Raw genomic sequence first — 56945 nt, forward strand, 5'->3', positions numbered from 1 at the left:
CGTTGGGGCACGACCCTCCACGACCGGTTCATGCTGCCGCACTATGTCTGGGCCGATTTCCTGGAGGTGCTTCAGGATCTCCAGCACCATGGCTTTGCCATGCGTCCCGAGTGGTTTGAGGCACAGTCTGAATTCCGGTTTCCGTTCTGCGGCGAGATCGAGGTTGACGGCGTCCATCTGGAACTGCGCCAGGCGCTCGAACCCTGGCATGTTCTCGGCGAGACCGGAGCGATCGGCGGAACCGCCCGCTATACCGACAGCTCCACGGAACGCCTTCAGGTGAAACTGACGACCGCAGATCCTGAGCGTTACAGTGTCACGTGCAATCGCCGGCTGGTCCCTTTGCAAAAAACAGAGACGAGCGGCGTAGCCGTTGCGGGCGTGCGATACAAGGCCTGGCAGCCTGCGATGGCACTTCATCCTGTTCACCCGGTCGACGCTCCACTCACCTTCGATATTTTCGACCGCTGGAGTGGCCGCGCACTCGGCGGCTGCGTTTATCACGTGGCGCATCCGGGCGGCCGCAGCTACGAGACGTTTCCCGTCAATGGTAACGAGGCGGAAGCCCGGCGGCTATCGCGTTTCGAATCGCACGGTCACACGCCAGGTCTTTTCGTGCCTCAACCGGAGCAACCGCACCCGGAATTTCCGCTGACCTTGGACCTCAGGCGTCCTGCCGGTGTATAAGGCCTTCAACGCGTTGGAGAAGCCGGATTGGGAATGATGTGAATGAGCCTGGATGAAACAGCAAAAAGCGGCGACCTGGAGTACGACTTGTTAAAGTCGTATCGCCCTTTTCCAGGCGTTTCCGACGAACTGCTTGATCCGAGCGGCACGGTCCGACCGGTCTGGAGGCCGTTTCTTGACCATCTGTCCTCACTGTCCGCAGAAGACATCAGCGACCGGTTTGCGCGCGGCAATCAGTACCTCAACGACGCCGGCGTATACTTTCGGCAATACGGACAAGATGGCGCACTGGAGCGCGAATGGCCTCTCAGTCATATTCCGGTAATCATCGGCGAGAGCGACTGGCAAACGATTGCCGAGGGCTTGGTTCAGCGCGCGGAACTTCTGGAAAAGGTCGTTGGTGATCTTTACGGCGAAAACCGGCTCGTCACCAATGGATACCTGCCTGCAAGCCTGATCGCTGAGAGTCCGGAATGGCAGCGCCCGCTCGTCGGCATCACGCCGCGTTCGGGTCATTTTCTGCATTTCCTGGCGTTCGAAATCGGTCGTGGTCCGGATGGCACATGGTGGGTCTTGTCTGACAGGGCACAGGCTCCTTCCGGAGCTGGTTTTGCCCTTGAAAACCGGGTCGCCACGGGCCGGGTCTTCAACGAATATTTCGCCAAGGCAAATGTGCACCGTCTTGCCGGGTTCTTCCGCAGGTTCCGGGATCAGGTCCTGGACTTGCGCGGCGAACAGGACAGCCGCGTCTCGATCCTTACGCCGGGTCCGCTGAACGACACTTACTTCGAGCATGCCTATATCGCACGCTATCTCGGCTTCATGCTCCTCGAAGGAGAGGATCTGACGGTCGAGAACGGTCATCTGATGGTACGGACAGTCGCCGGGCTGAAACCGGTCAGCGTGCTTTGGCGCCGCCTCGATTCTGCCTGGACCGATCCCGTTGAATTGAACGAGGAATCGCATATCGGCACGCCCGGGTTGGTCCAGGCCGTGCGCGAGGGCACCGTGACGATGGTCAACGCACTCGGCACGGGCATTCTGGAAACCCGCGCCCTGCTTGCCTTCCTGCCGCGCATTTGTGAGCAGCTGTTAGGGACCGGATTGAAGCTGCCCAACGTCGCCACCTGGTGGTGCGGAGAAGAAACCACCCGGTCCTATGTTAAGGAACATGCCGCGGCGATGATGTTTAGTCCGGCGCTCTCGACCGCGCTGCCCTTCACGTCTGGACAGACCGACTTTATCGGCAAGGATTCAGACAGGTTTCAAAAGGGCATCCTGGAAAACTGGATCGACTCGGAAAAGGGCGGCCTCGTCGCTCAGGAAGCTGTCACGCTCTCTACGACACCGGCTTACCACGACGGCTTGCTCGTCCCGCGTCCAATGAGCCTGCGCGTCTTCCTGGCGCGTACCCACGAGGGCTGGGAAGTCATGTCCGGCGGATTTGCCCGGATCGGCAAGGCGGAAAGCGCGAGTGCAATCGCGATGCAGGCGGGTGGTTCTGCCGCCGATGTCTGGATCGTCGGAAAGCGCAAGCTTGCGATGGACACCCTGCTTCACCAAAGCGAATCTCCTTTCTTCAAGTCGCAGTCCGGCGCCCTTCCCTCCCGGGCCGCGGATAATCTTTTCTGGCTCGGAAGGTATGTGGAGCGAGCAGAAGGAGCGGTTCGTTTGCTGCGTGCCTATCACGCGCGCCTCCTGGAGACAGCCGATCCGGAAGCACCCCTGATCTCGCGCACGGCCGACTATCTTGAAGACATCGGCGTCGCCCCCGAGGCCCCGATCCCGGACGGGCTGTGTGCCATGCTGCAGTCTGCCGTGAACAGTGCCGGCAAGGTTCGTGACCGTTTTTCAGTTGATGGCTGGCTTGCCCTCAACGACCTCGCGCAGACAGCCAATGGTGCGCGACAGATCATGAAGGACAACGCGGATGTGCCCCGCGCAATGAGCCTTTTGCTGCGCAAGATCACCGGGTTTTCTGGGCTGGTGCACGAAAACATGTACCGCTTCACCGGGTGGCGTTTCCTGAGCATTGGTCGTGCGCTGGAAAGAGCAAACAGAATGGCGGATCTGTTGTCCGGCTTCACCGGCCCCGATGCACCCGATGGAGCTCTGGAGTTGTTGCTCGAGGTCGGTGACAGCGCCATGTCCATGAGCCGCCGCTATGCTGTGTCTCTTTCGCACGCGACTGTTCTCGACCTGCTGGCGATGGACCCGAAGAACCCGCGCTCGGTGATGTATCAGCTCACGGATATGAAAGACCATATCAGCGTACTTCCCGGCGCTTCTGAAAACGGCTATCTGTCCGATCTTGCCCGCGCTGTCCTGCAGGTTCACACGAGCCTTGCCGTTGCGACGCCCGAAACCCTGACACCGGAAACACTCGACGAATTGAGGGACCAGATCGCGTTTCTCTCGGTCGAGCTTTCCGATACATATATTCGATAGCCCGGTTTTCCGCCGGGCCGACATTTGAGAGTCAAACGTGCTTTATGACGTAAGCCTGGAAATTACGTACGACTACGCCAGTGCCGCGTACTCAGGTCGACACGCGCTGCGTCTGCTGCCCGCAACAATTGCTGGTGAGCAAAGGCTTCTGTCGTCCAGTATCAGGCTTTCTCCGGGACCAACCGAACGAAGGGACCGCAAGGACTTTTTCGACAACGCCGTCACTGACGTCATTTATCGCAGATCCCACAGCGAGTTGACGTTCAGACTGGCCGCCAGGATCGAGCGAACCGCGACACCTGAGGAGCTCGACATTTCACCGCCACTTCCGGTGCTGGCAAGAGAATTGGCAAACGTTCAGTCACTCGGACCCGATGAGCCGGTCCATTTTCTGACAGCCTCTCCAAGGCTCCCGCTCGATCCCGCCTTCGCCGTCTATGCCCAGGAACATATCAGTCCGGGGTGTACGGCACTTTCCGCCATCGAAACGATCGGCAAAGCGCTGCATGAGGATCTGGAGTTCGACGCGGAAGCTACAACGGTAGATACGCCCGCGCTCGAAGCCTTCGAGCGCCGGCATGGTGTTTGTCAGGACTTTTCGCACATCATGATTGCCTGCCTGCGCAGCATCGGTATTCCGGCAGGCTATGTCAGCGGTTTTTTACGGACGATCCCGCCTGAAGGACAACCGCGTCTTGAAGGTGCCGATGCCATGCATGCCTGGGTCCGCGCCTGGTGTGGAATCGAAGTTGGCTGGGTCGAATACGACCCGACCAACGCGCTTCGGGTAGGGCAGGATCATATCGTGGTTGCAAGGGGCCGGGACTACGGGGACGCGGCGCCCGTGAAAGGCGTATTGCGCACGGCGGGTACACAGACCACGGGCCACAAGGTGGATGTGATTCCAAGGTAGAATCTGCTGCTGCTTTTTGGAAATGCCATCTGGTTTACGTCACTGAGGAAACGGCATAATTCCTCGTGACACCAGGTCGGAACACGGAATTTCTTCCTGGATTTGTCACCCCGGTTTGCCGTGCAAACGGCAGGACCGGGATCGAGTACCCCGTGAGGCCGAAGACTAAAAAATACCGGAAACAAGAACTTACTGGGGTCCGGCGTTCCGCTTCGCTTCAGCCGGAATGACAAGTCTGTTGATGGGAGATCGCCTCGCGAGGTCTGTTGCGAGGCGAACAGGACAGCAATCGTTGAGGCTCGTCAGCGTATGGCCTGGTTCTCCGCGTCGAAGAAATGCATGCGCTTTTCATCGAACTTCAGGCCAATTCTGGCGCCTTCTTCGATCGTCTCACTGCCGCTTATTCTGACAAGAATGGTTTCAAGGCCGTCCAGGGCAACATAGAGGAAGATGTCCGCGCCGAGATATTCGGCAACTTCAACGGTTCCGCTGCAATGGCCTTCCCCCTCAGCGACGATCGTCATGTGCTCAGGGCGAATGCCGAGCTTGACCGGTTGCTGCGTCAGTTCGGCATGCGGATAATGACCACCGCCATGCCCCTGCAGCGAGAACTGATCACCAGAGACCGAACATGGCAGCACATTCATTTTCGGCGAGCCGATAAACTGCGCAACGAAAAGGTTGTCCGGTCTTTCGTAGAGTTCGCGCGGCGAACCGACCTGTTCGATCCGGCCAGCCTGCAGAACCACGATCTTGTCCGCCAGCGTCATCGCCTCGACCTGATCGTGGGTGACGTAAATCATCGTGGTGCCGAGGCTTTTGTGGAGACGCGCAACCTCAAATCGCATCTCAACCCGAAGCGCGGCATCAAGGTTGGAAAGCGGTTCGTCGAACAGAAACGCGCTCGGTTCGCGCACAATCGCGCGACCGATGGCAACGCGTTGGCGCTGCCCTCCCGACAGAGCCTTTGGCCGGCGGTCCAGATAGTCGTCAAGCTTCAGAACTTCGGCCGCCGCATTGACCTTGTTTTCAATTTCTGGCTTTGGGACACCTGCCGTTTTCAGACCGAAGCCGACATTTTCGCGCACGGACATGTGCGGATAAAGGGCGTAGGACTGGAACACCATTGAGAGACCACGCCCTGATGGCGGAAGAGCCGTGACGTCCTTGCTGTCGATCTCGATCGATCCCCGGCTGGTCTCCTCAAGGCCTGAAATCAGGCGCAGCAGCGTCGATTTTCCGCAGCCGGAAGGGCCGACAAAAATGACAAACTCACCGTCCTGAATATCCAGATCTATGCCCTTGATGACCTGGAGATCGCCGAACCATTTTTCGACCTTGTTGAGCTGTATCGCGCCCATGCCTTATGTCCTCCGGCTTGTTATGCTGCTTGTTCAACATGTGTTGGGGATGCCCAGGTCAGCCAGATGGCTGCCGTCCACGAAAAGGTGCCTCCTCCGGCACCTGCCGCCGTTTCCGGGCTGAAATATTCGGCAAAGCCGCTCGCTTCGACGAGCCGTGCCGTATCATTTCTCAACCTTTCCGCGCGTACGCTGTCACCGACTTCGGCAAAGCCCCTGGCGATCATGTAGTTCACCATGGCCCAAACCGGACCCCGCCAGTATCTGAGCGGTTCATAGCTGGTATGTTCCGGATCGTAGGATGGCATCAGGTAGCGCACCTTTTCGGCGATCCTGTCAAAATGCCCCTGGAGCGAAACCAGCGTTTCCTGATCGGCAATGCCGGCATAGGGAGCAAGGAACGACATGCTCGAAATCCCGTTGGTGTGCTTGCCGGATCTCCGGTCCAGCGCAACGTGAGCTTTCAGATCGTCGTGCCAAAGGGTTTTCACCCCCGTCTCCATGCGGTTGATCCATCCCTTGATTTCATCCGCTTCCGCGTCTTTGCCCAGTCTTTCGGCCAACGTCAGAAGGTCGCGGGATGCCCGCAGGAAGATGAATGTGACGCCCGGATCGGCGACGAAGAAGGGACAGGTTCGCGCAACCTCGGCCGGGTCCCATCCGACATTCCGGCAGGCGGCCATGATGCTCAGATACCTGTCGTAGTCTTCCTTGTGCGGCCGCATCGCCGGGTCGACATGAGATGTATCCTTGCGCTCATAGGGCTCGATGTCCTGCACCACAACGGCACGCAGAGCATCGTCCCAGTCCGGCAGGTTGTCGCGGCCAGATTCCCAGGGATGGATGACGGACATGGCACCCTTTGCCTCCGGATCCCGGTAGGCAAGGAACCACCGGTGCCAGTTCATGAGACTGGGAAAGAGGGCAGCGGCGCGGCCGAGCGCTTTCCCGCTGGTATCGTTATCGACAAGATCGCGGATAACTGTGGCCGCAACCGGCGGCTGCGAATGGCCCGAACTCGGGATGGGCCCGCCATTTGTTCCCCAGACGGAAGGACCAGGAAAGTAGCTTGGGTCATCTTTTCGAAAGAGAATGTGAGGAACCATTCCGTCCCGCCATTGCCCTTCGAAAAGCATTTCGATTTCCCGCCACGCCCGATCCTGATCGAAGGTTGCGAAACCAAGAGCCACGAACACCGAATCCCAGTTCCACTGATAAGGGTAGAGGCCTTTGGTCGGTACCGTGTATCCGCCCTGATCGTTTTCGATCAGGATGGATCTTGCTGTTTGATCTAAGTCTGCGCTTGACACAGATTTCTCCTTGGCCGGTGCGGCCGTTTCAAATTCGATCTAACCCTTCACACTGCCGGCCGTCAGGCCCTGCACGAGGAAGCGTTCGAACCAGAGGAAAATGACGAGGACGGGCACGGTCGCAATCACCGCGCCCGCCATGAGGTGCTGACGAGGCACCTCGGAGGAATTGAGGGACACGACACCGCGTGACAGTGTGAAGATGTCCGGATTGTCGAGGAACATGAAGGCGAACAGGAATTCATTCCAGGCGATCATGAAGACGTAGAGCGAAACGGACGCCAGCGCCGGCAGCGACAACGGCAGTGTTATCTTCAGGATAACGCCAATCCGCGTCAGGCCGTCCATCAGACCGGCTTCTTCCAGCTCGGAAGGAATTCCGCGGAAATAGCCCTGCAGCATGTAGAGAGCGACCGGGATCGTTGTTGCCGGATAGACGATCAACAGCCCGGTGAGCGTGTTGCGCAGACCGAGTTGGGAGAACACGGCGTAAAGCGGGATCACCAACACGATCGCAGGGACCATGTAGATCAACAGCACCGAGCGCGACAGGAACGCCTGTCCCGGAAACCGCAGCCTTGAAACCGCGTAAGCACCTGGAACGGAGAAAAGCAGCGTCAGCAACACCGTTGAAACGGAAACATAGGCTGAGACGAGCAGATAGCGGCCGAAGTTGAACTGGGTAAACAGCTCGACATAAGAGCGGAACAGCCCATCCAGCCCTTGCGAAAAGTCGATGGAAAGATCCAGCGGATTTGCCAAAAGGGTCTGCTGGCTCTTCAGAGAGGTCATCACCATCACATAGAACGGCAGTGCTACGATGATCGTGAAAATGACGAAGCCGACACCCTTGGCAATGCGGATATAGATCACTTCGCGTTCGTAGCGGCTCATGGCACCCAGGCTCGCGCCCGACAGGCAAACGCTTGTCGCCCAGGTGGCCCCTAGAACGAATACGATCAGCGCCAGAATCTGCCAGACCGGAACGGTACTCAGCGGCAGGGTAAAGGGTGCTGCGAAAGATCCGACCATTAAAATCACGAACAGCGTGATCGCGGCGATTGCCCAGGCCGGCAGGCCACCGCTTGAGCCGGCCGATTGCCGCCAGACGAACACCAGCGCGCTCACCAGACCTGCAATGCCCGCGGCCGTTGCCTGCGGCAGCGCGACCTCACCCGTAATCAGCGTCAGCGTGACGGCGATGACGACAATTCCCGTTACGCCCCAGATAAGGCCCGTGATGGCAGCAAGAAGGATACTCCCCGGTCTCATAGCCCTTCCTCCTTCGGTGAGAAGCGGATGAACAGGGTCGCGAATGTCACCAGCACCACGAAGACCACGACCGCCACCGCGGCACCGGCTCCAAGGTTGGAGAGTGCAAATCCCTGTTCATAGACATCGACGGTGAGCGTCCTGGTTCCGGCATTGCCGCCGGTGAGCAGGAAGATGTCGTCGAACTTGTTGAACGTCCAGATGAACCTCAGCAGGAACAGCACAGACAGGATGCCCATCAGCTGCGGCAGCGACAGGTACCAGAACTGCTGCAACGGCGTCGCTCCGTCCATCTCGGCCGCTTCATACATATCCGTGTTGATCGACTGCATGCGCGCCAGAATGAACAGGAAGGACAGCGGAAAATACCGCCACGCCTCGAACGCGATCACGGTCGTCAGCGCCAGCGGAAACTCCATCGGTATGCCGAAGAGCGAGTACTCGATCGCCCGCTGACCGAAGAAATTGATCGGGTCGCTGACCACACCCATCTTGGTCAGAAGAGCATTCACCGTCCCGGAAAACGGATCGAACAGCACGACCCAGGTGAAAGCAACGGCAATCACCGGAGAGACATAGGGAAACAGGAAAAGTCCCCGGACGAACCCTCTACCCTTGAAAACCGTGTTCAGCAGCTGTGCGGCGAAAAGGCCGAGGACCAGTGCCCCGCCTGTCCCGAAGATCGTGTAGTAGAATGTCACACGCAGAACCGACCAGAATTCCTCCGCGCTGAAGATCCGCTGAAAATTCTCAAAGGTGAAATCGAAACTCGTCAGGATGTTGTCCGCGTCGCCGGTTATGACCGGTTCGCTGGCGCGTTCAGGCCTGTTGGCTGCAAGAAAGGCATCCGTGACCGTGCCTTCGATCTTGAGTCGTTCGCGCCAACCCGGTTCAACCGTGCCGATGGTGCAAGTCAGTGCACTTCCATTAAGGGTACAGACATCCGGCAGAAGCGAGACATTGAAGCCGTCCGGAATAGCGTCTGTCAGAACGACATCGCGGACTTCCTCCTCCTGCGAGGAATTGCGTAGCCGGTATTCAAGCTCAGCGCTGTCTCCGGCGGCCTCGGGACCTCCGCGCAATCGTTCGTTGACCAGCACTGTCGGCGGACGCAGATCTGCAAGCTGAACCGGTTTGACACTGATCCAGAAGTTGGCAAGCAGGGGCCCGGCGACAATCATCAGGATGATGGCGAATGTGGGCGCCAGCATGAGATAGGCCAGCCACATCTCGCGGCGCTGCATGGGCCCAACACCTTTTGGCGGGCCCAGGGACTCCGAATTTTGATTCTGTGCGCTCATGGTTTCAGCTCTGCTTTTCTGCCCGTTTGCCATCTGAAATTCAGGGGGGCGTTGGGACAAACCGTCCCTCACCTCCCGCACGGCATGCGCGGGAAGAAGCACTTGGTGGGGATCGGGCACCTGTCGGCTTTGCGCCCGATCCAAATGTTGCTGGTGGGTGGTGTTCCGCCGGGTAGCCGGAGGAACCACGTGCATTTTGTTGTTGTTATTGAACCTTGGCGAGTTCTTCGTTGAGCTTGGCAACAGTAGCCGCTGCATCGCGCTCATCGTCGATGAACTCACGGACATAACGGTTGATCACCTGGCTGTTGATGATCTTGGAGGCAAGCGAAAGCTGTCCTTCCGTGACACCCCAACGGCTGGCGGTATCGAGACCGGCAACGATGGTCTTGATCGTCTCGGGATCATAGAGCTCGGTCAGCGGAGCCTTGCGGTCCACACCGACCGGAAGTTGGGCCCAACCGTCCACGAAAGCCGTTGCATTGTCGGCGTTGCCACGACGGATCGGGAACTTGCCTTCAGGCGCAATCGACAGAGTCGACATGTAACCGTCATCCATGGAGAATTCGACAAACTGCATCGCAGCTTCTGTGTCGGCGTCATTGGTAATGCCAAAGTAACGCACATCGCCCCAGGCCGCGCCGTCGGGATTGGACGGGCCGCTCAGCGTTGTCACGACGCCGGTTTTCGATGCCAGTTCCTTGGAAGTCGGATCGTCGGTGATCGTCGGAGGCGCGCTGTCGCGCAGACCGGCAAGTTCATCCAGGATGAACGGAGACCAGATGATCATCGCAGCTTTGCCGGCGAAATAAAGTTCACGCGACTGCTTCCAGAAGAGGTCGCCCGGAGGAGAAGCTTTCGCGATCGCCTTGTAGAATTCCAGCGCCTCGATGGTCTTTTTCTCGTCAAGAGCCTTGAAGCCTTCGCCGTCGACCGGCGTTATGCCATTGGCCAGCAGGACATGCTCAAGCACCTGGCTCATGAAGTTTTCGTCGATTTTGGTCGCGGCGACGAAAGCGAACATTTCCGGCGGATTGTGCAGCTTTTCAACCGCAGCCAGAATGTTTTCATAGCTGTCGGGTGCGGCAAGACCGTTCTCGTCGAAGAGATCTTTGCGGTAGACGACCATCTGCGTCCAGCCATCGACCGGGACCGAGGCAATACCGCCGTCAACCGCCGCCATCGCGACCGCACCGGGTGCAAAGGTATCCTTGCCGAGATTGTCGACGACTTCGGTCGCAGCTTCTGTATCCAGAATGCCGGCTTCTGCCCAGGGCAGCGCATATTGAAGCGTGTGATAGATCACGTCCGGCAAATCACCGGCGGCAAAAGCCGCGGTTGCGCGCGTGCCGAGGTCGGATTCGGAAACCGGAATGACCTCGACTTCGATACCGGTCTTGTCCTTGAAGGCTGCCGCCATTTCTTCTTGTTTGGCCAGACGTTCAGGCTGCTCTTCCGTTGTCCAGAAACGCAGCGTATCCGCCTGTGCCGTGGTCAGGCCAAGTGCGAGCACGCCCGCAATGGTCGAGGCCAGGAATTTACTCCTCCCAAACATTTCATTCTCCCTTACTGCCAGAAGGTGGCTGTTGGTTCAGCCGGTCACGGAGCACATTTGCCAGCGCATCCGATGTCATGGATGGAGCGCCATCGGAGGCGCGCCGGATAAGTCTTGCCTTTGCGAGAGCCTGCAGTGTCTGCGGCTCTTTTCCGTCAAGAAGGTCGATCAGCATGCGGGCAACCCGCCCGCCGGCTTCCTGCGCGCTCTGCGAATACGTCGTCAGCGGCGGATCAAGATATTCACCTGCCGGCAGACCGTCATAGCCGATCACGGTCACGTCCGACCCGGTCTTCAGACCAAGTTTCCGGCAGAGCTGCACGACACCGATTGCCAGCGCATCCGTTGCGCACAGTATTGCGGTTGGTGGTGCAGCCTGAGACAGCAGAGCTTCAGCACCCGCAAGGCCGCCCTTCTCGCTGATCGTCTGGATTGTCTCAAGGCTCGGATCATGACGGACGCCTAGCGCGTCAAGACCCTGGCGGTACCCTTCCAGGCGCTGGCGGGCGAAGTTCAGGTCGAGCGATCCTCCGACAAAGCCAATCCGCTCATGACCCAGGCTGTAGAGATGGCGAACACCGTCTGCAAACGTCGCCTCGTTATCGATGTCGAACCAGGCATAGCCGGAAGGATCACCGGTGCGTCCGTGGGCGACAAACGGAAAATTCTGCTCACTCAGATACGCGATACGGGGATCATCGACTTCCGTCCGGGTCACAATGAAACCGTCCACCTTGCGCCGGGCGATCAGGCGCTTCAGCGTTTCAATCACGTGATCGCGCGAGTGCGCCGTTGTCACAAGGAGATCAAGGCCGAGTTCATCAAGTGCCCGTGCGATGCCGTCTATGAACTCCGCCAGAAACGGATCGGCTCCATTGCCGTGTCCGACCGGGATGATGATACCCAGCGTATCCTGCCGTCCGCGCTTCAGGTTCCGTGCTGTTGCCGACGGCTGGTATCCCAAATCCTGAACGGCCTTGAGGATACGCTTGCGGGTGCTGTCTGAAATGTCGGTATAATTGTTGAGGACGCGCGAGACGGTTCCCTTGGCAACGCCCACATGGCGGGCCACGTCGTCAATAGTGACGGAACCACGGAGTCGCGACATGTTTCCTCCCGAAGGGCCCTTGTCCCTTTGAATTTTCGGCTACCGGAATGCACCAGGTGCCGATTTATTAGGCAAAAGTGTTCCAAAACCGGTTTCGGAAGTCAACAAAATCGGTTTCGGAAACATAAAAAGAATTTTTCGCACTGCGGGAACCTGCTGGTGTTAAAGCAAAACACCACGCTCAAAGGTTTCGGAAAATCAAGAAGACGTCGCGCGCCAAACCTTCAGTAACCTACGATTGGAAGCTCGATTGGAATCCATGATCATCCCGGTCTGGCAGCGCCAAGACCCGGATCCGGTATCTGCACGCGAGGAGGAACGCGCTGAACTCAGAAATTACTGGATTCTGGCTTCTCGCTTAGCTTCAGCCAGGATAACGTTCGATCGTCAAGATAACCACCTGGAAGGCTCAGAACGGTACCGAGGACACCAGAATAATATTGGCGTAAGGCGTGACCTCGCCGGTGCGTATGATCGCTCGGGCGCGCTGTGAGCGGAGTTTGAAGTCGTCGTGTGACATCCGGACGTGCTCGATCGGCTTGCCGGTTTCCGCCGCCCAATGCGCCAGTTTCACCTCAATCCGCGTGACCAACTCAGGAGATGCTTCTTCTGCGAAGGCAGCCTGTTCAACAATGAGTTCCCAAGTCAGGGCTTCGAAGACATCGAAGAAGCCCGGAACACCCGGTGACACGGCAAGGTCGATGACACCGACACCTGGCGGCACCGGCAGTCCGGCGTCAGCAATCACAATCTCGTCCATATGCCCCAGCGAAGCCACCAGCTTGCTGAGATGACGGTTCAAGAGCGGTGTGCGTTTCATGAAACCTTCCCGACTTTCAGTCACGTGACACTCAGCATATGAACACGGACGCGTGCAGATTGTCTTAAAGCCAAGCAGCACCAGCGGCGGCCCTCTATTCCTCGGGCAGTTCGCCCTCCGGTGGTTGCCAGAGTTCGACAGCGTTGCCCTCCGGGTCCAGGAAGCGGAAGAAGCGGCCGTATTCCTCATCGTCGTAGCCGAGCTCAGTCACACCGCTGGCACGAAGGCTTGTCATCAGGGCATCAATGTCATTCACCCGGAAATTGATCATGAAGCGATTGTCAGCGGGTCCAAAATAAGATGTGTCCGCCTTGAAGGCAGCCACGACGGACGGACCCGCGTTCTGATGCAGCCACGTGCCGAGATTGATATCGAAGTGCTTTTTGTAAAACGCGGCCTGCCGCTCCGGGTCGGTGCTTTTGAAAAAGACGCCGCCAATACCGTCGACCTTCGCTGAATGACTCATTTACCGTCCTCCGACTGTGTTCACACCAACGAGACCAACGCTTCACAAAGCGCCACCGGGTCGTAATACGGCGAAGACGTCTTGCTCACCAGATCGAGCTTCAGCACCGTGATACCACGCGCGCTGATTTCGCCAGTCTGCGCGTCCGGTATGCTCTTGTCGACAATAACGAAATTGAGCAGATTTTCTGTGCGGCAAGCGGCACCGGCATCGCGATGCAGATAGGTCAGCAGCGTGTGGACCTTGTCCGCGAGTGGCATGTCGCCGGTTTCAGGATCTTTACCAAGACTTGGAACGTAGACTTTCGGAACCGTGCGTTCCGCGACCGCGCGCCCGACCCCCTCCGGCAGCAGGTTGGCCATCAGGCTTGTGTAGAAACTGCCGGGCGCATAGCAAATCAGATCAGCGGAATGCATCAGCGTCCGGTTGCGTTCCGGGAAAACAGACTGCGCAAGGTTTTTGCCGTTGAGACTGTGATTGAGGAAAAAGTCCTTGATCGGCGACGTCAGTGCCGGGTGCTCTTTGCCGGTCAGTAAATGCTGGCCGATGATCACGTCACCATTGGCAAGTTCGGCACCCAGATGCAGGTTGTCGTCGGTTACCGCTCGAACCGTGCCCTGCACACCGACCAGTTTGGAGACCAGAAAGATGATCGGCTCAAGCTGCTGGTTCTGGTTGATGTAGCCACCCGCCAGAATGAGATTGCCGATGCTTGCGCCGCGCAGGTCGAACGTTTTCGGGCAGGCAGACCGGAACATGCCGAGCTGGTTCTGGATGAGCATGCGCATAGGTTGCTCGATGGCACCGACCAGCGGATGCGTGCCGGCGATCATCGCGCCGAGTTCATTGTGCAGATCCTCCAGCATCGCAGACTTTGCAAAACGGTGCGTGAAAAGCCGGAAGACATCCGGATGCCCAAGCACCGTCTCGTCGGCAAGCGCCATAAGACGGCTTCTCAGATCTCCGATTGCCGGCATGTCAAATGCGACCCGAAGCCCTTGCGAGCTGCCGCCGGAATCAAATGGCGTCACGAGGTGAATGGAGTTGTGCGTGTAGCGCTTCAAAACTTGCGACACGCCATTCAGCGCCGATCCTCCGCTGAAAAAGAGGAGGCGTGGGCCGAGCTTCGGATTGGACAGAAACCGTTCGATCCTGAACGGGTCCGGCATGCGCACCGCACGCGTGATGGTGACTTCGGACATACCAACCCCTGTTCAAATCGCCTTTCGGCAAATCCGAATTTGCCGCCGGATCAGGTCGCTATTCAATCCATATGGCACGGAAATCATTCACATTTGTCAATGTCGGTCCTGTGACGACCTGATCGCCGATCTTTTCAAAGAAACTGTGCGCATCGTTTTCGCCAAGCGCTGCCGATGCCGAAACGCCCTTTACTTCGGCTTTGGAGAGCGTATCGGGTCCGATGACGGCACCGGCAACCTCTGCGGCTCCGTCGACACCATCGGTATCGCATGCAAGCGCATAGATGCCCTGCGCCCCCTCAAGCGCAAGCGCCAAGGCGAGGGCATATTCCGCATTGGGTCCGCCGACCCCGTTGCCATTGCGGGTCACTGTCAATTCACCGCCTGAGAGCAACAGGAGCGGCCGGCCCCCTGCGCCGCGCGCTCTCTGGCGCTCAAGAGCGAGGCCTGCATGCGCACGCGCGACCTCTCGCGCTTCCCCTTCCAGGGCGTCCCCCAGAATCTCAACGTCGCATCCGAGGCCTTTGGCCAGCGCCCGCGCAGCTTCAAGCGATTGGGAGGGGGCAGCAAAGATCGTGTTGGTTACGCGCGAGAGCCTTTCATCGTCGGGCGGAATGACCCCGGTTGGGCCCGCCAGAACATTCTTGACTGTATCCGGCACCTCAAGAGCCCAGTTATCGAGGATTGCGCTCGCGTCGTCTTGGGAGCTCTGGTCCCCGACCGTTGGCCCGGACCCGATTTCGGCCGGATCGTCACCTGGAACGTCGGACAGCAGCAATGCCTGCATATGCGCTGGATAGGCCGCCGCAGCGAGCTGACCGCCTTTCACCGCACTAAGGTGCTTTCGCACCGTGTTCATCTGACCGATGGGAGCACCCGAACTTAAAAGCTTCTGATTGACCAGCTGCTTTTCCGAAAGCGAAATTTCGCCCGCAGGCGATGTCAGCAACGCCGAAGCGCCACCGGAGATGAGCGCCAGAACGAAGTCATCCTCGCCAAGACCCTCAAGAAGCGACAGCAGGCGGCGTGTGGCATTGAGACCCGCCTCATCGGGAACAGGATGGGCTGCTTCGACAATCTCGATCCCCTGACAGGGACGCCCATAGCCATAGCGCGTAATGACCAGCCCCTCACAGGGTCCCCAGACGGCTTCGACAGCTTCGGCCATGCGCGCTGAGGCCTTGCCCGCTCCAATCACAACGACCCGGCCGCCCGGCTTTTCGGGGAGAAAAGCAGAGAGGCTTTTCATCGGATCGGCCACTTCCACCGCCCGCTGAAACAGGTCTCGCAGGGCCTCGGCAGGCTGATTGCTCATGGGGACACACCTTTCATTTCGAACAGGTGAGCAGTTTGAGCGCTGTTTTAAGAGATTTTTCAAGGCGCGATTTGGCCAAAGTCGTCTTCATACTATCTAAAAGCCAAATAGAAGTGCATTTTCGCATGAGAGAATTGCCCATTTCACAATTGCCAAATTGCCTTTGCGACCTCACGTAGGTGAGAAAAGAGAGGACAAACCGATGTCAGACACCTCAATGCCCGCGCTTAATGACGCGATCAGAAACCCGAACAATCCGACCCATATGATGGTGATCAAGGATGTGGCGCGCCGCATCCGTATATACGCCGGCGATGTCTTGCTGGCGGACAGCACTTCTGCACGGAGGGTCGTGGAGTTCGGCAAGTCGGTCTATGACCCCGTGGTCTACATTCCCGAAGCAGACCTGATTGCAAATTTCGAGACCGTCGAGAGGTCGACACATTGCCCGATCAAGGGCGACGCCAGCTACGTCGCCCTGGAGGGCGCCGAGATAGGCTGGGTATATCACAACCCGATACCCATGACCGCTCAACTGAAAGGGCATTACGCATTCTGGCCTGCAAAGACACGTCTGGTGGAAGGCGAATAGATTTTCCTTCCCGCTCCACAGGGTGCGTCTTAAGCGGCCTGGCCGCTCTCAGCTACTGGTCCGAGGCACTGCAAAATCCGGGTCCAGCCTCCCTCATGATTGTCGCGGCTTTCCAGGGATGGAAACTTAACGTGCGTAAGAGTGAGCTGCGTACCACCTTCCACTTTCTCAAAATCAAGGGTCACCAAACTGTCCGGTTCCGAGAACGGGCTCTCCCAGGTGAAGGCAAGACGCGAGTGGCGGGAAATTTCCTTGTAGGTTCCTGCATGGGGTATGTGCTGATCCCCCGCTTGCATGATGATTTCGAAGCGGCCGCCGACAGTAGGATCGGTGGTAGCTTTCGGAACGGTCATGCCCGGTCCCGGCGTCATGAATTTCGCCAGCGTTTCAGGGTTCAACCACGCTTCGAAAACACGTTCCGCCGGTGCATTAAAAACACGCGAGACCACAACACTCAGATCATTCATCATCCGGCTCCGTTTCAAGCAACTCGTCCAGCGCGTCGAGGCGTTGCGCCCAGATGGATCTGAGCTCCTTGAACCAGCGGTCGATCTCTCGCACTGGCCCCATGTCCGGTACGATCAGATGCTCACGCCATTCGGTTCGTCTGCGCACAAGGCCGACCGCTTCCAGAACCTTGATATGCTTCGACACGGCATTGAGGCTGACCTCGAAATGCCTGGCAAGATCTGTGACCCTTGTCGGACCGTGCTGCACAAGGAGTGTCAGCAGTTCCCGACGGCGCGGATCGCTCACCGCCTTCAACAGGGCGGTGAGTTTCTGGTCATCCGGCAATCGTTCAACCATTAAGTTGAATTATCCTGATACAAAAAATTAGTCAACCAATTAGTTGAATGAATGAGTCGGTCAAGATTCCGCTGGCTGCATCGTGAGTTGCTCGACATCCTCGACATAGACAAGAGCCCTGCCTTGGCAGATCCGGGTTCCATTCGCGGTTTCGCAGGTGGTTTCCAGATCAACCAGGTGCTTCTCGGGCCGCAAACGCGTGACGGTGACAGACGCCGTAAGCTCCTCTCCGACCGGGGCTGCCGCCAGAAAGTCCAGACTCTGCTTGAGATAGTTCGTGCCAGGGCCGGGAAGCTTTACCCCGAGAAGATACGAAAAGAGAGCGCCGATAAGCGGCCCCGGTACGCTTTCAGGAACACCGGTAGTCCCGGCAGACAAGGCGGCGAAGGCGCGCATGTCTTCCCTGGTGAACGTTCTTCTGGAAAAAGCTTGCTGCCCGAGACTGAAATTCATGCCGCATCTCCGATCTTACAGGCCCCGGAAAGAGTGACCGCCCCGTCGGCACTGCGGCGTATTTCGATGTCAACCAGACCCTGTGTGTCTGGATATTCCGAAATGGAAATCGTCAACTCTTCATCCGCATAGGAAGGGTTCGGAAACATCAGCGTTTGCAGCTCGTGGTCACGCCCCGGGTAAAGTGCCTGCAAGTGTCCGAAAACCCGCGCGTAAAGAAGCATTCCATGCGACACGGTTCTTCCGAACCGCGTGCGGGCGGAAAAATCCGGATCGACATGTATCGGATTGTCGTCGCCCGAAAGCCTGGCGAATTCATCGAAATCCGCCTGTCGCGGTGTCCAGGTGAAGGTGGTACAAGTCGGCTTTTCGGCGGAGTGGCTCATGGCTTACGCATCCTCCGCAACCGGTTGCGAAGAAAAACTGTCTTTGAGGACGTTCTTGCGCACCTTGCCTGCAGCAGTCCGGGGCAGATCCTCAACCACTTCGAAGCTTTTGGGGATCTTGTAAGGTGCCAGATGCCGCCTGCACCAGGCGGGCAGGTCTGCCGTGTCAAGCTTCGCACCTGGCCGCAGGATCAGGTAACCTGCACCAACCTCGCCCCATTTTTCGTCGGGCACGCCGATGACGACGGCTTCCAGAATGGCGGGATGGCTGACCAGAACCTTTTCGACCTCGGCGGGATAGACGTTCTCGCCGCCGGAAATGTACATGTCCTTTATCCGGTCAACGATGAAGTAGTAGCCGTCCTCGTCCCGCCGGGCAACATCGCCTGACTTCAGCCATCCGTCTTCGGTGAAAGCTCTTTGTGTTGCCTCGGGGTTGTCCATGTACCCGGGTGTAATGTTCGGTCCCCGGAACTGAACCTCGCCTTCGCCGGGGCCTTCGACAACCTCGCCGTCCGCATCGACGAGCCTGACATCGGTCAGCATTTGTGCTTTGCCGACAGAACCTATTTTTCTGTCCGCATTGTCCCCATCCATGAGAAAAACCGTCGGTCCCGTCTCAGTCATGCCCATGCCGTTGCAGATGGTCACGCCGCGTTTGCGGAAATCAATGAGAAGATGCTTCGGAACAGGAGCGCCGCCGCATCCCAGCGAACGAACACTTGAGAAATCCGTCTTGCGGATTTTTGCCGAAAGCGCCAGTGCCTGATAAATCGCCGGCACGCCGAAAAAAGTGGTAACCTTGCCTGCATTTATCAGGTCAAGCACAAGATCGGGCTCGAACTTGCGCAAGACGACCGACGATCCTCCGTTGAGGAAGATTGGAAGTGTCGGGAGATTAATCCCGGCCGTGTGAAAGAGGGGCAGGAAATTGACGCCCTTTTCGCCAACACTCAGCCCGGTCGCCTGGCAATAGTTTGTCATGTTGGCGTAGGCCATGCCGGCGGTCTGGATAACGGCTTTCGGCAGGCCGGTCGTCCCGGACGTATACAAAAGATACCACGGCGCATTTGTCTTGATGCGACCGCAGCCGATGGCCGCGGAGCTAGATTGCACCAGTAGTGGATCAAGCGCGCTCTGCGCGTTCGCTGCAGCGCAGATCGGCAGAACGTCCACCCCGCTTTCCCGGACCAACTCCGTTGCAATTGCAGCATTTTCTTTGTCGGCAAAAAGCAGCCGAGCGGCGGACTCTTCAAGGATGGGTTTCAGTTCGGCAACCGGCTGACGCCAGTTGAGCGGAATGAGCAGGATCCCCGTCTTTTGCGCAGCAAACAACAAAACGAAGAAGTCCGGGTGGTTGTGGCAAAGAACCGCAATGCGGTCGCCCCTTTTGAGCCCGTGGCCAAGAAGCAGGTTTCCAAGGCGGCTTGCCCGGCTGTTCACTTCACAAAACGTATAGGCCAATCCGCTTTCGTGGTCGGTGAAGGCCAGCCTATCGGGCGTTAGTTCCGCCCGCTTTGCCGCCATGTCGGTCAAAAACTCCATGTGTCCTCCCAACACCTGGTGTTCAAATAGGGCTCCGGTTTCAGGCGCTCTTGCTGGTAAAAGTCTTCAGTCCGGCAATGGTCTCAGGCCGGGCAACGAGTTCGAGAAAGTGTTCTTTTTCGTTTTCAAGACGTTTGCGCACGGCTTCAAGGCGCTGTGCATCCCAGACATTTTGCCGGGTGGCCACATGGCTCTGCTGGTGCCGCGCACCAAGAGCCGCGACCCAGTCCGCGACATCTGCCTCAAGACGGGACGGTTTTGAGATCCGTGACACCAGACCGAGCGCCAAGGCATCGTCTGCAAAGATCCTTTCGTTCAGATACTGGATCTGAAGCGATCTGGCCGGTCCGATGCGATCGCTCAAGAGCGCGGTCCAGCCCCCATCCGGACCGAAGCCGACTTCCGAATAGTAGGGTTGAATGAAGGCGTCCTCGGACATCGCGACCATGTCGGCAGCGAAGACCAGACCCGCAGACCCTCCTGTCACGGGCCCGTTGACGGCCGTCAGAACCGGCGCTGGAAACGTCAGAAGATCAAGGATCGCGTCGTGGAGGAGACCAACGAGACACTCCGAATAGGTCTGAAGGTCTTTTTTGCAAGCACCGTGATCCAGAAATCCCAGCAAGTCTCCACCCGTCGAAAAGCTGCCACCTTTGGCGCAGATAACAAGCGCTGCAGGCTTGTTTCTAGCTGCCGCCTGGATTGCCGCTCTCAGATCAAGAAGCAGATCAGGAACCAGCGCGTTGTGGCGATGAGGACGGTTCAACCGGACCCAGAGCGCACCGTCCCGCTCTTCCGTCTCGACAAGTCCAGGCGCCGATTTCACGGTTTGATACCATTGGCGATCAGGTCGTAGGCGCTCTCGACAAGCTCTGCTATCGGCGTTTTGGTCTTGAAGACGACAAGCTGTTCGCCGAGCGCGCGCGCTATTCCCATCAGGGCCCAGGCGCGCGTGTCGGGATCCCCTGCAGAGATTTGTCCCGAGGCGGCCGCATCGACGAGACCCGGGCGGTAGCCGTCGGCGAACGCCTCATAGTATTCACGATAGGCCTGCGGATCGACAAAGAGGGCCTCCTGAACAATCCGGTAAAGGTCAGGATGCGCTTCAACGAATTCCAGAAACGCGCGCAGTCCTTCCTTTTCGGCTGAAAGCCTGTCCTCTATGTCCTGTGTCGCCTCGGAAATCGTGTGGCGAACAAGGCGCCCCATTTCCAGGACAAGTTCGGAAAATACCTCTTCCTTGGTCTTGAAATAGATGTAAAACGTGCCCTGGGCCACCCCGGCTTCGCTGGTTATGTGACCGATGGAGGCATCATTGTAACCTCGTGCGCCGATGACACGTTCGGCGGCTGAAAGAATCGCCTTTCTCGTCGCCTCGCCCCTGGCGGTTTTCGGCTGATTGAAAGGCGCCTTGAGCGGCACATCCAAGGTGCTGGCCGATCTGTTCACGTCGATACTCCAAAAACTATGAAACATGAATCAGTATTCATGTTTGCCTCTTGAAAGCAATAGTCTTATATAAGCGGTTGAAAACAAAAGCGATCGTGGTTCAAATTGCTGGTAATACGGGAGCGCAGCGTTGTTTTTTCCGGTTGCGACAGCTCTATGACGTTTGGCCGCATCACGTGCGTTTGACCTTGATCAAGGCGAATTGTCTATTTATGCAGTTTTGAATAACTTAAAGGTGCCCGATAATTGACTTCAGATGGTTGGGGCCTGAAGCACACTGCCGAGACGCGATAAATCGGCGGGAACAGGACGAGAGGCGCTGGTCGGAAGAAACCAGCGATAAAGAGGACCGGTATCATGGACGTGAATGCGTATCTCGAAGAGCGCTTGGGCAAACTTCATGACAATGGTAATTACCGGGTCTTCGCAGATCTTGAGCGTCAATCAGGAAATTTCCCCCGGGCAACGCGCTATCGCGAAGACGGCTCGCAGCAGGACGTCACTGTATGGTGCTCCAACGATTATCTTGGAATGGGCCAGCATGATAAGGTTGTTGGCGCGATGCAGGATGTCATCGCCAAATGCGGCGCTGGCGCTGGTGGAACACGCAATATCTCGGGCACAAATCACTATCACGTCCTTCTGGAACGCGAATTGGCCGATCTTCACGCCAAGGAAGCGGCCCTGATCTTCACATCCGGATATGTCTCCAACTGGGCCGCATTGGGCACGCTGGCGTCCCAGGTGCCGGGCATGATCGTATACTCCGACAGCCTTAATCATGCGTCCATGATCGAGGGGATTCGTCACGCACGCTGCGAGAAGCGGATCTTCAAGCACAATGATTATGAAGATCTTGAGCGCCTGATGGCCGCGGACGATCCGGACGCGCCGAAAATGGTCGCGTTCGAGAGCGTTTATTCCATGGACGGAGACATCGCGCCGATCAAGGAAATTTGCGACGTCGCCGACAAGTTCGGCGCCCTCACCTATCTCGATGAGGTACACGCCGTCGGCATGTATGGCGCACGCGGCGGCGGCGTTGCCGAACGCGAAGGCCTGATGGATCGTCTGACAATCATCGAAGGCACGCTTGGCAAGGCGTTCGGTGTCATGGGCGGTTACATCACCGGCAGCAAGACGGTCGTGGATTTCATCCGGTCCTTTGCGTCCGGCTTTATCTTCACCACAGCACTGCCCCCGGCGCTTGCTGCAGGCGCAACGGCTTCCATCAAGCACCTGAAGGAAAGCCCGTTCGAGCGCAAGGCACACAAGGACCGGGTCGCACAAGTTCGTGCGGCGCTGGACAAACGCGGCATTCCGCATATGGAAAATCCGAGCCACATCGTGCCGGTCATGGTCGGCGATGCGAAGAAGTGCAAGTGGATCTCCGACATCCTGCTGGAGACCTATGGCATCTACGTTCAGCCGATCAATTACCCGACGGTGCCGGTCGGCACGGAGCGCCTGCGTTTTACGCCTACACCACTGCACACGGCAGCCGACATCGAGCATCTTGCTGATTCAATCAACGATCTCTGGTCGCAATGCGCGCTTGCCCGCGCCGTGGCCTGATCCGTTCCTTCTCCTCCCGGAAGGTAGACCCTGCACCCGCCCTTCAAGGGCGGGTTTTTTTGCGCCTGTTTTCTGCTCGCATCACGTCCGCCATTTCAATCTTATGGAAACAGGCGACACCACCCGTCCCTGCATTTTTGCAAGGGCTTAATTCCTGTTTGCAGCATGCAAAGGCGATAAGCTGGCTAGCCGCGCTTGTCACAAGAATTCGGATCACCACATCCAATAGACCGCAGCGTTGTTAACACAACAGCCTTGGAAACCCAGAGCTCTATTAGATGATACGCAGCCGCTTCATGGAACCAATTCAGCTCGTATCCAAGGCGCTGAGCACAGCGCAATATGGGTTATCGTGCGAGTTCCGCAACGAAGGAGATGGGTTGAATTGGCCGACCGAAGGCTCGATTTTCGGGTCCGCTGGACTGCGTTGCCCTCTGTTTGTGGTCACCCGAACCACCGCGCAGAGCGCGTCTCACCAGCAAACACGAAAACCGGGTCAAGAGGCTCCGTATTATTTAATAGGTCTCTAATATGCGCACTAATCTTATTAAGCTTGAATCGATTGCCGGTGGCCAGGTTTGGGTCAACCCGGCTTTCATTGCATCTATTGAGGATTATGAGAAATACGCCACGATAAGGATGGCCGCACCAGAGCACGAAGGCAGCGGCGTGGCTTACAGCGTCAACGAGAAGGCACATACAATCGTCGCAGCGATTGAAGCTGCGGAAAATGATTAGCGTTGCGTCGATCTAGACTTGATCTGCATCTTCATTGCGCAAATTCCTTGATTGAAAATTCAAACAATTCGTGATGGAGAGCCCTCGTCGCTCTTACATGTTTTGTCACGCGACACTGCCTTTTCCGGCGACTGCCCTAACTTTCAAAGAAGTGTCGGTCGAGCGGAGCAAAATTGATGAGAATTGCCTTTGTAGCTGTATTCACCTGGTTCCTGTTGCTGGCATCCCCTGCTCTCGCCGAAGAACTCGACCTTGAGCTTGTGCTCCTTGCCGACGCCACAGGATCGATCGACGATGCTGAAATCCGGTTTCAGCGGGCCGGATATGCGGAAGCGATCACGGATCCGTCAGTTCTGAGCGCGATTGCAAGCAATGCTTATGGCAAGATCGTTGTGACCTATGTCGAGTGGGCGGACATGTTCTCCCAGGACGTGGTGGTCGACTGGACGGTGATCGACGGTAAGGCCTCTGCCGAGGAGTTCGCCGGCAAGCTCATGGAAAAGCCGCGCCAGGCCTATGGACGGAATGCGATCGGCGCAGCGCTCTTGAAAGGCAAGGAACTTATTGATGAGAATGCCTACACCGGCCTGCGCCGCGTGATTGACCTGTCCGCGGACAGCGCCAACAACTGGAACGGCCCGCCGATCCGCGAGGCGCGGGACACCGTGGTTTCCGCAGGTATTGTCATCAACGGACTTGCAGTCTTGTGCAGACACTGCTCCGGCCGTCCGGTTTCCTATGATCTGGAACAAAGATTTCACGACGAGATCATCGGTGGCCCGGCGGCTTTTGTCGTCACTGCGGACAGCGCCGAAACCTTCGCAGATGCCGTACGCAAAAAGCTGATTCTCGAAATCGCCACAAAACCCGAAGATGCGGAAAAGATTCTGACACGGCTCGCGCGGGCTGAGTAACGGAATCCGACAAGGTTTATCCAACGATAGAACCGGCACCGATCACAATTTTAACCTCGGGTCACTTCACGATTGCCACACAGGACTGTCATCTGTTTATGATTTGAATCAGGGAGTTGCCGCCTGCACGTATACCAACCGTAGCAAGCAGAGACCTATCTGACTGTGTTTGGATTCTGTTCTGCAAGGAGTGTGTTGCAGTCCGATGTGGGACATCGGACAAAGCAGACAACGTGGCAGAACTGGATCCAAGCACAGCCGTTGGTGCCGTTTCCAGGCTCTGCGGACATCGTTGCATTCCTTGAACGGCCAACCAGGCCGTACTATGGAAAGCGCCTCGCCGCAAAACCTGGAAACGGCATCAGATTGATCTCTACTTGCTACGGTTGGTATAGATCGCCGTGGGCTTCGGGAGTGAACGTAATGGCCACCGGTCTTTTGATGCTGGCGATGTTTACGGTCTGCTACACGTTGCTGGCGAAGACGCTGTCAAATGGCATTCTGACCGCTCCGATCCTGTTCATCGGCTTCGGCTACCTGATGTCGCAGACGGGCCTGATGCCCTTTGCAGAGGCTGAACACCTTCTGCACATCGTTGCCGAACTCGCTCTGATCATCCTCTTGTTCCTGGATGCGGCACAGATCAACCTGAAAGCGCTGCGCGAACGGCATCAGTGGCCGCTCAGAATGCTGCTCATCGGTCTGCCGCTTGCCCTGCTGATCGGGACGGCTGCCGCAGCCCCCTTCCTGACAACGTATCCACTCATCGTCGCAGCGCTGGTCGCTGCGCTGCTTGCACCGACCGATGCCGCACTCGGCCAGGCCGTCGTGACCAATGAAGCCGTCCCTAAACGTGTCCGGCGCGCGCTCACGCTGGAGAGCGGCCTGAACGATGGCCTTGCGCTGCCGGTCATCCTGCTCTTTGCAAGTTTAACTGCTGAAATGATGCACCAGGACACCACCAATTGGCTCCTGTTCGGCGCCAAACAGCTGATCTTCGGACCGCTGGTTGGCGGCATCATGGGATTTGTCGGCGGTTACCTTTTCCTTGCTGCCAAGCGCCGCAAGATGACATCGGTAACCATTGAGGGCATCGGCGCTATTGCGATGGCGGGAGCTGCCTATCTCGCGGCCGGCATGGTCGACGGCAACGGATTTATTTCTGCCTTTGTCGCGGGGTTGTGTTTCGGCAATGTCATCAAGGGCCAATGCGCTTTCATCTACGAGTTCACCGAAAGCGAAGGACAGATGCTCGCCTGGGGCGCTTTCTTTCTCATCGGACTGGCGCTTCTGCCTGAAGCAATTGCGCATCTCGACGCCGGCATGCTGACGATTATCCTCGTCAGCCTGTTCATCGTGAGGCCCCTTGCCGTGTGGCTGTCGCTTACCGGAACAGACGCGGCTCCGCTCACGAAGCTCTTTTTCGGCTGGTTCGGACCGCGCGGGCTCGCGACCGCGTTGTTTGCACTTCTGGTCGTAGATGAAATCGATCATGAAATCGGCGAATATCTGTTGAACCTTGCCGTCAATGCCGTCTGGATCAGTGCGGTGCTGCACGGAATTACCGCTGTACCATTTGCAAAGTGGTATGGTGCCCGCATGTCCGACAATGAAGGAGCTGCCGAAATGGCCGCCATCCCGCCGATGCGGCCGGGCAGCCCGGTCGAATGACAATCAGCTTTTCACGCCATCAGGAATTCAGCCAAGATTTTGCGAAGACATGCGAAATCACTAGCCGGGGGAAGAAATGAAAAAACACGTTGTAGCCACCTTGAGCGCCCTGCCGGACCGCGATCCGCAATATGCGCTTGTCGCCGATGTCGACTTGGTGGTCGTCCGGTTCGATGACGACATCTCGGTCTTTTACGGCAGATGCCTGCACCGCGGCGCTTTGATGTCTGACGGCTACGTAGACGGCGACAATCTGATTTGCGGCGTTCATTATTGGGACTATCGCGTCGACAGCGGCGTTTCGGAATACAATAATTCCGAGGCTCTCCCCAAGTTTACAAGCTGGGTCGAAGGAGACGAGGTGTGCGTCGACGAGGACGAGATTGCCGCCTGGGGGCAGGAGAATCCGCAGCCGTTTCAGCGCGACCAGTATCTGGGTCTTTATGCAGACACGAGCCACGGCACCGAGGAAGAACCCTATAACGGGCTGATCCAGCAATATGCGCGCGATGGCCTGACCAAGACGGGTCACCACGGCCGGGTCGACGCGATGGGCGTGCCGCGCACGCAGCTGCCCGACTGGGACGACATCCAGATCCTGACCGCACAGTTGCAGCGCTTTCCGCTTCTCGATGATGATCCCGTCGGTACAGACGTCGTCATTGGACCCAACGCGCAAAAGCCACTCCGCCTCAAGATCCCGCTCTTTGTCTCCGACATGAGTTTCGGTGCCTTGTCCGAACCCGCAAAAGTGTCCCTTGCCCGTGGTGCGGAACTTGCCGGTACCGGCATCTGTTCCGGGGAAGGCGGTATGCTCCCGGAAGAGCAGGAAGCGAACTCCCGCTATTTCTATGAGCTCGCTTCGGCCCGCTTCGGCTTCGACTGGGCAAAGCTCGACCGGGTTCAGGCATTCCATTTCAAGGGTGGTCAGGGTGCCAAAACGGGCACCGGAGGGCACCTGCCGGGCGCCAAGGTGAAAGGCAAGATCGCTGAAGTGAGGGGCCTTCAGGAAGGCACCGACGCCATTTCGCCGCCGCGCTTTCCCGACTGGACCGACTGCGTGCAGGTCAAGGAATTTGCTGACGAAGTGCGTACGCGGACCGGCGGCATTCCAATCGGCTACAAGTTGTCGGCGCAGCATATCGAGAAAGATATCGACGCGGCGCTTGAGGTCGGCGTCGACTACATCATCCTCGACGGGCGCGGTGGCGGCACTGGCGCCGCCCCAATCATTTTCCGAGACAACATCTCCGTCCCGACGATCCCGGCCCTCGCCCGCGCGCGGCGTCATCTGGACAAATCCGGCAGGCCCGACGTCAGCCTGGTGATCACAGGCGGCCTGCGCAAACCCGCCGACTTCGTCAAGGCGATGGCGCTCGGCGCAGATGCGATCGCCGTTTCCAATGCGGCCATGCAGGCCATCGGCTGCATCGCCATGCGCGCCTGTCACACCAACAACTGTCCCGTTGGCATTGCCACGCAGAAACCGCATCTCGTCAGCCGCCTTCAGATCGAAAAGTCCGCGCGGCAATTGACCAATTTCTTCGAGGCCTCCGTCGAGCTGATGCAGGTGATGGCGCGGGCCTGCGGATACGCGCACCTGAACGAATTCAACCCGGACGATCTGACAACCTGGAAGCGGGAAATGTCCGACCTGTCCGGCGTCGCCTATGGCGGTGTCGCCTGACCCTGTAGTCTCGTCTTGAGGGAGAATACCATGAACGCTGAACCGCTAGACTGGATCAAGGTCGGCCATGTCAACGATTTGCCGGAAGGCCGCGTCAAGACGGTAACCGCGCGCACGACATCCATCTGCTTGTCGCACTTCGATGGGCAATGGGCCGCCATGGAAAACCACTGTCCGCACCAGCGGGGCCCGCTTGGCGAGGGTTCCATCGAAAAGGGCACCGATGGAAAATGCTGGATCCGCTGCCCTTGGCACGGCTGGGATTTCGATCCGCTCACCGGAAAGCCCCCCGGTGGACATGAGGACAGCGGCCAGCAGATCTACCCGCTCAAAATCGAAAATGATGAGATCTTTGTCGGGCTCGAAGCCGAACCGGAGCACGAGCGCACCGCCACCGACGTCATGGCCGAAACCATGGTCAATTGGGGCGTCAAGCGCGTCTTCGGCATGGTGGGTCATTCCAATCTTGGTCTTGCCGATGCGATCCGGCTGCAGGTCAACAAAGGTAAACTCGGCTACGTTGGCATTCGCCATGAAGGCGCCGCAGCGTTTGCGGCGTCCGCCTATGGCAAACTGACAGGCAAGCCCGCCGGTTGTCTGACCATTGCCGGACCTGGCGCAACCAATCTTCTGACCGGTCTTTGGGACGCCAAGGTCGATCGCGCGCCCGTCTTGGCCCTCACCGGACAGGTTCAGACCCAGGTGTTCGGCCCGGGTGCCTTTCAGGACATTGATCTGAAATCGGCCTTTGATGCGGTGTCCAGGTTCTCTCAGCCTGTGCTAAGCACCTCCAATCACGCCGAACTCATGTCGCTGGCCCTCAAGACCGCTATTGTCGAACGGGATGTCGCCAACCTGATTTTCCCGGACGATGTCCAGACGATCCCGAGCGAAAAGCCTGCGGGTTATCCTGATGGGCGCCTCGGCGGAACAGAGATCTCGCCCTCGCCGGACGATCTCGCCAAGGCGGCCGAGATGATCAATGGCGCGAAGCGGCCCACCATCGTGCTCGGCTACGGCGCGAAAGAGGTCCGCGAGAAGGTCATCGCGCTGGCCGAGAAGATCGGCGCGCCGGTGATGACCACCTTCAAGGGCAAGGGACTGATCCCGGACAACCACCCGCTGGCAGCAGGCGTGCTCGGTCGGTCCGGCACGCCGATCGCCAGCTGGTTCATGAACGAGGCGGATCTGATCATTTCGCTTGGTTCCTCCTTTGCCAATCACACCGGGATCGCACCCTACAAGCCGATCATCCAGGTGGACTTCGAGCGCATGCAACTCGGCAAGTTCCATCCCGTGACGCTTCCGGTTTGGGGTGAAATCGGCACCTTCTGCGATGCTGTTTCAGGCTCCGTCTCTCAAGCCGCCGATGCCGCCGACCAAAGGTCCGAGCTTGTCGAACGGTGGGAGATCTGGCGCGAGGAAAAGGAAACGCGTCTGTCGGAAGATCACGGCGGCGGAATTCACTCCGCAGCGGTCTTCAAGGCACTGACGGAACTCTGCCCGGATGATGCCATCATCCCCGTCGATGTCGGCAACAACACTTACTCCTTTGGCCGCTATTTCGAACCACGCGGCCAGCGCATCCTGATGTCCGGTTATCTCGGTTCGATCGGCTTCAGCCTCCCCGCCGCGCTCGGAGCCTGGTGCGCGACACAGGATTTCGAGGAATACAGGGGCCGCAAGGTGATCTCGATCTCAGGCGATGGCGGCTTTGGCCAATACGCGATGGAGTTCACCACAGCCGTCAAATACGGCATGAACATCACACATATTCTTCTCAACAACTCAGAGCTTGGAAAGATCTCCAAGGAACAGCGGTCCGGAGAATGGCCTGTCTGGGAGACCAATCTCACCAATCCCTCCTTCGCCGCCTTCGCCCGTCTATGCGGCGGCCACGGGCACCGTGTCACGGAGGCATCCGAACTCGGCGATGCCATCGCCAAGGCGATCGCCCATGACGGTCCCTCGCTTGTGGAAATCATAACCGACGCGGATCTGGTGTGAGGAAGAGCCTCAGACCTTGTCATCCCTGCGAAGACAGGGACCCAGTAGACACCGAAAGTGAAGAGTTGCGAAAACCCTATGTTGAGGAATACTGGATCCCGGCCTTGCGCTTTGCTCCAGCCGGGATGACAAATGGAAGAACTTCGGAGGACACCTGTTGCAGACTGCAGAACTACTTCTTGAGCTTGGCCGTTGGTACCTGATGGCGGGCGGGGTCGTGGCGGCCGCATTTCTTGTCTTCGGCATCGATCGGGTGGAACCGTCCGCACGCGGGTCCTATGCGTTCCGACCGCTCCTGATACCGGGCATCTGCCTGATCTGGCCACTGGTGCTGTATCGCTGGTTCACCCTTGAAAAACATGGAGAAGACGCCCGGTGAAACGCGCTCATCGAACAGCTCACGCCCGGATCTGGACGGTTCTCGGTATCTTGCTGCCTCTGGCATTCTTCGCAGTCCTGACCCTGCGCCAGACGCCACCAGCGGACCGGCCGGCCATTCTTGTTGAAGCCCCTGCAGGCGAGCCAAGCGGTGCGGAGGCCTCTCAATGAGTGTGCAATACACACCGGTGATCTGGAACCGGAACAAGATCTTCTACGATGCCGTGCTGCTGATTGCGGTCGTGCTCTACCTTTACATCTATATCCGTGTCGCACCCGGTTTCGAGGATGTCACCAAGCCAATCGACGGTGCGATCCTGCGCATGAGAGCCTTCGGCAGTTGCGCCTTCCTGATGCTGACCGTGATCTTGTGCATCGGGCCACTCGCCCGCCTCGATCGCCGGTTCCTGCCGCTCCTCTACAATCGCCGGCATTTCGGCGTGATGACGGCGGGGATTGCAGCCGTACACGCCAACTATGTCCTGACGTGGTATTACAATTTCTCACCGACGGACAAATATGTCGCTCTTCTGTCGTCAAACACCAACTATGGACAGATCCTTGGCTTTCCCTTTGAAACGCTGGGGATTGTGGCTCTGTTGATCCTGTTTGTCCTGGCAGCGACCAGCCACGACTTCTGGCTGAGCTTCCTGGGTGCGCCGATCTGGAAGGCGCTGCATATGTTCATCTATGCGGCCTACGCGTGCGTTGTCCTGCATGTCGCGCTCGGCGCGCTTCAGGGCGCGGGAGATCCGATCTTCACAAGCGTCGTCGCGGCGAGTGTTGTTCTGGTATCGGGACTTCACTTTGCCACAGGTCGCATGGAAGCCAGACGGGACCGGGGCGAAGAGACGGCCAAGGCATCGCTTCAGGAGAAGGGCTGGCTGGTGGCAGGCGAACTGGATGAAATCGACGATGACTGCGCCAAGGTGGTGACCCTGTCAGACGACGAGCGGGTTGCCATTTTCAAGTATGACGGCAAGCTGTCGGCGATCACCAATGCCTGTGCTCACCAGAACGGTCCGCTCGGAGAAGGCAAGGTGCTTTGGGGCTGTATCACCTGCCCCTGGCACGGCTATCAGTACAATCTCAGCGACGGCCGCGCACCGGCACCGTTCACTGAAAAGATCTCGACCTACAGGCTGAAACTGATTGGATCAACAATTCTCCTCGATCCGAACGCCCTGCCACCCGGCACCCATGTGGACCCTGTCGAAATCGGAGAAGCGGCATGAGCTGGAGACAGACGAAAGACGCCCCCTTCTATGTCGGCTACCTGAATGCGGTGCCGAAGCAACTGGTCATGTTCCTCGTTGTCTTCGCTGTCTGCTTTGCGGGCGGTTTGGGCATCGCCGCACTTGCGCTCTCCTCGACGCAGAATGATCCGGGCAACGGCGGGTTCCAATGGGGCAACCGGTTTGAAAATGTCGGCATCCTCGAACTGCGTCCCTACCCCGTTCTTCGCGTGCCTGCAGACGGCGAGACCCCTGCACGGACCTATATGCTTGCTGGCCAGGGAAAACGTGGAGCATTCAGTCAGGCGGAAAAGAACCAGGACGGGCCTGTGACCCTGCGGGGAGTCCCGGTCAATCGCGGCGACCTCACCATGATCCAGGTCGGGCGGGTCGAAGCCGTGGAAGGAGGCGCTCCCGACTTTACGCCCGCGGGTCCTGAGCCGTTGGGCCGCTGGAAACTAACCGGAGAGATCTGCGACGGCAAATGCTATGCCGGGGCCATGCGGCCAGGTCGCGGCCTTGCCCACAAGGCCTGTGCAGACCTCTGCCTGACCGGAGGCATACCGCCGGTCTTCGTCTCCTCAGGCCCGGTAGAGAACCGCAACTTCTTCCTGATGGCCGATCAGGACGGAAACCTGATTGGTGACGAAATCAAACCGTTGCTGGCGCTTTACGTTGAACTGGAGGGCGACGTCGAACGCCTCGATGATCTGATGGTCTTTAAGGTGGACCTTGCAAAAGCGAGGATCCTGAAATGAGCGAAGACCAATCCCCGAGACCGGCCTGGCAGACCATCCTGATCTCGCTGATCCTGACGGCCGCGCTCACAGCGATTGCCTACTACGCCTGGATCTACGCCAATATCGGCGCGCGTCAGTGGGACGTGACCAAGAACAGCCTGACAACAGACCTTCGGTTCTTTGTCGGGCTGCTGGCGGTCTTCCTTGTCCTGACGTTCCTCGACAAGATCATCGAGTTCGTGAAAACGAAGATCGGTGGCGGGCACTGAGGCGCATCAACGCTGGTGAATCAGTTCCATCAGCAGGTCGTTGAAACGGGCGGTCTCTTCCATGTGCGGTGCGTGGCCGGAGCGGTCGAAGAGGTGCAGCTGAAAGTCCGGCACATTCTCTTCATGCCAGCGATGGACGCCTTGTCCGTACAGCTGGCTCTTGCGCCCCGCGACCAGATGAAACGGCACGGGGAAGTTCTCCAGCAACGGCCTAAAATCCTGAGCTGTCAGCGAGGCCCACATCTGTTTCAGAAGTGCCGGATCGGCCTTGGCGATCTCATGAGCGACCTTTTCCTTCTGCTCCTGCCCGACAGGTAATCCGTCTGCGAAGAGCCGGCTCGCGATCCGTCCCGGCAGCTTCGGCCAGTCCGGAACGATGGCATTGAGAAACACCTGGTTGAGCTCTGAATTAAGCCCGTTCAGCGTCCCGTTCTGCCAGGTGGACGTGTTCAGCACCTTCGGTGTCATGTCGACGGCAACGAAGGAAGAAAACCGGCCCGAACCGAAACGCTCGATCATCGAATAGGCCACCAGTGCGCCCATGGACCAGCCGCAAAGGATCGCGTCTGAGACATCCCGCTCCACAAGTTCGGCATGGACTGCATCGGCAGCCGCTTCGATCGTCAATGGCAAGTTGTTGGCTGTTTGCCCGTGACCCGGCAGATCCGGCACAAGACATCGGGCATGCGCCTTCAGGCTGTCAATCTGGCTGTGAAAGAACTGGCCCGGACACGACCAGCCGTGAATGAGCACCAGGGGGCGTCCGGCCCCCACGTCGCGCAAAAAAAGTCCCTTGTTGCTCAAGCACGCCCCGCCCGCAGTCTTCCGACGATCCCGCTCGGAAAGAAATAAACCGAAAGGATAAATAGCACGCCGAGCCAAAGCAGCCAGCGTTCCGGCGCAACGAGTGTTGAAACCAGCGGTACGGCGCTTGTTGCCTCCACGGCAACGCCCATCAAGTTCTGCAGATAGGTCTGCGCAAGGATAAACAGTGTGGCACCAAGCACCGCTCCGTAAAGCGTGCCCATTCCTCCGATCACCACCATCAACAGGATGTCGATCATGATCTCCATTGACAGCGTCGTGGCAGGCCCGGTGTAGCGCAGCCAGATCGCCAGCAATGACCCTGCAAGTGCTGCCATGACGGCGGAAAGAACCGTTGCAGTCGTGCGGTACCAGACCACCTTGTATCCGATTGCTTCTGCCCTGAACGCGTTATCCCGAACGGCCTTGAGTGTCCGCCCGAACGGCGAGTTGACAATCCGAAGCATGACCAGGAACAGCGCCAGAGATGCAAAGAAAACAAGATAGTAGGCCAGCAGCTTGCCGTTGATCCGGACGCCGAAAACCTTTTCCTGAACCAGCTTGAAGGCCGGTGTCAGCTCGCGCGGGATCTTGTAGTTGAGCCCGTCCTCACCGCCAGTCAGCCAGGACATCTGCGAAACGAAAACCGCGAACGCGCTTGCAACGGCCAGCGTCACCATGGCGAAGAAGATCGCCTTGACGCGCAACGAAAACAAACCGATTGCCAAAGCGAAAGCGGCCGCAACAAGCATCCCGGCGAGCGTGCCCCAAGCGAGCGACCAGTAACTCGGACCGGAGGTGCTGAGCGCGAGAGCCGTCCCGTAAGCACCGATGCCGAAGAACATGGTGTGCGCGAAAGAGACGATCCCAGAGTAGCCAAGCAGGAGATCGTAGCTCGCTACCAGGACGATGAAAATGCAGATCCGCGCTGCCGTCTCGAGCGACTTTGTCCCCGGGAACAGGAACGGGGCAAAGGCGAGTGAAATCAGGACCGCAACAAGCAGCAAGGTCAGAAGGCCGCTGCGCGGGGTGTCGCCGGAAAGAAGTCTCGTAAGCATGCCGGTCCCTCACTTCGCCTTGACGACGGGATAAAGACCCTGGGGCCGCCACATCAGGATCACGACCATGAGCGCAATGGTGGAGATCAGCGCCACCTTCGGCGCGAGAAAGGCCGTGTAGTTGGCGAGCAGACCAACCAGAAGGGCTCCGATGAAGCATCCTTCGACGGACCCGAGCCCACCGATAATCACCACGATGAAGACCAACACCATGATCTCCGATCCCATATGCGCGGTGATCGTCTCCTGGTAGAGCCCCCACATCACGCCTCCAAGCCCGGCAAGCGCCGACCCCGTCATGAAGACGATCAGGAACAGCCTGCGGATCCTGTAACCGAGCGCTTCGACCATCTCACCGTTCTCAACCCCGGCCCTGACAAGCAGTCCGACCTTTGTGTTTTTCAGGACGTGACGCATTGCGAGAAAGAGTGCGAGCCCGATGGCGACCGCAACGAGCCTGTATTTTTCAATGGCCGCTTCCCCGAACACCACCGATCCCTGAAACGCCTCGGGACGTGAGATGTGTAATTCGTCCGGTCCCCAAACCACGTAGATCATCTGCTGCGCAACGATCAGGCCGCCCATCGTGACAAGGATCTGCTTCAGATGCTCGCCATAAACCGGCATGACGATGACGCGCTCGAAGGCATAGCCGAGCAAGCCGGTCACGACCATTGCCGCAAGGATGGCAACCAGAACCGCGGCAAGGTTGAGCATGACACTCGGCGACGCCGTCCAGCCCGCGAGCCACGCCAGCACCGTGAACCCGACAAAGGCACCGACCGCGACAAACGCCCCGTGCCCGAAATTGATCACGTCCATCAGCCCAAAGACCACCGTCAGCCCGGACGCCATGATGAAAATCATCATGCCCATGGCAAGGCCGGCCACCGTGAGGGTCAGCCAGCTCGCCGGGTTGCCGATGGCAACAAGCCCCAGAAGCGCAAGCACAGGCACGAGCAAGACCGGCAGTTTCTGCAAGACCTGTTCCCGCAAGGGTATCTTTTCGATGCGCGGCTTGATTGCTGTTTCGCTCATTGATGCGCCTCCAGGCTCAACCCCATCAATCTCTCCTGCAAGCCATCGTCTTCAATCAGTTCGCTCATCTGCCCGGCGTGAATGATGCGGCCGTCATCCATGACGGCGACAGTGTCGCCAATGGCGGACGCCATCGCGAAATTCTGTTCAACGAGCAGGATCGTCGTGTCCGTCTGTTTCAGTTCGCGCATGGCTTCGGTCATCGCATTGATGATGGCCGGTGCGAGTCCTTTGGTCGGCTCGTCAATCAGGATCAGCCGCCGAGGTTCGATGATGGCACGGGCAACGGACAGCATCTGTTTCTGACCACCCGAGAGGGTTCCGGCGGAGGCCTCCCAGAAGGTGCCGATCGGTGGAAACAGCTCCTTGATCCAGCCAAGACGTTTCTGATCGACAGGTCCGTTTGATGCGGCAAGCACCATGTTCTCGGCAACCGTCAGATCCGTGAAGATGCCCATGTCTTCCGGCACATAGGCAACGCCGCGCCGGGAAATGTCGGGCGTTTCCAGCTTCGTGATGAGGTGATCACCAAAACGGATCTCACCCTGGCTGGCAGTCCAAAGGCCCATGATGGTTCTGAGCGTTGTGGTCTTGCCCGCGCCATTGCGTCCCAGAAGAACGGTCACACCGCCTTCCGGCACGACGAGATCCACGCCCTGAAGAATGTGGTAGGGACCGATAAGCGTGTGCACGCCGGCAAGAGAAAGCAGGGTGTCGGACATCAGGCCGCCTCCGGAGCCTTGCCGAGATAGGCCTCCTGCACGACCGGCAGCGCGATCACTTCGGCGGGGTCGCCATCTGCGACCAGTTCGCCGTTGTGCAGGACGACAATCCGGTCGGCCAGGGATCGGATCACGTCCATCTTGTGTTCCACCAGCAGGATGGTCCGGTCCATGTCCGCTTTCAGTTTCCGGATCAGCTCCAGAATGACCGGGACCTCGTCGACGCTCATGCCCGCTGTCGGTTCGTCGAACATCAAAACCTGAGGACCCAGTGCGATCAGCAACGCGACTTCAAGCTTGCGCTGGTCGCCATGGGGAAGCGCCGAAACGATCTGGTCGGCCTGATCGATCAGCCGGACTTCTGCCAGAACGTGATCGGCGCGTTCCAGAAGCTCGATATGGCTTTCCGCGATCGAGAACAGATCGAACCCTTTACGCGCCCTGGACTGTACGACAAGGCGCACGTTTTCGCGCACGGTTAAGGTGGGAAACAGGTTCGTCAGCTGGAAGGCACGTCCGATGCCGCGATCTGTCCGGTCGGGAACGGAGTGTCGTGTGATGTCTTCACCGTTCAGCGTCACGGTACCTCCCGTCGCCTTCAATTGCCCTGAAATGAGATTGAAATAGGTCGTCTTTCCTGCACCGTTCGGTCCGACAATAGCGGTAAGCGTTCCCCTGTCGAACCCGCATGAGACGCGGTCAATCGCAACATGACCACCGAAGCGGATTGTCAGGTCACGAGTTTCGAGAATGGGTTTTTCTGTCGCCACGGGAATGCGTCCTGTGATTTCGAAGACGTCTGCCGGCAAGGGCCCGGCCAGTCGAACTTCTCCGGCCGGGCAACTTTACAGAATTTTCGGGAACCGGCGCGTGGTCGATGGGGTGTTACGCGCCAGTCTCCTTACTGATTGCGGATCGGAATATCCATATCCTCGATCTTCAACTCACGCACCAGTTCCGGAATACCCCACTCGACATCGGGATCGACACGGATCTTGAAGTGATACATGGGCTGCAGCGCCTGATGATCTTCGGCACGGAAAACCATCTTGCCTTTCGGCGTTTCGAATTCCATGCCTTCCATCGCACTGATCAGCTCTTCCGTTTCCGTTGAACCCGCCTTGCGGATGGCCTCAACGATTGCAATCCCGGCGGACATGCCACCCGCGGTGAAGAAGTCGGGCGGTGCATCGAACCGTTTCTGGTGCTCGGAGACCAGCCAGTCGTTCACCGGATTTTTCGGGATCTCATAATAGTAGTAGGTCGCGCCTTCCATTCCAGGCAGCTCCTTGTAGGCCTTCATGGCCGCCAGGATATTGCCGCCCGTTGCGATCTCAACGCCGAACCGTTCCGGCTCCATTGCCTGGATCTTGCTGATCGGATTGCCGCCGCCGGCCCAGATCACGAACAGGAATTTGCGGCCCGGCTCATCCTTCAAGGCATCGAAAATACGCTGCGCGTTCGCGGTAAAGTCCTTGGTGTCGGTGGGGGCGTATTCCTCGAAAACAAGGTTGGCACCCGTACCCGCCAGCGCTTCCTTGAAGGCGGCAACTCCGTCGCGTCCGAACGCATAGTCCTGCGCGAGCGTCGCGATGGAGACGCCTTCCTGACCGAGAGCGACAGCGTTGGCAATCGCGTCCTGCGACGAGTTGCGCGATGTCCGGAAGACGTAGCGGTTCCAATTGTTGCCTGTGATGGAATCGGCAACGGCCGGTTCCACGATCAGCAGCTTTTCATATTCTTCGGCGACCGGCAGCATGGCGAGCGCAACACCGGAAGAAACCGGCCCGACTGCTATATCGACTTCATCATCGCCATAAGCTTCGGCAAGCGCCCCCTTGCCGATATCCGGCTTGAGTTGCGTATCCTTTTCGATCACCACGATCTTGCGGCCGTCGATCTCCATCGAGCCGTCGGTGGCGTATTCAAGCCCCATCATCAGACCTGTATGGGACTGCTTTGCATAGGCTTCGAACGGTCCGGTTTTACCGTAGACGTGAGCGATCTTGATATCTTCCGCCTGGGCGGCGGGTACGCTCGCAGCGAGAAGGCTCAGGCCGGCCACAATCGGACTTGCCCAGCGGTGAAGGCGTTTGGTCATCGTTTTCCTCCCGATAGGCGCAGGAACCAGACAGGCTGCCTTCTGCTCTCGCATCACGCAAAACACCGTCTTTCCGCCCAACGCCATGCATATATGAAACCTGAATCAGTATTCATGTCAAGACAAGACGACGACCCTTCGATGTAACAGGCATCGCAAGAAACATCGCGTTAGGCCGGCCCAGCCTCTTCAGGCTGGCCGGAATTTCAAATCTTCGAATGGAGGAGTTTGCGATGGTTGCGTTACGAAGAAAGTGCGCAGATAAACCGCTCACGATTTTCGGCACCCGGGATCAGATACTGTTGACGTAGCTCGGCAAATCCGGCGTAGAAATTGTTGCTTCCAACAGAAAGAGGTAGCGCCCAAGGTCAGAAAATGAGATCGCCGCTGAACACGGCGACCACCCAAGCAGATTACCGCAACCGCGCTTCGGTCTCTGCGTCGAAGAAGAAAGCGGAAGAAGGATCAAAAGTCACTTCGACATGGCCCTCTGTGACCGGGGCTTCCTCGCCTTTGGTCTCCACGATGATCCGCTCACCGGTCGGACAGATCAGATAGGAGTAGGCAACACCGCCGAGCTGTTCGCAAAGGTCGACGGTCGCACCCTCGGAGCTCTCGGAAATCTTCAGATGCTGCGGTCGCAATCCGACAAGGACCTTTTTGCCGGCACCCGGAAGCGCCACTGTCGTTGGGACAGTTATGCCGCCAAATGCAGGAATGGTAACGCCACCTTCAGCCGCAACGCCTTCGACAAAGTTCATGCTAGGCGAACCGATAAATCCTGCAACAAACCTGTTGTCCGGGTCGGAGTAAAGCTTCATTGGCGACCCGACCTGTTCGATTTTGCCTGCGCGCAGCACGACGATCTTGTCTGCAAGCGTCATGGCCTCGACCTGGTCATGCGTCACGTAGATCATCGTTGCGCCGATATCCTTGTGCAGCCGCGCGATTTCAACACGCATGTCGACACGCAGTTCCGCGTCGAGGTTGGACAGCGGTTCGTCGAAGAGGAAAACTTCAGGTCCGCGCACGATGGCACGGCCAATGGCAACACGCTGGCGCTGACCACCCGAAAGTGCTTTCGGCTTACGCTTGAGGTAAGGATCCAGCTTCAGGATACGGCTCGCTTCGGAAACCTTCGCGTTAATCTCGGCTTTGGGGTGGCCATTCATCTTGAGCCCGAAGCCCATATTCTCTTCAACCGACATATGCGGATAAAGCGCATAGGTCTGGAACACCATCGCCACGCCGCGCTCAGACGGATCAAGCTTCGTCACGTCGCGGCCACCGATCTGGATCTGTCCGGTGGTCGTTTCTTCAAGTCCGGCGATCATGCGCAGCAAGGTGGACTTGCCACAGCCGGACGGGCCGACAAAGACACAGAATTCGCCATGATCGATCTGAAGATCCACGCCGTGGATGACTTGCAGGTCGGCATATTTTTTGACTGCTTTGGTCAGCGTGACGCCAGACATTTAATCTCTTCTCCCTAGGTGTTCTTCAGGCGGGGAACTGCCAGTCTTCAACGGCTGCAGCAATTTCCGAAGCGGTTTTCAAAAGCACAGGACGCACTTCTGAAAGCTCTTCCAGACCCTTTCGTGTTGTCGATGTGGTGACGGAAAGCGCCCCGATCGGACGCCCTTTCGAGGACAGGACAGGTGCGGCAATACAGATGATTCCGGGTTCATGCTCCTCCCGGTCGAACGCAACACCCTTGGTTTTGATGTCCTCCAGATCGGCCCTGAGCGCAGCTTCACTGCTCAATGTAGATGGTGTGTAGGCGTGGAAAGACTGTTTCTTGATGGCTTCCGCAAGCTCGTCCGGTTCCAGAAACGCAAGCAGTGCTTTTCCGACACCGGTACAATATCCGGGTCCGATCTTGCCGGCCTGCGAATACATGTCGATGGGATTGATGGCGTTGCGCTTGTCGACATAAAGCACCTGCCCGCCATCCAGTTGGGCCAGGTGAACCGTCTCTCCGACGGCCTCGGAAAGCTTGCGTACGAACGGCCGGGCGATGGGAGCGATCGAACTCTGACGCCAGGCAGCGTGGGCAAGCCGGACAAGCCGAATTCCGAGCGAATAGGTTTGCTGGCTTTCGTCGTAAGCAAGCATGCCCTGGCTCACCAGGGTCTGCAGCAGACGGTAGAGCGTTGCCTTGGGGTGCACACTGTCGGAGAGCAATTCACTAAAGCGGACCGGACGTCCGACGGCTGCGACTTTATCGAGCACATCGAGCGCCTTGCCGACAGTTCCGTCGCCATTGGCCTGCTTGTTCATGATTTCCTCCGTCGGCCCGTTTCTTTTTCGCCGGGCCTGTTGACAACTTAACCTGATCAGCTCAAAGTATCAATATACAAAACTAAGTTTCAAATAATGGAACCAAAAGGGAGGACACCATGCGTTCCATGTTGAAGACGTCCGCTGCTGCTTTTGCCATTCTGGCAGGCACAATGGGCGCTGTTTCTGCTGACGGCCTGACAGGCGATCTCAAGATTTTCCTCGACACGTCGAACCCGGCACCCCGGGCCACGATGGAGAACATGATTGCGCAGTTCCAGGAGAAAAACCCGGACCTGAACATCGAAACCACCGTGATCGACCGTGAGGCCTACAAAACCCAGATCCGCAACTTCCTGACCGCGAATGCGCCGGATGTCGCGACCTGGTACGCTGCCAACCGCATGCGTCCCTATGTTGAAGCCGGCCTGTTCGAGGACGTCTCTGATCTGTGGGCAGAGCCTGCAATCGCCGACAATCTGGCATCGACAAAAGGCGCGATGACCATCGACGGCAAGCAGTGGGGCGTCCCTTACACGTACTACCAGTGGGGCGTTTACTACCGCAAAGACATCTTCGACGAACTCGGCCTCAGCGAGCCGACGACCTGGGAAGAAGAAAAAGCCAACTGCCAGAAAATCATCGATGCCGGCAAGAAGTGCTACACGATCGGCACCAAGTTCCTCTGGACCGCAGGCGGCTGGTTCGACTACCTGAACATGCGCACCAACGGCTTTGACTTCCACATGGACCTGCTGACCGGCAAGGCTTCCTGGCAGTCCGACGAAGTCCGCAAGACGTTCGCCAACTGGCGCGAGCTCATCGACATGGGCGCGTTCATCGACAATCACCAGACCTACAGCTGGCAGGAAGCTCTGCCGTTCATGGTTCAAGGTGACGCGGCAGCCTACCTCATGGGTAACTTTGCTGTTGCACCGCTGCGTGACGCCGGTCTCACGGATGATCAGCTCGACTTCTACCAGTTCGTGGAAATCACGCCTGGCATCGAGAAGGCTGAAGACGCTCCGACCGACACGTTCCACATTCCTGCCAATGCACAGAACAAGGAAGCGGCACGCGAATTCCTGCGGTTTGTTGTTTCTCCGGACGTTCAGACAGAGATCAACAACGGCAAGAACCTGGGTCAGTTGCCAGTTAACGCCAACTCTTCGGTCGATGACGACAAGTTCCTCGTCCAGGGCTTCGAGATGCTCTCGAGCAATTCTCCAGGTGGCGTTGCCCAGTTCTTCGACCGCGACGCGCCGGCTGAAATGGCAAAGGTTGCCATGGAAGGCCTGCAGGAATTCATGGTCAAGCCGGATAACCTCGACAAGATCCTGGCCCGCCTGGATCGCGCCCGCGAGCGCATCTACAAGTAAGTTCCGCACATGACGGAACAGGACAGGGTGCTTCCCGCACCCTGTCCCATTACTAGGTCCCAGCAGCCAATTCTGGAGAGGCAAACATGGCCCAGGCGTCCGTTGCCCAAGACCACCAGAGCTCGTGGTGGCACCGAAACCAGCAACAAATCACTCCGTGGCTGTTCCTGGCTCCAGGTATTCTATTCTTTCTGTTCTATGTGATCTTCCCGATCTTCCAGTCGTTCAACCTGTCTCTTTATGAATGGGACGGTCTCGGCCAGGCTGAGTATGTCGGACTTTACAACTACGAAGAACTCTATTGGGACGAAGCGTTTTATACGTCGTTGAAAAACAACGTCATCTGGCTGCTTCTCTATCTACTGGCCATTCCTGCCGGGCTTTTCATCGCCCTCTTCCTGAACCAGACAGTGACGGGTATCCGGCTCTATAAATCCCTGTTCTTTTTCCCGTTTGTGATTTCTCAGGTTGTCGTCGGTCTCGTCTTCACATGGTTCTACGACCCGACCTTCGGCATCCTCAATGTGCTTCTTGGCGCTGTCGGCATTCCCCCGATGAATGTGCTTGGCGACGAGAACTGGGTCACCGTCGGGATTATCGTGGCTGGCCTTTGGCCACAGACCGCCTACTGCATGATCCTTTATCTGACAGGTCTCAACGCGGTTGACCCTGAACAGATCGAAGCCGGTCGTCTGGATGGCGCAAAGGGCTGGAAAATGCTGTGGTACATCATTGTTCCCCAGTTGCGCCCGGCCACCTTCATCGCCTTCGTTGTTACCATCATCGGTGCATTGCGGTCTTTCGACCTTATCTCGGTCATGACCAATGGCGGGCCTTTCGGCGCCAGCCGCGTTCTGAGCTTTTACATGTTCGAGGTCGCCCTGTCCGAATACGGGTTCCGCATGGGCTACGGCGCTGCGATTGCGGTCGTCCTGTTCCTGATCATGCTGGCCTTCATCGCCTACTTCCTGTGGTCGATGTACAAAGAAGAAAAGGCGCGCTGAGATGTTTCCGACACCGATCGAACGCACACCGCGCTCCTGGCAGGTCACCTATCAGGCATTCCTGCCGCTGGCGCTGATCCTCTGGCTGCTGCCCCTCATCGCTGTTGCCATTTTCTCAGTCAAGCCCGACTCCGACTTCGCCAACGCGAACTACTGGGGCTGGCCGTCGGAATTCAAGGGGTTTTCCAACTACTGGCTGGTGTTCACCGCATCCGACATGCCGCAATATATGCTGAACTCGTTCAAGATCACGATCCCGACCGTGATCGGTGCGGTGGCGCTCTCCTGCATGACCGGATTTGCGCTCGGCATCTACAAGTTCAAGGCAAACATCTGGATCTTCTTCATGTTTGTCGCCGGTAATTTTGTACCGTTCCAGATCCTTATGGTCCCCGTTCGCGATCTCACGCTTCAGCTGGGTCTCTATAACACCATTACGGGTCTGGTTCTGTTCCACGTTGCCTTCCAGACCGGGTTCTGCACCCTCTTCATGCGCAACTTCATCCGCGCCCTCCCGTTCGAGTTGATCGAGGCGGCGCGCGTAGAGGGCATCTCTGAATGGCGGATTTTCTGGTTCGTGGTGCTTCCGCTGATGAAGCCTGCGATTGCCGCGCTGTCTGTTCTGATGTTCACCTTCATCTGGAACGACTACTTCTGGGCGATTGTCCTGACGCAGGGCGTGGAAAGCCAACCGGTCACGGCAGGGATCACCTCGTTCAACGCGCAATATCGCGCCGCATATCATCTGATGAGTGCCGGTTCGATCGTTGCAGCGCTTCCGCCGGTGGCCATGTTCTTCTTGATGCAGCGGCACTTTATCGCCGGCCTGACACTCGGGGCTGTTAAATGATCGGCCGGTGTCGCAGGCCGGTCTGAATACAAAAGAGTGTATGGAGTAAAGGGAATGCAGGCGAGGACCTGGCATCTTGGTGATGCTCATCAAAGCCTGGTGCTCGCCAGCTTGGGGGACTGCCTACCCGAAGCGGTTTATTGGGGGCCCGCGCTTCCCGAGCGGGAGTCCTATCAGTCGCTAGCTGCTGCAGCAGTCACGGATGTCACCGGCGGCATGGTGGACCGGAATGCGCCCATCAGCCTCAACCCGGAAGCGTCTCAGACCTTTCCCGGTCAGTCGGGGCTGACCGGCCGGGACGCCGACGGCAACCCGCTCACACCTCGGTTCCGCTTTTCGAACGAAACAACATCCGAACACGGGCTGACCCTTGTTTATGCGGACACCGACCTCGAACTGAGCCTTGTCCTCGATCTGTCGATGGATCCGGAAACGTCGCTCTTGCAGATGCAGACCCATCTGGAAAGTGCCCACAAGATTACCGTCGACTGGCTCGCAGCTCCGGTCCTCCCTGTTCCTGCTCATATGGGGGAGATGATCGAGTATTCCGGCCGCTGGTGCGCGGAGTTCCTGACGCGCAGGCTTCCTTTCGCGCCGGGAGCACGCGTGCGCGACAACCGGACGGGCCGGACGGATCACGCCCACTTTCCTGCCCTGATTGTTTGTTCGAGCCAGACGAGCAATACGTCGGGAGAAGCTTACGCATATCACTACGGGTGGTCCGGCGGTCACAGGATGGTCGCAGAAGAACTGGCCGACGGACGGCGCCAGGTCCAGTTCGGACACGCCTCTGCGAGCATGAAAAAAAACCATGTCTTCCGCACGGCCCCGCTCTTCGCCACATATTCCGGTACCGGCTTCAACGGCGCTGCTGTGCGTTTCCAAAAATACGTCCGGAACAAGCTGGTCTCCGGCGCAAGGATGCCGCGCCCGGTACATTACAATTGCTGGGAAGCTGTCTATTTCGATCACAAGCTTGACGAACTGAAGTCTATCGCGTCCCGGGCGGCGGACCTTGGGGCAGAGCGTTTTGTGCTGGATGATGGTTGGTTCGGCCAAAGAGACGACGACACGTCCTCCCTTGGAGACTGGGTCGTAGACAAGCGGAAATATCCTGACGGGCTGAAACCGCTCATCGACCACGTCAAATCGCTCGGCCTGCAATTCGGCATCTGGTTCGAACCTGAAATGATCAATGAGGACAGCGACCTGTTCAGGGCGCATTCGGAATGGGTTCTGGGATCGGCTGACCAGCCGAAGGGACGGCAACAGCTTGTCCTCGACATGTCCCGCGATGACGTGCGCGACTATCTTTATGACTGCATTGCCAAGGTGCTTGCGGAAAATGACATTGGCTACATCAAATGGGACCACAATCGCGTTCTGCCCGTGGTCGATGCGGCGCAAACCGAAGGTCTTTACGCGCTGATTGATCGCTTGCGTGCTGATTTCCCGCATGTCGAAATCGAAAGCTGTGCTTCAGGCGGTGGCAGGGTCGATTTCGGAATTCTGAAGCGAACACACAGGGTCTGGCTCTCCGACAGCAATGACGCGCTCGAACGGCAGCGCATTCAGCACGACGCGTCCCTGTTTCTCCCGGCAAGCGTAACAGGCTCGCATGTCGGCCCTCGCGTCAGCCACACTTCGGGCCGGACGATAAACGCCAAGTTTCGCGCATGGACGGCAGCTCAGCGGCATATGGGTTTCGAAATGGACCCGCGGGAATTGTCTGATGAGGAAGCAGAGGTCCTGAAAACCGTCACCGGTTGGTGGAAAGCGAACAGGGACTGGATGGCGACAGCCGATATCTTGCGTCTCGACAGCGCCGATCCGGCGCTGTTCGCCGAACAGCAACTGGCCGAGGACGGCGACCGGTTTGTTGTCTTTGCAGCGCTCGTGCGCCCATCGAACCAGATTCTACAATATCCGTTGCGGCTGACCGGCCTCGACAGGAACGCGCTCTACAGGATCACGTTGATCAATCGCGCCGATGCTACCGGTCTGTCCCGGGGGTCGCCATTCCTGAAGAACAACGACCTTGAGGCAAGTGGGCAATATCTCATGTCGCACGGTCTCACTTTGCCGTGGCGCTTCCCTGAGACGATCTGGGTGCTGGAAGCAAAACGGATTTGAACAGATGAGAATTGCAGGCACGGCATTTCAAGGTGCTGCAGCAAAGAGAAAAGGGAGCGTCACATGCACGCAAACTATCCTGACCTGAAGGGCCAATCGGTCTTCATCACCGGCGGTGGTTCCGGCATCGGCGCAGAGCTCACAAGCGGATTCCTGGCACAAGGTGCAAAAGTCGCTTTTGTCCAACGTTCGGATGCAAGCGAATTTTGCGACGAGATGGAACGCCAACATGGCAATCGGCCATTGTTTTTGCCCTGCGATATCTCCGATATCGACCAGCTGAAAGGTGCGATCGACAAGGCTGCCGAAGCGCACGGTGCAATAACGGTACTTGTCAACAACGCGGCCAACGACAAACGCCACGCGACAGAAGAAGTGGACGAGGAATTCTGGGACTGGTCTCAGTCGATCAACCTGAAAGCCTATTTCTTTGCCTGTCAGCACGTCATCGCAGGCATGCGCGCGGCCGGCGGCGGATCGATCATCAACTTCACGTCCATTTCATATATGATGGGCAATGCAGGCTATGCCGCCTACACAACGGCGAATTCCGGGATCAACGGCATGACCCGGAGCCTTGCCCGCGAGTTCGGTCCGGAAAACATCCGGGTCAATGCCATTGCACCAGGCTGGGTGCTGACACAAAAACAAAAAGACTTGTGGGTGACGCCGGAAGCACTCGCGGCACATATTGACCGCCAGTGCCTGAAGTTTGAACTAGCGCCCGAAGATATGGTCGATCCGGTCCTGTTCCTGGCATCGAAAACCAGCAGGGGCATGACGGGGCAAGCGATGGTCGTCGACGGCGGAGTAGTGGTGACGGGATGAGCCTTCAGGCAAAAGCGGACTGGATTGCGGTGGATTGGGGCACGACCAATCTGCGCGCCTGGGCGCTTGATTCTCAAGACAATATCATCGCCCATCGCAGCTCAAGCAAGGGGATGAGCAGTCTTGAAAGAGACGAATTCGAACCGACCCTTCTTGAACTGATCGGGGACCTCATTCCGCCCGCCGGCAAGACTGCTGTCGTGATCTGCGGCATGGCCGGATCCCGTCAGGGCTGGGCTGAAGCCCCCTACAAAACAACCCCCTGCGCTCCGCCTGCCCTTGAGGACGCAACCACCGTCCGCTCTCTGGATGTCCGCCTTGACGTCCGCATTCTGCCGGGCATCAAACAGGCTGATCCGGCGGATGTCATGCGCGGCGAGGAAACCCAGATTGCCGGTTTTCTGGCAAAGAACGAAGGTTTTACGGGAACCCTTTGTTTGCCGGGAACACACTCGAAATGGGTCAGACTCCAAGACGGTATCGTTGAACACTTCAGGACGTGCATGACCGGGGAAATGTTTGCACTCCTTTCCGCGCGTTCCGTCCTGCAGCACTCTCTCTCGCCAAAGGAAATGGACCAAAGCGCATTTGACCAGGCCGTCAGGGAGGTTGCCGGTCGCCCGCAATCGATCGCAACCAGCCTCTTTGGCATCCGCGCCGGCGGTCTTGTTGCCGGCCTGTCGCCTCAAGCCGCAAGGGGGCGTCTCTCAGGTCTTCTGATTGGCGCTGAACTCGCTGCGGTAAAAGAGGAATTTGATCTCTCGGCCGTCATCCTTCTTGGAAGCGACCAGATTGCATCGGCATACCAGACGGCACTCTCTTGCCTCGGGCACAGGTCCGAAGTGATCGATGCGGAGGCCACCACGCTGCAGGGCCTTGCACTTGCCTATTCTTCCTATTCAAAGGTTTCCTCATGAGCCGGAATCTCATCGCAATCCTGCGGGGCCTGACCCCACCTGAGGCATTGCCCATCGCCGAATGCCTGATCGACGCTGGCATCACCCGCATCGAAGTTCCACTGAATTCACCGGACCCTTTCAAGAGCATCGAGGCGATGGTCAGATCGTTTTCTGACCGTGCCGAGATCGGCGCAGGAACCGTTCTGACGCCGAACCAGGTGCTTGAAGTCAAATCCGCAGGCGGGACGCTGATTGTTTCGCCCGATTGCAATCCCGACGTCATTCTCGCCACGAAGGCCGAGGACATGTCTTCCTTTCCAGGGGTCATGACACCAAGCGAGTGTTTCACGGCTCTGCGCTGTGGCGCCGACGGATTGAAATTCTTTCCGGCTTCCCTGATTGGACCGGATGGACTGAAAGCGATGCTTGCGGTCTTGCCGAAGGGAACACCAACTTTTGCCGTCGGTGGTGCCGGCCCGGACAATTTCGGGGCTTGGTTCCAGGCAGGCGCGGCAGGTTTCGGGATCGGAACGGCTCTCTTCAAGCCCGGCTTTACCGTCGCAGACGTCAAGGAGCGCGCCGCACAGATTGTCAGCGCCTACGACACTGCCATCGCAGCCAACGGATAATAAGAATGACAAACATATTTGACGAGCGGCCTTGTACGCTCGGCGAGGGACCGCTCTGGCATCCGGAGCGCCAGCAGCTTTTCTGGTTCGACATTTTGAACTGGAGCTTGCTGTCCCGGGAAAACGGCACGACGAAAGCCTGGGAATTTGATGAGTATGTTTCGGCCGCTGGCTGGGTCGGCAAATCGGAAGTGATGATCGCCAGCGCAAGTCAGCTCTTTCTCTTCAACCTCGAAACCGAAGCCAGGATGAAACTGTGCGACCTGGAGGCGGATGATCCGGTCACCAGATCGAATGACGGGCGCGCAGATCCAAAAGGTGGCTTCTGGATTGGCACCATGGGGATCAACGCTGAACCGGGCAAAGGCGCAATATACCGCTACTACCGCGGTGAGCTGCGCCGCCTTTACACCGGCATCACGATCACCAACGCGATCTGTTTCTCGCCTGACGGGCAAAAGGCTTACTTTGCCGACACAGCGACTCAGACAATTCAACAGGTGGTCCTCGACGGCAACGGATGGCCTTCGGCAACACCTACGCTCTTCGCGGACCTGTCGAAGGAAGGGCACAACCCAGACGGCGCCGTCGTCGACAGTGATGGCCACCTCTGGAACGCGCAATGGGGCGCAAATCGTGTCGCGCGATATGCGCCGAACGGCACCTTTGTTGAGGAAGTCTCCTTCCGGGCGCGACAGGTCTCCTGTCCGGCCTTCGGAGGGGCAGATCTTCAAACCCTGTTCGCAACGTCGGCTTCGGTGGGCCTGAACGGTGACTGGGAAGGCAAAACCTATTTCACCCAGGTATCTGCGCGCGGACAAGCAGAGCCTCGTGTCATTCTTTGACCAAAAACGAGAATACTCTGGCGATCGATCACCCTTGAACCAGGCCCTGTGCGGTTGTCATCGCTGTGAAGGCAGCGCTCCGGTACACTACCGTAAAGATCAGCATGATTTCAGGACGATTGCCGGCCCGATAGCGGTGCAAAAGCACCCAGCCGGGGCAACGAGGATAATGAGAGAAGTCAGATGAAGCGCACGCTAGGGACCTGCTACTATCCTGAGCATTGGCCGGAAGAGATGTGGGAAGCTGACGCCCGCCGCATGGCGGAAGCAGGCCTGACCTGGGTAAGGATCGGTGAATTTGCATGGTCGCGGCTGGAACCCAAGCCCGGTGATCTGCAGTTTGACTGGATGGACCAGTCCATTGAGGTCTTGGGCGCAGCGGGATTGAAGGTCGTTCTCGGCACACCGACGGCAACACCGCCAAGATGGCTTCTGGACAAACATCCCGACATGATCGCGCTGGATGCAAACGGCAATCCAAGAGGTTTCGGCTCTCGTCGCCATTACTGCTTTTCGCATCAGGGATACCGGGAAGAAAGCGACCGGATCGTCCGGCTGTTTGCCGAACGTTATGGCGATAACCCCCATGTTGCCGCATGGCAGACCGACAACGAATACGGCTGCCACGACACGACGCATTCCTATACATCTGCCGCACTCAACGCGTTCAGGTCGTGGCTCAAGGACCGCTACGGATCCATCGACGCCCTCAATCGCGCCTGGGGCAACGTCTTCTGGTCGATGGAGTACGGTTCATTCGGCGAAATCGGACTGCCCAATCTGACTGTGACAGAACCGAACCCGTCGCACGTGTTGGCATTCCGCCGTTTTTCTTCAGATCAGGTCGCAAGTTTCAATCGGCGCCAGGTGGAGATCATCCGCGAATATTCCAACGCGCCGACCAGCCACAATTTCATGGGCCGGATCACGGAATTCGACCATTTCAAGGTTGGCGACGATCTTGATATTGCCACCTGGGACAGCTATCCGCTCGGCTTCCTGGAAGACAGGGTCGGCGCGAGCGAAGAACATCAGCGCACCTATGCCCGCCAGGGCGACCCGGATTTCCAGGCGTTTCATCACGACCTCTACCGGGCTGTCGGCAGAGGACGCTGGTGGGTCATGGAACAGCAGCCGGGGCCGGTCAACTGGGCGCCTTACAATCCCGCGCCGCTGCCTGGCATGATGCGCCTGTGGGCCTGGGAAGCTTATGCACATGGTGCAGAAGCCGTCTGTTATTTCCGCTGGCGCCAAGCGCCCTTTGCTCAGGAACAGATGCATGCCGGTATGCTTCGCCCCGACAATGCGGACGCACCTGCCCTGACTGAAGCCAGGCAGGTTGCGGACGAATTACGCGCTGCGCCGGACGTCTCGATCATTAAGGCACCGATTGCGCTGATCTATGACTACGATGCCGATTTCGCCTGGGCCACCCAGCCACATGGCGCAGGTCTCAACTACTTCCAGATCGTGTTCGACGCCTATAAAGCGCTCAGAAAACTCGGACTATCGATCGATATCCTCCGGGCCGACACACGCGACTTCTCGGGGTACAAACTCGTGCTTGCCCCCGGCATGATCTACATGCCCCATGATATGAAACGCGCGCTCGCAGAAACCGAAGCCCATGTCGTGATCGGGCCACGGACCGCAGCACGCAACGCCGATATGGTCATCCCGGTTCCGCTGCCCCCGGATATGCCCAATTTCGACGTCACCGTTGCACGCGTCGAAAGCGTGCGACCCGACATGCCGATGCCGTTAAAGGGCGGAGGGAGCTTTGTCGGCTATCGCGAGGAGCTCGAAGGTTCTGCCGAAGTTGTCATGACACTCAAAGATGGTCAGGCCGCCATCATGCGATCTCAAAACATGACCTATGTTGCCGGAACCGGCGATGAAACAGCTTGGAAGCGACTTTTTTCCGAGCTTTGCGGTAAAGTTGGGCTTGAAACGACCGCGCTCGCGGGAGGTGTCCGCTGCCGGGAGACTGCCAGCCAGAGGATCTGGGTCAACTATGGCTCAGAACCTGCTGAAACGCCGGTCGGCCGGATCGAGGCGGCGGGCGTGCTGTTCGAAAAACTTTGATGAAATCGTACTGAGCCGCCCCGGCCCTGAGCCGTGGCCTATCTTGAGAAATGAAACAACGGTCCCGGAGCAAGTCCGGGACAGCTGAAAATAAGACATGGATAATCTAAAGCGCTTCCGTCCGTCATTCCGGCTGAAGCGCAGCGGAAGGCTGGAAACCAGTAAACCCTTGTCTGTCCGTCTTTTTCTCGATCGGCCAGATGGGATACTGGATCCCGGTCTTGCTGCTCCCGCAGCAAACCGGGATGACAATTGGGAAGCAGGAGCAAACAGGAGACTTTGCATTGAGGCTTGCGGTTTCAGTCGTCAATGCATGCCTCATTTCGCTCCGCTCTTGGTCGGCTGCCAGACAATCGATTTACACAACTCAACGCCCTATAAGCGGCGACCAGATGCTGACCATGAAAGATACCGGCTGTGACAGTTCAATGCAGAACTTAGCTGATCCAAAGTCTTTTACTTCGTCATCCCGGGCGCAGCGAAGCGAAGACCCGGGATCGGAGGGCCATGGAGAGCCTCTCGGCTCAACGGTCCCGGCTCGCGCTTACGCTTGGCCAGGATGACGGTGGAAAATTCAATATCTGGTAATAAGTGATACGCAGATCTGCAGCTCAAACCGTCATTCCTGGCCTCAAGCGGCCTCGCCCGCCAGCAATTGCCGGATGATGGATTCATAAGCGTCGACGCCCTGTGCACCCGTGACCAGATGCCGCCGATTGAAGATCACGGCGGGAACACCTTGGATCCCGTTCTGTGTCCAGAACGTTTCTTCCTGCCGCACCTGATCCGCGTAGCGGCCATCTTGCAGAACATTCAAAGCGTCTGCTCTGTCAAGACCGACGCTTTCTGCAACCTCGGCCAGAACATCAACATCGTTGAGGTCCTGCCGATCCTGAAAATAGGCGGTGAACAAAGCCATTTTGAGAACGTGCTCCTTGCCCTCGCTCGCGGCCCAGTGCAGCAGTTGGTGCGCCTTGAATGTGTTCACCATCTGCATGTCATCGGTGAACTTGAACTCAAATCCAAGTCCGCTTCCGATCTCCGACAAGCGCTTGCGCGCGGCTTCTGACTGTTCTTTTGTCGACCCATATTTGCGCATGATGTGATCGCGCAGGTTTTCGCCTTCCGCCGGCATGTCGGGATTAAGCTCGAAGGGATGCCATTTGACGCTCGCGGAGGCCTGTGTTCGTTGAATAGCCTGTTCCAACTGCTTGAAACCGACAATACACCAGGGACACACAACATCGGAGACGATGTCGATTTGAAGAACCTCCTCCATATCAAAATCTGACAAATCAGCCACGGGTCTCTTCTCCTTCGGGTTCCAGTCCCAGGGTTGCATCGCCTTTCGGCGGCGGGTTCCATCCGCGCTCCGTCCGGTCATGACGTTCTTCGCCGCGATCAACCCTCATGATGTCGAACAGGGTTTCTGCATGGGCGCGCATTGCATCAATGTAGGACTTGTCGACACCGCCGTCGTTGTAATTCTCGCGCAGATCATCAAGCATCGCGAAGTCGTGATTGCGAAACTCCCTGGTTTTCGTTCTCGCCCGGAACGGATGCCCGCCAAGCTCGACAAGTGCCTGCCGTCCCAGCGCCAGCGCGCCTTCGAACACTTCCCGCTCCGCGATATGGGCCCCGACGTTTTCCAGCTCGTAGACATGGTGGCGATCTCGCGCCCTGGCGAGAATTTTCACCTTCGGATAGGTTTTGGCAACGTGCTCGACCACAAGCGTCTGCTTGTCACGGTCATCAATCGCCGCAATGAAGAGATCCACGTCGCCGACACCTGCCGTGTGCAGCAGATCAGGCCGCGTGGCGTCCCCGTAAAAGGTCTTGATGCCAACCTTGCTAAGGTTCTCAACTGTCTGCGGATCATGGTCCAGGATGACGACGTCATAGCCGCTGGTCAGCAGCAACCTTGAAATGATCTGACCGAACCGGCCCATGCCCACAATCACGACGCGGCCCTTGCTGTCGATGACATCTGCTTCCCGATCAGACTTCGCGGAGGCGCGCGGAGCGATCACCTTTTCATAGAGTATGAACAGGGCCGGCGTGAGCAGCATCGAGATCGCGACGACAAGCGTCATGGTTCGAAGCAGGCTTTGATCAAGTGCGCCGGAACTGCTTGCAAACCCGAAGAGCACAAACGCGAATTCGCCGGCCTGGGCAAGTCCAAGCGCGAACAGCCAGCGATCAGGACCGTCCAGACGGAACAGCGTGCCGAGCCCGAACAGCAAGGCGAACTTGACGGCCATCAGACCGAGCGCCAGTCCGAAGATGGTGATGGGTGCGCCAAACAGAAGATTGAAATCGATCCCGGCCCCGACTGTCAGGAAAAACAGTCCGAGCAACAGCCCTTTAAAGGGCTCGATGTCGCTTTCCAGTTCATGCCGGTAATCGCTGTCGGAAAGGACAACGCCCGCAAGGAAAGTTCCAAGTGCAGGGGACAGGCCGACAAAGTCCATCAGAAGCGCGATCCCGATCACGAGCAGGAGCGCAGTCGCCGTAAATATTTCGCGCAAATGCGCTTCCGCAATAAATCGGAAGACAGGTCTGAGCAGGTGTCTGCCGGCAATGATGATCGCGATGATCACGGCGAAGATCACCAGTGCCTGGGCCCATCCCGGCAGGGCAGCGAGCGCCTCGCCGCCATGCGCGCCTCCGCCTTCATGTCCGCCGTGCCCGTGACCGTCAGAGTGTTCAGCGCCATTGCCGGCGACGTGGCCGACGGCCAGAAGTGGCAAGACGGCGAGCATCGGGATGACCGCGATATCCTGGGTCAGCAGTACGGAAAACGAACTCTGCCCGCCTTGTGTCTTCAGCCAACCTTTTTCGTTAAGGGTCTGCAGCACGATGGCGGTCGACGACAGCGCAAGGATCATTCCGAGCGCAAGCGCACCCTGCCATTCAAGGCCAAACACAAGCCCGATCCCCGCGAAGACGGCGGTGGTGCCGACAACCTGCAATCCGCCGAGTCCGATCAGCTGCTTGCGCATCTTCCACAAGACGGCGGGTTGCAGCTCCAGGCCAACCAGAAACAGCATCATCACAACGCCGAACTCGGCGAAGTGCTGCACTTCCGTTGTTTCGGACCCGACAATCCCGAGAACAGGACCAATGACGACACCGGCGATCAGGTATCCAAGGACCGAACCGAGGCCGAGCCTGTTTGCGATCGGCACGGCGATGACGGCTGCGCACAAATAAACGAATGCGTCGCTGAGAAGCTCCATCAGACCGTCTCCCCTTTCAAAATGAAATCGTCGAGAATGTCGGTCAGAACGTCGGCCCGGGTCGCCTTTTCAAGATCCAGCCGGTCTGCCACGAGCGCTTTCAGGAGGTCGTCATAGGCATTGCGATGCACATTGAGCCGCCCTTCTTCAACGGCCCGGCCGGCGCCGAACAGGCAGAAAGGCGCAAGGTATTTCATTCGGCAGAGATCAGCTGTCTTTTCGAACGGTGCAAGCAGGCTGCGCAGGTCGGCATGGTTCATTCCCTGCTCCGAATAGGCGTCCGGCTTGGCACCGGTCGTCACCGCATTCAGGAAAATCTTGCCGTCAAGCTCATGTCCGTGTTGGCCGTACGCGAACCCGTATTCCAAAACAAGATCCTGCCACTCCTTCATGATCGACGGGGCCGAGTACCAGTAGAGCGGGTGCTGAAAAATAATCACGTCATGCTCGACCAGTTGCGCCTGCTCCGCATCGACATCGATGTCAAAATCCGGATACCGCGCATAAAGATCGACGGCAGTCACGCCCTGTACGGCCTGCGCGGTTTCAAACATCGGATAATTCACCTCTGACCTGTCCGGTCTCGGATGCGCAAAAAGTACCAGTACCTTGGCCAAGGTAACCCCCGCTCGTCCAAATGAAACCAGGCGGCAAAGCCGCCCGGTCCAACTCTTGCTGTTGTTTAGGGTACAGGAGCCCGAGTTGCTCCGACAGATGTTATGTGCGCTTCACATCACTGGCAAAACGCGCGGCATTTTCCTTCAAGAACTCGGATTCGTCCGCCTGCCCCCAGAAGGCCGGTTGGGCTTTGGGTATCGTCAGCGCCTTTTGCACTGCCGGACGCGCGTCGATCCTCTCGAACCAGGCTTTCAGGTTATCAAGACCGTCAACAGACACTTTGGCCCAGACATAGGCGCGTGCCCAAGGATAGGTCGCGATGTCAGCGATCGTATAGGCATCGCCGGCGAGCCAGTCACGCCCTTCAAGTCTTGTGTCCAGCACTTCGAGCAGCCGCCGCGTTTCGTCCACATATCGCTTGATGGAAAACGGCTCTTCATGTCCGTTCGGCGCGGCAATGCGCTGAAAATACATGGCCTGGCCCATCATCGGACCGATCCCGCCCATCTGGAACATGAGCCACTGAAGCGTTTCGGATCTGGCCTTCGGCTCTTGAGGCAGAAATTGGCCATATTTTTCCGCAAGATACCAGAGAATTGCTCCGCTCTCGAACACCGCAAAGTCGCTATTGCTCCGGTCGACAATTGTCGGAATGCGGCCATTCGGATTGAGTTTCAGATAGTCCGGTGCCTTTTGCTCCTTCTTGGCGAAATCGATGAAGGTCAGCTCATAGGGCACGTCCGCTTCTTCCAGGAAAATCACCGGTTTGTAACCGTTCATCGTGGCAGCGGTGTAAAGGTGAATATCCGGCTTCGGCATGAGTTGCTCCCTCTGTTACGACGTCATTCGACTACGTTCGATTTCGCAGCGGCCGATGAAAACGCTCTGAGCTCTGTATCGCAATCTGCTTCATCCCTGCCGTGTGCTTGACCCGGCGAACAGATGAGGCATAAGGTAACGAAAATCAACCAGTATACTTTTTGTAACCGAGATGAAACTGTTTCGCTTGGAGCACCAGCATGGCCGGACGGCTGAAAACTGTCGGAAAGAAACGCGTTGTCTTGCAAGAATGCACCGAGCCCTGTCCGATCGAGCGCGGCATGCGCATCCTCGGCGGCAAATGGACCGGTTCCATCCTCTGGCATTTGAAGGATGGCCCGGTGCGATTCAACGATCTGACCAGAATGTTGGGCGGCGCCAGCAAGAAAATGATTGCAGAGCGCCTCAGGCAGCTTGAAGCGCGCCGCCTGGTCTCCCGAACCGTTCTCAAGACCGCACCGGTCTCGGTCGAATACGAGATTACCGACTTCGGCAGGACGGCGCTCGGCTTCCTGGACGAACTCAGGATCTGGAGCGAGGCTCTGTCAGAAGATCAGATGGCGGCGATCTGAGCCCGCGTCCCGGTCTCGCCACTTTCCGCAATCGCGTGGATCACGGCTTCGAAATGAAGCGCCTCTTTGAAGGATGGCACCGCTTGCCGGTCTTCCAAGATAGCACGCAGGAATTCATGGGCTTCGATGACCTTGAGGTCGTTGAAACCAAGCTGATGACCGGCGGCTGGAACAAATTGTCCATAGGGCGGATGAGCAGGCCCTGAAAGAAGCGTCTTGAAGCCCTGCTCTGCCAGCGGTCCGCGATTTTGATAAAGGCGCAGCTCGTTCATCCGTTCCTGGTCGAACGTGATCATGCCTTCCGTTCCATGGACTTCGAAGCCGATATAACTTTTACGTCCCCAGGCGCTACGCGACGTGGAGATGACACCGTGAACACCGTTTTCAAAGGTGAGCAACGCGGAGGCGATATCCTCGTTTTCAACGTCCCGGCGCTCTTGTGATCCCACTCCCATCGGCCTTGTGGCGTGAACGGTTCTCGTTTCCGCAATCAGGCTTTCGATCGGCCCGACGAGGCCGGTTGCCAGTGATATCAGGTGACATCCAAGGTCGCCCAAGGTTCCAAGCCCTGCATCGGCTTTTGTCGCCCGCCAGGTCCAGGCAAGTTCAGGGTCGGCCTGGTAGTCTTCGTCGACCGCTCCGCGGAAATGCACGATCCGGCCGATGGCTCCCTCGGCGATGAGTTTCTGCGCGTGCCGGAACGCGGGATTATGAAGGTAGTTATAGCCGACAATCGTTTTGGCGCCCGTTTCCCTTGAAAGCGCCAGCATGGACTTGGCATCTTCGAGCGTAAGCGCCATCGGTTTCTCAAGATGCACGTGCTTGCCAGCCGACAGCG

55 protein-coding genes (2 of these 55 running past the window's edge) are annotated in these 56945 nt (G+C 57.9%); 25 read left to right on the forward strand and 30 right to left on the reverse strand.

The annotated features are described in order from the left end of the window. The 3 genes in view from ABVF61_RS09525 to ABVF61_RS09535 are tightly spaced (at most 42 nt apart) and all read left to right on the forward strand, a layout consistent with a single transcriptional unit that may run on beyond the window. A protein-coding gene (locus ABVF61_RS09525) for a transglutaminase family protein (RefSeq protein WP_353993277.1) crosses the window boundary here: on the forward strand, nt 1-687 show its 3' end. 2646 nt of this gene lie to the left of the window's left edge; the window shows 687 of its 3333 coding nt (coding positions 2647-3333); its start codon lies off the left edge, out of view; its stop codon occupies nt 685-687. A 42-nt stretch (nt 688-729) separates the two neighbouring features. Continuing rightward, on the forward strand, nt 730-3135 hold the full coding sequence (locus ABVF61_RS09530) for a circularly permuted type 2 ATP-grasp protein (protein ID WP_353993278.1): 2406 nt from the start codon (nt 730-732) through the stop codon (nt 3133-3135). A gap of 37 nt (nt 3136-3172) precedes the next feature. Then, nucleotides 3173-4048, forward strand: coding sequence for a transglutaminase family protein (locus tag ABVF61_RS09535; protein WP_353993279.1), 876 nt, complete (start codon nt 3173-3175; stop codon nt 4046-4048). Between the two features lie 302 nt (nt 4049-4350). On the opposite strand, the gene ABVF61_RS09540 is transcribed toward ABVF61_RS09535, so the two are convergent. From ABVF61_RS09540 to ABVF61_RS09585, 10 genes are all read right to left on the reverse strand, one after another. After that, nucleotides 4351-5409, reverse strand: coding sequence for an ABC transporter ATP-binding protein (locus ABVF61_RS09540; protein ID WP_353993280.1), 1059 nt, complete (start codon nt 5407-5409; stop codon nt 4351-4353). A 20-nt stretch (nt 5410-5429) separates the two neighbouring features. Further along, complete coding sequence (locus tag ABVF61_RS09545; RefSeq protein WP_353993281.1) at nt 5430-6719, reverse strand: MGH1-like glycoside hydrolase domain-containing protein; 1290 nt, start codon at nt 6717-6719, stop codon at nt 5430-5432. Nucleotides 6720-6758: 39 nt separating this feature from the next. Beyond that, nucleotides 6759-7991 (reverse strand): carbohydrate ABC transporter permease, encoded by a 1233-nt coding sequence (locus ABVF61_RS09550; protein ID WP_353993282.1) that lies wholly within the window; start codon nt 7989-7991, stop codon nt 6759-6761. Further along, nucleotides 7988-9292 (reverse strand): sugar ABC transporter permease, encoded by a 1305-nt coding sequence (locus ABVF61_RS09555; protein ID WP_353993283.1) that lies wholly within the window; start codon nt 9290-9292, stop codon nt 7988-7990. The genes ABVF61_RS09550 and ABVF61_RS09555 overlap by 4 nt, the downstream gene beginning before the upstream one ends. A 205-nt stretch (nt 9293-9497) precedes the next feature. After that, on the reverse strand, nt 9498-10847 hold the full coding sequence (locus ABVF61_RS09560; RefSeq protein ID WP_353993284.1) for an ABC transporter substrate-binding protein: 1350 nt from the start codon (nt 10845-10847) through the stop codon (nt 9498-9500). 1 nt (nt 10848) lies between these two features. Beyond that, entirely contained in the window at nt 10849-11955 is a 1107-nt protein-coding gene (locus ABVF61_RS09565; protein WP_353993285.1) for a LacI family DNA-binding transcriptional regulator, read from the reverse strand. 409 nt (nt 11956-12364) lie between these two features. Continuing rightward, nucleotides 12365-12775, reverse strand: coding sequence for a D-ribose pyranase (rbsD, locus tag ABVF61_RS09570; RefSeq protein ID WP_353993286.1), 411 nt, complete (start codon nt 12773-12775; stop codon nt 12365-12367). A 94-nt stretch (nt 12776-12869) separates the two neighbouring features. Further along, entirely contained in the window at nt 12870-13241 is a 372-nt protein-coding gene (locus ABVF61_RS09575) for a VOC family protein (RefSeq protein WP_353993287.1), read from the reverse strand. 20 nt (nt 13242-13261) lie between these two features. Continuing rightward, nucleotides 13262-14443: a GAK system CofD-like protein gene (locus tag ABVF61_RS09580; protein WP_353993288.1), complete on the reverse strand. Its 1182-nt coding sequence runs from the start codon at nt 14441-14443 to the stop codon at nt 13262-13264. 58 nt (nt 14444-14501) lie between these two features. Further along, nucleotides 14502-15758 (reverse strand): glycerate kinase type-2 family protein, encoded by a 1257-nt coding sequence (locus ABVF61_RS09585; protein ID WP_353993289.1) that lies wholly within the window; start codon nt 15756-15758, stop codon nt 14502-14504. A gap of 202 nt (nt 15759-15960) precedes the next feature. On the opposite strand from ABVF61_RS09585, the gene ABVF61_RS09590 reads away from it, so the two are divergent. Next, the gene (locus tag ABVF61_RS09590) at nt 15961-16350 is read left to right on the forward strand and encodes a DUF427 domain-containing protein (protein WP_353993290.1); all 390 of its coding nucleotides are present in this window, start codon (nt 15961-15963) and stop codon (nt 16348-16350) included. A 29-nt stretch (nt 16351-16379) separates the two neighbouring features. Here ABVF61_RS09590 and ABVF61_RS09595 read toward each other — a convergent pair whose 3' ends face one another. Genes ABVF61_RS09595 through ABVF61_RS09625 form a run of 7 tightly spaced genes read right to left on the reverse strand, consistent with a single transcriptional unit; the run spans nt 16380 to nt 20990 of the window. Then, a complete protein-coding gene (locus ABVF61_RS09595) occupies nt 16380-16817 on the reverse strand; it encodes an SRPBCC family protein (RefSeq protein ID WP_353993291.1) in 438 nt (145 codons plus the stop codon). Beyond that, nucleotides 16810-17157 carry an ArsR/SmtB family transcription factor gene (locus ABVF61_RS09600; protein ID WP_353993292.1) on the reverse strand — a complete coding sequence of 116 codons (348 nt, stop codon included), beginning with the start codon at nt 17155-17157 and terminating at the stop codon, nt 16810-16812. The genes ABVF61_RS09595 and ABVF61_RS09600 overlap by 8 nt, the downstream gene beginning before the upstream one ends. A 60-nt stretch (nt 17158-17217) precedes the next feature. Next, the gene (locus tag ABVF61_RS09605; RefSeq protein ID WP_353993293.1) at nt 17218-17610 is read right to left on the reverse strand and encodes a hotdog family protein; all 393 of its coding nucleotides are present in this window, start codon (nt 17608-17610) and stop codon (nt 17218-17220) included. Further along, nucleotides 17607-17996, reverse strand: coding sequence for a MaoC family dehydratase (locus ABVF61_RS09610; protein WP_353993294.1), 390 nt, complete (start codon nt 17994-17996; stop codon nt 17607-17609). The genes ABVF61_RS09605 and ABVF61_RS09610 overlap by 4 nt, the downstream gene beginning before the upstream one ends. A 3-nt stretch (nt 17997-17999) precedes the next feature. Continuing rightward, nucleotides 18000-19541, reverse strand: a complete 1542-nt coding sequence (locus tag ABVF61_RS09615; RefSeq protein WP_353993295.1) for an AMP-binding protein — start codon at nt 19539-19541, stop codon at nt 18000-18002. Between the two features lie 40 nt (nt 19542-19581). Next, on the reverse strand, nt 19582-20367 hold the full coding sequence (locus ABVF61_RS09620) for an enoyl-CoA hydratase/isomerase family protein (RefSeq protein WP_353993296.1): 786 nt from the start codon (nt 20365-20367) through the stop codon (nt 19582-19584). Then, entirely contained in the window at nt 20364-20990 is a 627-nt protein-coding gene (locus ABVF61_RS09625) for a TetR/AcrR family transcriptional regulator (RefSeq protein WP_353993297.1), read from the reverse strand. Before ABVF61_RS09625 ends, ABVF61_RS09620 begins: the two co-directional genes overlap by 4 nt. A gap of 357 nt (nt 20991-21347) precedes the next feature. Between ABVF61_RS09625 and hemA the strand changes: the two genes are divergently transcribed. From hemA to ABVF61_RS09680, 11 genes are all read left to right on the forward strand, one after another. Beyond that, the gene (gene hemA / locus ABVF61_RS09630; RefSeq protein ID WP_353993298.1) at nt 21348-22565 is read left to right on the forward strand and encodes a 5-aminolevulinate synthase; all 1218 of its coding nucleotides are present in this window, start codon (nt 21348-21350) and stop codon (nt 22563-22565) included. Nucleotides 22566-23096: 531 nt separating this feature from the next. Next, nucleotides 23097-23303 (forward strand): hypothetical protein, encoded by a 207-nt coding sequence (locus ABVF61_RS09635; RefSeq protein ID WP_353993299.1) that lies wholly within the window; start codon nt 23097-23099, stop codon nt 23301-23303. 176 nt (nt 23304-23479) lie between these two features. Beyond that, nucleotides 23480-24217, forward strand: a complete 738-nt coding sequence (locus ABVF61_RS09640) for a DUF1194 domain-containing protein (RefSeq protein ID WP_353993300.1) — start codon at nt 23480-23482, stop codon at nt 24215-24217. 423 nt (nt 24218-24640) lie between these two features. Beyond that, nucleotides 24641-25888 carry a cation:proton antiporter gene (locus ABVF61_RS09645; RefSeq protein ID WP_353993301.1) on the forward strand — a complete coding sequence of 416 codons (1248 nt, stop codon included), beginning with the start codon at nt 24641-24643 and terminating at the stop codon, nt 25886-25888. A 76-nt stretch (nt 25889-25964) separates the two neighbouring features. Continuing rightward, on the forward strand, nt 25965-27575 hold the full coding sequence (locus ABVF61_RS09650; protein ID WP_353993302.1) for a glutamate synthase-related protein: 1611 nt from the start codon (nt 25965-25967) through the stop codon (nt 27573-27575). Between the two features lie 30 nt (nt 27576-27605). Beyond that, nucleotides 27606-29582, forward strand: coding sequence for a thiamine pyrophosphate-dependent enzyme (locus ABVF61_RS09655; RefSeq protein ID WP_353993303.1), 1977 nt, complete (start codon nt 27606-27608; stop codon nt 29580-29582). A gap of 157 nt (nt 29583-29739) precedes the next feature. Continuing rightward, a complete protein-coding gene (locus ABVF61_RS09660) occupies nt 29740-29961 on the forward strand; it encodes a hypothetical protein (protein ID WP_353993304.1) in 222 nt (73 codons plus the stop codon). Further along, on the forward strand, nt 29958-30131 hold the full coding sequence (locus ABVF61_RS09665) for a hypothetical protein (RefSeq protein ID WP_353993305.1): 174 nt from the start codon (nt 29958-29960) through the stop codon (nt 30129-30131). The genes ABVF61_RS09660 and ABVF61_RS09665 overlap by 4 nt, the downstream gene beginning before the upstream one ends. Beyond that, nucleotides 30128-31195 (forward strand): Rieske 2Fe-2S domain-containing protein, encoded by a 1068-nt coding sequence (locus ABVF61_RS09670; protein WP_353993306.1) that lies wholly within the window; start codon nt 30128-30130, stop codon nt 31193-31195. The genes ABVF61_RS09665 and ABVF61_RS09670 overlap by 4 nt, the downstream gene beginning before the upstream one ends. Beyond that, complete coding sequence (locus tag ABVF61_RS09675) at nt 31192-31953, forward strand: hypothetical protein (RefSeq protein WP_353993307.1); 762 nt, start codon at nt 31192-31194, stop codon at nt 31951-31953. The genes ABVF61_RS09670 and ABVF61_RS09675 overlap by 4 nt, the downstream gene beginning before the upstream one ends. Continuing rightward, nucleotides 31950-32204, forward strand: coding sequence for a hypothetical protein (locus ABVF61_RS09680; RefSeq protein ID WP_353993308.1), 255 nt, complete (start codon nt 31950-31952; stop codon nt 32202-32204). Before ABVF61_RS09675 ends, ABVF61_RS09680 begins: the two co-directional genes overlap by 4 nt. Before the next feature lie 6 nt (nt 32205-32210). On the opposite strand, the gene ABVF61_RS09685 is transcribed toward ABVF61_RS09680, so the two are convergent. From ABVF61_RS09685 to ABVF61_RS09720, 8 genes are all read right to left on the reverse strand, one after another. Then, nucleotides 32211-33008 (reverse strand): alpha/beta fold hydrolase, encoded by a 798-nt coding sequence (locus tag ABVF61_RS09685; RefSeq protein WP_353993309.1) that lies wholly within the window; start codon nt 33006-33008, stop codon nt 32211-32213. Further along, on the reverse strand, nt 33005-34066 hold the full coding sequence (locus ABVF61_RS09690; protein WP_353993310.1) for a branched-chain amino acid ABC transporter permease: 1062 nt from the start codon (nt 34064-34066) through the stop codon (nt 33005-33007). Before ABVF61_RS09690 ends, ABVF61_RS09685 begins: the two co-directional genes overlap by 4 nt. Before the next feature lie 9 nt (nt 34067-34075). Next, nucleotides 34076-35104 (reverse strand): branched-chain amino acid ABC transporter permease, encoded by a 1029-nt coding sequence (locus tag ABVF61_RS09695; protein WP_353993311.1) that lies wholly within the window; start codon nt 35102-35104, stop codon nt 34076-34078. Continuing rightward, the gene (locus ABVF61_RS09700) at nt 35101-35826 is read right to left on the reverse strand and encodes an ABC transporter ATP-binding protein (protein ID WP_353993312.1); all 726 of its coding nucleotides are present in this window, start codon (nt 35824-35826) and stop codon (nt 35101-35103) included. Before ABVF61_RS09700 ends, ABVF61_RS09695 begins: the two co-directional genes overlap by 4 nt. Next, entirely contained in the window at nt 35826-36596 is a 771-nt protein-coding gene (locus ABVF61_RS09705) for an ABC transporter ATP-binding protein (protein WP_353993313.1), read from the reverse strand. Before ABVF61_RS09705 ends, ABVF61_RS09700 begins: the two co-directional genes overlap by 1 nt. Before the next feature lie 131 nt (nt 36597-36727). Further along, nucleotides 36728-37927 carry a substrate-binding domain-containing protein gene (locus ABVF61_RS09710; protein WP_353993314.1) on the reverse strand — a complete coding sequence of 400 codons (1200 nt, stop codon included), beginning with the start codon at nt 37925-37927 and terminating at the stop codon, nt 36728-36730. A gap of 413 nt (nt 37928-38340) precedes the next feature. Next, on the reverse strand, nt 38341-39402 hold the full coding sequence (locus ABVF61_RS09715) for an ABC transporter ATP-binding protein (protein ID WP_353993315.1): 1062 nt from the start codon (nt 39400-39402) through the stop codon (nt 38341-38343). A gap of 25 nt (nt 39403-39427) precedes the next feature. Then, complete coding sequence (locus ABVF61_RS09720) at nt 39428-40207, reverse strand: IclR family transcriptional regulator (protein ID WP_353993316.1); 780 nt, start codon at nt 40205-40207, stop codon at nt 39428-39430. Between the two features lie 119 nt (nt 40208-40326). Here ABVF61_RS09720 and ABVF61_RS09725 point away from each other — a divergent pair, with 119 nt between their 5' ends. The 9 genes from ABVF61_RS09725 to ABVF61_RS09765 all read left to right on the forward strand — a co-directional run bounded on the left by ABVF61_RS09725 (nt 40327) and on the right by ABVF61_RS09765 (nt 50859). Next, a complete protein-coding gene (locus ABVF61_RS09725) occupies nt 40327-41586 on the forward strand; it encodes an ABC transporter substrate-binding protein (RefSeq protein ID WP_353993317.1) in 1260 nt (419 codons plus the stop codon). An 86-nt stretch (nt 41587-41672) separates the two neighbouring features. Next, nucleotides 41673-42590 (forward strand): carbohydrate ABC transporter permease, encoded by a 918-nt coding sequence (locus ABVF61_RS09730; RefSeq protein WP_353993318.1) that lies wholly within the window; start codon nt 41673-41675, stop codon nt 42588-42590. Between the two features lies 1 nt (nt 42591). After that, a complete protein-coding gene (locus tag ABVF61_RS09735) occupies nt 42592-43440 on the forward strand; it encodes a carbohydrate ABC transporter permease (protein ID WP_353993319.1) in 849 nt (282 codons plus the stop codon). Nucleotides 43441-43494: 54 nt separating this feature from the next. After that, nucleotides 43495-45573, forward strand: coding sequence for an alpha-galactosidase (locus ABVF61_RS09740; protein ID WP_353993320.1), 2079 nt, complete (start codon nt 43495-43497; stop codon nt 45571-45573). Between the two features lie 63 nt (nt 45574-45636). Then, the gene (locus tag ABVF61_RS09745; protein WP_353993321.1) at nt 45637-46401 is read left to right on the forward strand and encodes an SDR family NAD(P)-dependent oxidoreductase; all 765 of its coding nucleotides are present in this window, start codon (nt 45637-45639) and stop codon (nt 46399-46401) included. Further along, a complete protein-coding gene (locus ABVF61_RS09750; protein ID WP_353993322.1) occupies nt 46398-47318 on the forward strand; it encodes a 2-dehydro-3-deoxygalactonokinase in 921 nt (306 codons plus the stop codon). The genes ABVF61_RS09745 and ABVF61_RS09750 overlap by 4 nt, the downstream gene beginning before the upstream one ends. Beyond that, nucleotides 47315-47929, forward strand: coding sequence for a 2-dehydro-3-deoxy-6-phosphogalactonate aldolase (locus ABVF61_RS09755; protein WP_353993323.1), 615 nt, complete (start codon nt 47315-47317; stop codon nt 47927-47929). The genes ABVF61_RS09750 and ABVF61_RS09755 overlap by 4 nt, the downstream gene beginning before the upstream one ends. Nucleotides 47930-47934: 5 nt before the next feature. Further along, nucleotides 47935-48774, forward strand: coding sequence for an SMP-30/gluconolactonase/LRE family protein (locus ABVF61_RS09760; RefSeq protein ID WP_353993324.1), 840 nt, complete (start codon nt 47935-47937; stop codon nt 48772-48774). A gap of 183 nt (nt 48775-48957) precedes the next feature. Beyond that, nucleotides 48958-50859: a beta-galactosidase gene (locus tag ABVF61_RS09765; protein ID WP_353993325.1), complete on the forward strand. Its 1902-nt coding sequence runs from the start codon at nt 48958-48960 to the stop codon at nt 50857-50859. A gap of 631 nt (nt 50860-51490) precedes the next feature. On the opposite strand, the gene ABVF61_RS09770 is transcribed toward ABVF61_RS09765, so the two are convergent. The 4 genes from ABVF61_RS09770 to ABVF61_RS09785 form a co-directional block, all read right to left on the reverse strand. Beyond that, nucleotides 51491-52162 (reverse strand): DsbA family oxidoreductase, encoded by a 672-nt coding sequence (locus tag ABVF61_RS09770; protein ID WP_353993326.1) that lies wholly within the window; start codon nt 52160-52162, stop codon nt 51491-51493. Next, complete coding sequence (locus tag ABVF61_RS09775; protein WP_353993327.1) at nt 52155-54098, reverse strand: monovalent cation:proton antiporter-2 (CPA2) family protein; 1944 nt, start codon at nt 54096-54098, stop codon at nt 52155-52157. The genes ABVF61_RS09770 and ABVF61_RS09775 overlap by 8 nt, the downstream gene beginning before the upstream one ends. Continuing rightward, nucleotides 54098-54715 (reverse strand): NAD(P)H-dependent oxidoreductase, encoded by a 618-nt coding sequence (locus tag ABVF61_RS09780; RefSeq protein ID WP_353993328.1) that lies wholly within the window; start codon nt 54713-54715, stop codon nt 54098-54100. Before ABVF61_RS09780 ends, ABVF61_RS09775 begins: the two co-directional genes overlap by 1 nt. Nucleotides 54716-54815: 100 nt before the next feature. After that, nucleotides 54816-55535 (reverse strand): glutathione S-transferase family protein, encoded by a 720-nt coding sequence (locus ABVF61_RS09785; RefSeq protein ID WP_353993329.1) that lies wholly within the window; start codon nt 55533-55535, stop codon nt 54816-54818. 200 nt (nt 55536-55735) lie between these two features. Here ABVF61_RS09785 and ABVF61_RS09790 point away from each other — a divergent pair, with 200 nt between their 5' ends. Then, nucleotides 55736-56107 carry a winged helix-turn-helix transcriptional regulator gene (locus tag ABVF61_RS09790; RefSeq protein ID WP_353993330.1) on the forward strand — a complete coding sequence of 124 codons (372 nt, stop codon included), beginning with the start codon at nt 55736-55738 and terminating at the stop codon, nt 56105-56107. Here the strand turns inward: ABVF61_RS09790 and ABVF61_RS09795 are convergent. Further along, on the reverse strand, nt 56089-56945 hold the 3' portion of the coding sequence (locus ABVF61_RS09795) for a Gfo/Idh/MocA family protein (RefSeq protein ID WP_353993331.1). 274 nt of this gene lie beyond the right edge of the window; 857 of the gene's 1131 nt are visible here — the last part of the coding sequence; the start codon falls outside the window, past its right edge; it ends in the stop codon at nt 56089-56091. The genes ABVF61_RS09790 and ABVF61_RS09795 overlap by 19 nt on opposite strands.

It is taken from the genome of Roseibium sp. HPY-6, assembly GCF_040530035.1.
Lineage (GTDB): Bacteria > Pseudomonadota > Alphaproteobacteria > Rhizobiales > Stappiaceae > Roseibium.

What these genes read in the sequence shown, in the direction of transcription:
- ABVF61_RS09530 (WP_353993278.1), top strand. Translation starts at nt 730, where the DNA reads ATGAGCCTGGATGAAACAGCAAAAAGCGGCGACCTGGAGTACGACTTG.
- ABVF61_RS09540 (WP_353993280.1), bottom strand. Translation starts at nt 5,409, where the DNA reads ATGGGCGCGATACAGCTCAACAAGGTCGAAAAATGGTTCGGCGATCTC.
- ABVF61_RS09550 (WP_353993282.1), bottom strand. Translation starts at nt 7,991, where the DNA reads ATGAGACCGGGGAGTATCCTTCTTGCTGCCATCACGGGCCTTATCTGG.
- ABVF61_RS09555 (WP_353993283.1), bottom strand. Translation starts at nt 9,292, where the DNA reads ATGAGCGCACAGAATCAAAATTCGGAGTCCCTGGGCCCGCCAAAAGGT.
- ABVF61_RS09560 (WP_353993284.1), bottom strand. Translation starts at nt 10,847, where the DNA reads ATGTTTGGGAGGAGTAAATTCCTGGCCTCGACCATTGCGGGCGTGCTC.
- ABVF61_RS09565 (WP_353993285.1), bottom strand. Translation starts at nt 11,955, where the DNA reads ATGTCGCGACTCCGTGGTTCCGTCACTATTGACGACGTGGCCCGCCAT.
- rbsD (WP_353993286.1), bottom strand. Translation starts at nt 12,775, where the DNA reads ATGAAACGCACACCGCTCTTGAACCGTCATCTCAGCAAGCTGGTGGCT.
- ABVF61_RS09575 (WP_353993287.1), bottom strand. Translation starts at nt 13,241, where the DNA reads ATGAGTCATTCAGCGAAGGTCGACGGTATTGGCGGCGTCTTTTTCAAA.
- ABVF61_RS09580 (WP_353993288.1), bottom strand. Translation starts at nt 14,443, where the DNA reads ATGTCCGAAGTCACCATCACGCGTGCGGTGCGCATGCCGGACCCGTTC.
- ABVF61_RS09585 (WP_353993289.1), bottom strand. Translation starts at nt 15,758, where the DNA reads ATGAGCAATCAGCCTGCCGAGGCCCTGCGAGACCTGTTTCAGCGGGCG.
- ABVF61_RS09590 (WP_353993290.1), top strand. Translation starts at nt 15,961, where the DNA reads ATGTCAGACACCTCAATGCCCGCGCTTAATGACGCGATCAGAAACCCG.
- ABVF61_RS09595 (WP_353993291.1), bottom strand. Translation starts at nt 16,817, where the DNA reads ATGAATGATCTGAGTGTTGTGGTCTCGCGTGTTTTTAATGCACCGGCG.
- ABVF61_RS09600 (WP_353993292.1), bottom strand. Translation starts at nt 17,157, where the DNA reads ATGGTTGAACGATTGCCGGATGACCAGAAACTCACCGCCCTGTTGAAG.
- ABVF61_RS09605 (WP_353993293.1), bottom strand. Translation starts at nt 17,610, where the DNA reads ATGAATTTCAGTCTCGGGCAGCAAGCTTTTTCCAGAAGAACGTTCACC.
- ABVF61_RS09610 (WP_353993294.1), bottom strand. Translation starts at nt 17,996, where the DNA reads ATGAGCCACTCCGCCGAAAAGCCGACTTGTACCACCTTCACCTGGACA.
- ABVF61_RS09615 (WP_353993295.1), bottom strand. Translation starts at nt 19,541, where the DNA reads ATGGAGTTTTTGACCGACATGGCGGCAAAGCGGGCGGAACTAACGCCC.
- hemA (WP_353993298.1), top strand. Translation starts at nt 21,348, where the DNA reads ATGGACGTGAATGCGTATCTCGAAGAGCGCTTGGGCAAACTTCATGAC.
- ABVF61_RS09635 (WP_353993299.1), top strand. Translation starts at nt 23,097, where the DNA reads ATGCGCACTAATCTTATTAAGCTTGAATCGATTGCCGGTGGCCAGGTT.
- ABVF61_RS09640 (WP_353993300.1), top strand. Translation starts at nt 23,480, where the DNA reads ATGAGAATTGCCTTTGTAGCTGTATTCACCTGGTTCCTGTTGCTGGCA.
- ABVF61_RS09645 (WP_353993301.1), top strand. Translation starts at nt 24,641, where the DNA reads ATGGCCACCGGTCTTTTGATGCTGGCGATGTTTACGGTCTGCTACACG.
- ABVF61_RS09650 (WP_353993302.1), top strand. Translation starts at nt 25,965, where the DNA reads ATGAAAAAACACGTTGTAGCCACCTTGAGCGCCCTGCCGGACCGCGAT.
- ABVF61_RS09655 (WP_353993303.1), top strand. Translation starts at nt 27,606, where the DNA reads ATGAACGCTGAACCGCTAGACTGGATCAAGGTCGGCCATGTCAACGAT.
- ABVF61_RS09670 (WP_353993306.1), top strand. Translation starts at nt 30,128, where the DNA reads ATGAGTGTGCAATACACACCGGTGATCTGGAACCGGAACAAGATCTTC.
- ABVF61_RS09675 (WP_353993307.1), top strand. Translation starts at nt 31,192, where the DNA reads ATGAGCTGGAGACAGACGAAAGACGCCCCCTTCTATGTCGGCTACCTG.
- ABVF61_RS09680 (WP_353993308.1), top strand. Translation starts at nt 31,950, where the DNA reads ATGAGCGAAGACCAATCCCCGAGACCGGCCTGGCAGACCATCCTGATC.
- ABVF61_RS09690 (WP_353993310.1), bottom strand. Translation starts at nt 34,066, where the DNA reads ATGCTTACGAGACTTCTTTCCGGCGACACCCCGCGCAGCGGCCTTCTG.
- ABVF61_RS09695 (WP_353993311.1), bottom strand. Translation starts at nt 35,104, where the DNA reads ATGAGCGAAACAGCAATCAAGCCGCGCATCGAAAAGATACCCTTGCGG.
- ABVF61_RS09700 (WP_353993312.1), bottom strand. Translation starts at nt 35,826, where the DNA reads ATGTCCGACACCCTGCTTTCTCTTGCCGGCGTGCACACGCTTATCGGT.
- ABVF61_RS09710 (WP_353993314.1), bottom strand. Translation starts at nt 37,927, where the DNA reads ATGACCAAACGCCTTCACCGCTGGGCAAGTCCGATTGTGGCCGGCCTG.
- ABVF61_RS09715 (WP_353993315.1), bottom strand. Translation starts at nt 39,402, where the DNA reads ATGTCTGGCGTCACGCTGACCAAAGCAGTCAAAAAATATGCCGACCTG.
- ABVF61_RS09720 (WP_353993316.1), bottom strand. Translation starts at nt 40,207, where the DNA reads ATGAACAAGCAGGCCAATGGCGACGGAACTGTCGGCAAGGCGCTCGAT.
- ABVF61_RS09725 (WP_353993317.1), top strand. Translation starts at nt 40,327, where the DNA reads ATGCGTTCCATGTTGAAGACGTCCGCTGCTGCTTTTGCCATTCTGGCA.
- ABVF61_RS09730 (WP_353993318.1), top strand. Translation starts at nt 41,673, where the DNA reads ATGGCCCAGGCGTCCGTTGCCCAAGACCACCAGAGCTCGTGGTGGCAC.
- ABVF61_RS09735 (WP_353993319.1), top strand. Translation starts at nt 42,592, where the DNA reads ATGTTTCCGACACCGATCGAACGCACACCGCGCTCCTGGCAGGTCACC.
- ABVF61_RS09740 (WP_353993320.1), top strand. Translation starts at nt 43,495, where the DNA reads ATGCAGGCGAGGACCTGGCATCTTGGTGATGCTCATCAAAGCCTGGTG.
- ABVF61_RS09745 (WP_353993321.1), top strand. Translation starts at nt 45,637, where the DNA reads ATGCACGCAAACTATCCTGACCTGAAGGGCCAATCGGTCTTCATCACC.
- ABVF61_RS09750 (WP_353993322.1), top strand. Translation starts at nt 46,398, where the DNA reads ATGAGCCTTCAGGCAAAAGCGGACTGGATTGCGGTGGATTGGGGCACG.
- ABVF61_RS09755 (WP_353993323.1), top strand. Translation starts at nt 47,315, where the DNA reads ATGAGCCGGAATCTCATCGCAATCCTGCGGGGCCTGACCCCACCTGAG.
- ABVF61_RS09760 (WP_353993324.1), top strand. Translation starts at nt 47,935, where the DNA reads ATGACAAACATATTTGACGAGCGGCCTTGTACGCTCGGCGAGGGACCG.
- ABVF61_RS09765 (WP_353993325.1), top strand. Translation starts at nt 48,958, where the DNA reads ATGAAGCGCACGCTAGGGACCTGCTACTATCCTGAGCATTGGCCGGAA.
- ABVF61_RS09775 (WP_353993327.1), bottom strand. Translation starts at nt 54,098, where the DNA reads ATGGAGCTTCTCAGCGACGCATTCGTTTATTTGTGCGCAGCCGTCATC.
- ABVF61_RS09785 (WP_353993329.1), bottom strand. Translation starts at nt 55,535, where the DNA reads ATGCCGAAGCCGGATATTCACCTTTACACCGCTGCCACGATGAACGGT.
- ABVF61_RS09790 (WP_353993330.1), top strand. Translation starts at nt 55,736, where the DNA reads ATGGCCGGACGGCTGAAAACTGTCGGAAAGAAACGCGTTGTCTTGCAA.